This is a genomic window from Pseudomonas sp. PDM15 (genome assembly GCF_014851565.1).
Classification (GTDB): domain Bacteria; phylum Pseudomonadota; class Gammaproteobacteria; order Pseudomonadales; family Pseudomonadaceae; genus Aquipseudomonas.
On the sequence record NZ_JACVAA010000007.1, the window covers coordinates 167,913 to 223,621 of the forward strand.

53 protein-coding genes (2 of these 53 cut by a window edge) are annotated in these 55,709 nt (G+C 66.6%); 28 read left to right on the plus strand and 25 right to left on the minus strand.

Features of this window, described 5'->3' with window-relative positions; all coding sequences use genetic code 11:
• Positions 1-392 carry the 3' end of a biotin-dependent carboxyltransferase family protein gene (locus IB232_RS19375; RefSeq protein WP_192400214.1) on the plus strand. The gene continues 529 nt to the left of window position 1, outside the view, so the window shows 392 of its 921 coding nt (coding positions 530-921); the start codon falls outside the window, past its left edge; its stop codon occupies positions 390-392.
• 95 nt (positions 393-487) lie between these two features.
• On the opposite strand, the gene IB232_RS19380 is transcribed toward IB232_RS19375, so the two are convergent.
• Both IB232_RS19380 and IB232_RS19385 read right to left on the minus strand, forming a co-directional pair.
• Complete coding sequence (locus IB232_RS19380; protein WP_192400215.1) at positions 488-988, minus strand: heme utilization protein; 501 nt, start codon at positions 986-988, stop codon at positions 488-490.
• Between the two features lie 564 nt (positions 989-1,552).
• On the minus strand, positions 1,553-2,089 hold the full coding sequence (locus tag IB232_RS19385) for a heme utilization protein (protein WP_192400216.1): 537 nt from the start codon (positions 2,087-2,089) through the stop codon (positions 1,553-1,555).
• 320 nt (positions 2,090-2,409) lie between these two features.
• On the opposite strand from IB232_RS19385, the gene IB232_RS19390 reads away from it, so the two are divergent.
• Positions 2,410-3,543 carry an ABC transporter substrate-binding protein gene (locus tag IB232_RS19390; RefSeq protein ID WP_192400217.1) on the plus strand — a complete coding sequence of 378 codons (1,134 nt, stop codon included), beginning with the start codon at positions 2,410-2,412 and terminating at the stop codon, positions 3,541-3,543.
• 6 nt (positions 3,544-3,549) lie between these two features.
• Here IB232_RS19390 and IB232_RS19395 read toward each other — a convergent pair whose 3' ends face one another.
• From IB232_RS19395 to IB232_RS19425, 7 genes are all read right to left on the minus strand, one after another.
• Complete coding sequence (locus IB232_RS19395; protein WP_192400218.1) at positions 3,550-4,521, minus strand: peptide ABC transporter ATP-binding protein; 972 nt, start codon at positions 4,519-4,521, stop codon at positions 3,550-3,552.
• Positions 4,521-5,495, minus strand: coding sequence for an ABC transporter ATP-binding protein (locus IB232_RS19400; RefSeq protein ID WP_192400219.1), 975 nt, complete (start codon positions 5,493-5,495; stop codon positions 4,521-4,523). The genes IB232_RS19395 and IB232_RS19400 overlap by 1 nt, the downstream gene beginning before the upstream one ends.
• 132 nt (positions 5,496-5,627) lie before the next feature.
• Positions 5,628-6,536, minus strand: coding sequence for an ABC transporter permease subunit (locus IB232_RS19405; RefSeq protein WP_192400220.1), 909 nt, complete (start codon positions 6,534-6,536; stop codon positions 5,628-5,630).
• A 12-nt stretch (positions 6,537-6,548) separates the two neighbouring features.
• Positions 6,549-7,559 carry an ABC transporter permease subunit gene (locus IB232_RS19410; protein ID WP_192400221.1) on the minus strand — a complete coding sequence of 337 codons (1,011 nt, stop codon included), beginning with the start codon at positions 7,557-7,559 and terminating at the stop codon, positions 6,549-6,551.
• Between the two features lie 54 nt (positions 7,560-7,613).
• The gene (locus IB232_RS19415) at positions 7,614-9,203 is read right to left on the minus strand and encodes an ABC transporter substrate-binding protein (protein WP_192400222.1); all 1,590 of its coding nucleotides are present in this window, start codon (positions 9,201-9,203) and stop codon (positions 7,614-7,616) included.
• 60 nt (positions 9,204-9,263) lie between these two features.
• Positions 9,264-10,865, minus strand: coding sequence for an ABC transporter substrate-binding protein (locus IB232_RS19420; RefSeq protein ID WP_192400223.1), 1,602 nt, complete (start codon positions 10,863-10,865; stop codon positions 9,264-9,266).
• Positions 10,866-11,079: 214 nt separating this feature from the next.
• Positions 11,080-11,793 carry an SIMPL domain-containing protein gene (locus IB232_RS19425; RefSeq protein ID WP_192400224.1) on the minus strand — a complete coding sequence of 238 codons (714 nt, stop codon included), beginning with the start codon at positions 11,791-11,793 and terminating at the stop codon, positions 11,080-11,082.
• 202 nt (positions 11,794-11,995) lie between these two features.
• On the opposite strand from IB232_RS19425, the gene IB232_RS19430 reads away from it, so the two are divergent.
• The 9 genes from IB232_RS19430 (at position 11,996) to IB232_RS19470 (ending at position 25,339) form a co-directional block, all read left to right on the plus strand.
• Positions 11,996-13,267, plus strand: coding sequence for an ATP-binding protein (locus IB232_RS19430; protein WP_192400225.1), 1,272 nt, complete (start codon positions 11,996-11,998; stop codon positions 13,265-13,267).
• The gene (locus tag IB232_RS19435; protein WP_192400226.1) at positions 13,260-13,820 is read left to right on the plus strand and encodes a response regulator transcription factor; all 561 of its coding nucleotides are present in this window, start codon (positions 13,260-13,262) and stop codon (positions 13,818-13,820) included. Before IB232_RS19430 ends, IB232_RS19435 begins: the two co-directional genes overlap by 8 nt.
• A 222-nt stretch (positions 13,821-14,042) precedes the next feature.
• Positions 14,043-14,984, plus strand: coding sequence for an AEC family transporter (locus IB232_RS19440; RefSeq protein WP_192400227.1), 942 nt, complete (start codon positions 14,043-14,045; stop codon positions 14,982-14,984).
• A 109-nt stretch (positions 14,985-15,093) separates the two neighbouring features.
• Positions 15,094-15,882, plus strand: coding sequence for a YfaP family protein (locus IB232_RS19445; protein ID WP_192400228.1), 789 nt, complete (start codon positions 15,094-15,096; stop codon positions 15,880-15,882).
• Between the two features lie 23 nt (positions 15,883-15,905).
• Positions 15,906-17,717, plus strand: coding sequence for a DUF2138 domain-containing protein (locus tag IB232_RS19450; protein WP_192400229.1), 1,812 nt, complete (start codon positions 15,906-15,908; stop codon positions 17,715-17,717).
• On the plus strand, positions 17,714-18,349 hold the full coding sequence (locus IB232_RS19455; protein WP_412547749.1) for a DUF1175 domain-containing protein: 636 nt from the start codon (positions 17,714-17,716) through the stop codon (positions 18,347-18,349). The genes IB232_RS19450 and IB232_RS19455 overlap by 4 nt, the downstream gene beginning before the upstream one ends.
• Before the next feature lie 8 nt (positions 18,350-18,357).
• Positions 18,358-22,902 (plus strand): alpha-2-macroglobulin family protein, encoded by a 4,545-nt coding sequence (locus IB232_RS19460; RefSeq protein WP_225592428.1) that lies wholly within the window; start codon positions 18,358-18,360, stop codon positions 22,900-22,902.
• A gap of 2 nt (positions 22,903-22,904) precedes the next feature.
• A complete protein-coding gene (locus tag IB232_RS19465) occupies positions 22,905-24,554 on the plus strand; it encodes a DUF2300 domain-containing protein (RefSeq protein ID WP_192400232.1) in 1,650 nt (549 codons plus the stop codon).
• On the plus strand, positions 24,551-25,339 hold the full coding sequence (locus tag IB232_RS19470; RefSeq protein ID WP_192400233.1) for a YfaP family protein: 789 nt from the start codon (positions 24,551-24,553) through the stop codon (positions 25,337-25,339). Before IB232_RS19465 ends, IB232_RS19470 begins: the two co-directional genes overlap by 4 nt.
• 177 nt (positions 25,340-25,516) lie before the next feature.
• Here the strand turns inward: IB232_RS19470 and IB232_RS19475 are convergent, their stop codons facing one another.
• From IB232_RS19475 to gatC, 5 genes are read right to left on the minus strand one after another with little or no spacing between them, the layout of a single operon-like run.
• Positions 25,517-25,900, minus strand: coding sequence for a carboxymuconolactone decarboxylase family protein (locus IB232_RS19475; protein ID WP_192400234.1), 384 nt, complete (start codon positions 25,898-25,900; stop codon positions 25,517-25,519).
• 43 nt (positions 25,901-25,943) lie between these two features.
• On the minus strand, positions 25,944-26,396 hold the full coding sequence (locus IB232_RS19480; RefSeq protein ID WP_192400235.1) for a septal ring lytic transglycosylase RlpA family protein: 453 nt from the start codon (positions 26,394-26,396) through the stop codon (positions 25,944-25,946).
• Between the two features lie 50 nt (positions 26,397-26,446).
• A complete protein-coding gene (gatB, locus tag IB232_RS19485; RefSeq protein WP_192400236.1) occupies positions 26,447-27,892 on the minus strand; it encodes an Asp-tRNA(Asn)/Glu-tRNA(Gln) amidotransferase subunit GatB in 1,446 nt (481 codons plus the stop codon).
• Positions 27,893-27,906: 14 nt separating this feature from the next.
• Positions 27,907-29,358, minus strand: coding sequence for an Asp-tRNA(Asn)/Glu-tRNA(Gln) amidotransferase subunit GatA (gene gatA, locus IB232_RS19490; RefSeq protein ID WP_192400237.1), 1,452 nt, complete (start codon positions 29,356-29,358; stop codon positions 27,907-27,909).
• A gap of 16 nt (positions 29,359-29,374) precedes the next feature.
• A complete protein-coding gene (gene gatC, locus IB232_RS19495) occupies positions 29,375-29,662 on the minus strand; it encodes an Asp-tRNA(Asn)/Glu-tRNA(Gln) amidotransferase subunit GatC (protein ID WP_192400238.1) in 288 nt (95 codons plus the stop codon).
• A 218-nt stretch (positions 29,663-29,880) separates the two neighbouring features.
• Here gatC and mreB point away from each other — a divergent pair, with 218 nt between their 5' ends.
• The 8 genes from mreB (at position 29,881) to tldD (ending at position 40,858) form a co-directional block, all read left to right on the plus strand.
• A complete protein-coding gene (gene mreB / locus IB232_RS19500; protein ID WP_021701292.1) occupies positions 29,881-30,918 on the plus strand; it encodes a rod shape-determining protein MreB in 1,038 nt (345 codons plus the stop codon).
• Positions 30,919-31,046: 128 nt separating this feature from the next.
• Entirely contained in the window at positions 31,047-32,030 is a 984-nt protein-coding gene (mreC, locus tag IB232_RS19505) for a rod shape-determining protein MreC (protein WP_412547750.1), read from the plus strand.
• The gene (mreD, locus tag IB232_RS19510; protein WP_192400239.1) at positions 32,030-32,518 is read left to right on the plus strand and encodes a rod shape-determining protein MreD; all 489 of its coding nucleotides are present in this window, start codon (positions 32,030-32,032) and stop codon (positions 32,516-32,518) included. The genes mreC and mreD overlap by 1 nt, the downstream gene beginning before the upstream one ends.
• A gap of 33 nt (positions 32,519-32,551) precedes the next feature.
• Complete coding sequence (locus tag IB232_RS19515; RefSeq protein WP_192400240.1) at positions 32,552-33,136, plus strand: Maf family protein; 585 nt, start codon at positions 32,552-32,554, stop codon at positions 33,134-33,136.
• A 69-nt stretch (positions 33,137-33,205) separates the two neighbouring features.
• Complete coding sequence (gene rng, locus IB232_RS19520) at positions 33,206-34,663, plus strand: ribonuclease G (RefSeq protein WP_192400241.1); 1,458 nt, start codon at positions 33,206-33,208, stop codon at positions 34,661-34,663.
• The gene (locus tag IB232_RS19525; RefSeq protein ID WP_192400242.1) at positions 34,664-38,503 is read left to right on the plus strand and encodes a YhdP family protein; all 3,840 of its coding nucleotides are present in this window, start codon (positions 34,664-34,666) and stop codon (positions 38,501-38,503) included.
• A gap of 46 nt (positions 38,504-38,549) precedes the next feature.
• Positions 38,550-39,404 carry a carbon-nitrogen hydrolase family protein gene (locus IB232_RS19530; protein ID WP_192400243.1) on the plus strand — a complete coding sequence of 285 codons (855 nt, stop codon included), beginning with the start codon at positions 38,550-38,552 and terminating at the stop codon, positions 39,402-39,404.
• The gene (gene tldD, locus IB232_RS19535) at positions 39,401-40,858 is read left to right on the plus strand and encodes a metalloprotease TldD (RefSeq protein ID WP_192400244.1); all 1,458 of its coding nucleotides are present in this window, start codon (positions 39,401-39,403) and stop codon (positions 40,856-40,858) included. The genes IB232_RS19530 and tldD overlap by 4 nt, the downstream gene beginning before the upstream one ends.
• Before the next feature lie 60 nt (positions 40,859-40,918).
• Here tldD and yjgA read toward each other — a convergent pair whose 3' ends face one another.
• Positions 40,919-41,440, minus strand: coding sequence for a ribosome biogenesis factor YjgA (gene yjgA, locus IB232_RS19540; protein ID WP_192400245.1), 522 nt, complete (start codon positions 41,438-41,440; stop codon positions 40,919-40,921).
• A gap of 89 nt (positions 41,441-41,529) precedes the next feature.
• Here yjgA and pmbA point away from each other — a divergent pair, with 89 nt between their 5' ends.
• Positions 41,530-42,876, plus strand: coding sequence for a metalloprotease PmbA (gene pmbA / locus IB232_RS19545; protein ID WP_192400246.1), 1,347 nt, complete (start codon positions 41,530-41,532; stop codon positions 42,874-42,876).
• Between the two features lie 54 nt (positions 42,877-42,930).
• On the opposite strand, the gene IB232_RS19550 is transcribed toward pmbA, so the two are convergent.
• The 10 genes from IB232_RS19550 to IB232_RS19595 form a co-directional block, all read right to left on the minus strand.
• Positions 42,931-43,203 carry an HPr family phosphocarrier protein gene (locus IB232_RS19550; protein ID WP_192400247.1) on the minus strand — a complete coding sequence of 91 codons (273 nt, stop codon included), beginning with the start codon at positions 43,201-43,203 and terminating at the stop codon, positions 42,931-42,933.
• Positions 43,204-43,211: 8 nt separating this feature from the next.
• Entirely contained in the window at positions 43,212-44,069 is an 858-nt protein-coding gene (gene rapZ / locus IB232_RS19555; protein WP_192400248.1) for an RNase adapter RapZ, read from the minus strand.
• Between the two features lie 14 nt (positions 44,070-44,083).
• On the minus strand, positions 44,084-44,548 hold the full coding sequence (ptsN, locus tag IB232_RS19560) for a PTS IIA-like nitrogen regulatory protein PtsN (protein WP_192400249.1): 465 nt from the start codon (positions 44,546-44,548) through the stop codon (positions 44,084-44,086).
• A gap of 13 nt (positions 44,549-44,561) precedes the next feature.
• On the minus strand, positions 44,562-44,870 hold the full coding sequence (gene hpf, locus IB232_RS19565) for a ribosome hibernation-promoting factor, HPF/YfiA family (protein WP_021701305.1): 309 nt from the start codon (positions 44,868-44,870) through the stop codon (positions 44,562-44,564).
• A gap of 157 nt (positions 44,871-45,027) precedes the next feature.
• On the minus strand, positions 45,028-46,530 hold the full coding sequence (locus IB232_RS19570; RefSeq protein ID WP_192400250.1) for an RNA polymerase factor sigma-54: 1,503 nt from the start codon (positions 46,528-46,530) through the stop codon (positions 45,028-45,030).
• Between the two features lie 141 nt (positions 46,531-46,671).
• Complete coding sequence (lptB, locus tag IB232_RS19575) at positions 46,672-47,397, minus strand: LPS export ABC transporter ATP-binding protein (protein ID WP_137974946.1); 726 nt, start codon at positions 47,395-47,397, stop codon at positions 46,672-46,674.
• Complete coding sequence (gene lptA, locus IB232_RS19580) at positions 47,397-47,942, minus strand: lipopolysaccharide transport periplasmic protein LptA (protein ID WP_137974945.1); 546 nt, start codon at positions 47,940-47,942, stop codon at positions 47,397-47,399. The genes lptB and lptA overlap by 1 nt, the downstream gene beginning before the upstream one ends.
• Positions 47,929-48,498 (minus strand): LPS export ABC transporter periplasmic protein LptC, encoded by a 570-nt coding sequence (gene lptC / locus IB232_RS19585; protein WP_192400251.1) that lies wholly within the window; start codon positions 48,496-48,498, stop codon positions 47,929-47,931. Before lptC ends, lptA begins: the two co-directional genes overlap by 14 nt.
• A gap of 9 nt (positions 48,499-48,507) precedes the next feature.
• The gene (locus IB232_RS19590; RefSeq protein ID WP_137974943.1) at positions 48,508-49,032 is read right to left on the minus strand and encodes a KdsC family phosphatase; all 525 of its coding nucleotides are present in this window, start codon (positions 49,030-49,032) and stop codon (positions 48,508-48,510) included.
• Positions 49,033-50,007, minus strand: a complete 975-nt coding sequence (locus IB232_RS19595) for a KpsF/GutQ family sugar-phosphate isomerase (protein ID WP_192400252.1) — start codon at positions 50,005-50,007, stop codon at positions 49,033-49,035.
• 245 nt (positions 50,008-50,252) lie between these two features.
• Here IB232_RS19595 and IB232_RS19600 point away from each other — a divergent pair, with 245 nt between their 5' ends.
• From IB232_RS19600 to hisG, 8 genes are all read left to right on the plus strand, one after another.
• Positions 50,253-51,062 carry an ABC transporter ATP-binding protein gene (locus IB232_RS19600; protein ID WP_192400253.1) on the plus strand — a complete coding sequence of 270 codons (810 nt, stop codon included), beginning with the start codon at positions 50,253-50,255 and terminating at the stop codon, positions 51,060-51,062.
• Positions 51,062-51,859 carry a lipid asymmetry maintenance ABC transporter permease subunit MlaE gene (mlaE, locus tag IB232_RS19605; protein WP_137974940.1) on the plus strand — a complete coding sequence of 266 codons (798 nt, stop codon included), beginning with the start codon at positions 51,062-51,064 and terminating at the stop codon, positions 51,857-51,859. Before IB232_RS19600 ends, mlaE begins: the two co-directional genes overlap by 1 nt.
• A complete protein-coding gene (mlaD, locus tag IB232_RS19610; RefSeq protein WP_137974939.1) occupies positions 51,859-52,326 on the plus strand; it encodes an outer membrane lipid asymmetry maintenance protein MlaD in 468 nt (155 codons plus the stop codon). The genes mlaE and mlaD overlap by 1 nt, the downstream gene beginning before the upstream one ends.
• Positions 52,327-52,328: 2 nt before the next feature.
• Entirely contained in the window at positions 52,329-52,976 is a 648-nt protein-coding gene (locus IB232_RS19615) for a phospholipid-binding protein MlaC (protein WP_192400324.1), read from the plus strand.
• The gene (locus tag IB232_RS19620) at positions 52,973-53,281 is read left to right on the plus strand and encodes a lipid asymmetry maintenance protein MlaB (RefSeq protein ID WP_192400254.1); all 309 of its coding nucleotides are present in this window, start codon (positions 52,973-52,975) and stop codon (positions 53,279-53,281) included. Before IB232_RS19615 ends, IB232_RS19620 begins: the two co-directional genes overlap by 4 nt.
• A gap of 116 nt (positions 53,282-53,397) precedes the next feature.
• Entirely contained in the window at positions 53,398-53,637 is a 240-nt protein-coding gene (locus tag IB232_RS19625; protein WP_192400255.1) for a BolA family protein, read from the plus strand.
• A 28-nt stretch (positions 53,638-53,665) separates the two neighbouring features.
• A complete protein-coding gene (gene murA / locus IB232_RS19630; RefSeq protein WP_192400256.1) occupies positions 53,666-54,931 on the plus strand; it encodes a UDP-N-acetylglucosamine 1-carboxyvinyltransferase in 1,266 nt (421 codons plus the stop codon).
• Between the two features lie 152 nt (positions 54,932-55,083).
• On the plus strand, positions 55,084-55,709 hold the 5' portion of the coding sequence (gene hisG / locus IB232_RS19635; RefSeq protein WP_192400257.1) for an ATP phosphoribosyltransferase. The gene runs 10 nt beyond the window's last position; the window shows 626 of its 636 coding nt (coding positions 1-626); its start codon is at positions 55,084-55,086; its stop codon lies off the right edge, out of view.

The following is a 55,709-nucleotide window of genomic DNA, read 5'->3' on the forward strand; positions in this document are numbered from 1 at the left end:
CCGCGCCCTTGCTGCGGGTGATCACCGGTGGCGATGCGGTGGAATTCAGCGAGGCCGCGCTGGCCACATTCTTCGAGCAGAGCTGGCAGCTCAGCCCGCAGTCCGATCGCATGGGCGCGCGCCTGCAGGGTGAGCCGGTGTCGGCGCCGCAGCGGCAGTGGTCGCTCGGTGTGGCCCGTGGCGCCATCCAGGTGCCGCCGGATGGTCAGCCGATCATCCTGCAGGCCGACCGCCAGACCATGGGCGGCTATCCCATCCTCGGCTGGCTGCACCCGCTGGATCAATGGCGCCTGGCGCAATGCCCGGCGCAGCAGAAACTGCGTTTTACTCAGGTCAGCGTCAGCGACGCCCAGGCCGAGCTGCGCGAGTTCTATCGCTTCTTCAACAACTAATCGCTCAGAAAAGGCGAAGGCGCCACGGTGGGCGCCTTCTGGCTTTCGAGCTGTGCACACGTCATTGCTTGCCGGCTCCTGACTCCATGTGGGTTTCAGGCGATGTTGCTGCCAGTGCGGTCAAAGCCATCGGCGGCAATCTTGTCGCCTGCACGCTCGGAGCCGTCGGCGGCGATGTTGCTACCGGTGCTGTCGAAGCCGTCTTCGGCAACGTTGCTGCCAGTGCGGTCGAAACCATCTGCGGCGATCTTGTCGCCTGTACGCTCGGAGCCGTCAGCGGCGATGTTGCTACCGGTGCTGTCGAAACCGTCTTCAGCGACGTTGCTGCCAGTGCGGTCAAAGCCATCGGCGGCAATCTTGTCGCCTACACGCTCGGAGCCGTCAGCGGCGTAGTTGCTGCCGGTGCTGTCGAAGCCGTCTTCGGCGATATTGCTGCCGGTGCGATCGAAGCCATCGGCGGCTACAGCGCTGGCGGTGCGATCAAAGCCATCTGCGGCGATGTGGCTGCCGGTACGGTCGAAACCGTCGGCTGCGAAGGTGATGCCGCTGGCGGCGAAGGTGGACACGAGCAGGGCGGTGAGAATTTGCTTTTTCATTGTTTGGTGCTCCGGGGTAGGGGTTTAAGTTGTCTACGGAGCCTATGTTCGGGGAAGGTGTCCGCCGAGAGAACTTGAAGCGGTCGATGCTGAAAATCATCGCTGTTGATGGTTGCTGGAGCCTCTCTATATCGGCGCTTTCGGCTGATTATGGCTGTGTGAATCGGTGCTTTTCAGCGGGCCTTATCAGCCGTGTCGATAGTCCGATGAACAGGTTTTTTCCGCCCTCTATCACCCCGGGGGTCGTAAGCCGTTCCTGCGCACAGGAAGCTTCGCGCGTGATGAGCACGGGATGATTGGGCCGAGTCTTTGGCGAGAGGGAACAAGGCTGTTTTAGCAAGGAGGTTTGGCTGCGGCGTGAAGGTTGTTTGCGCGCTATGGGGCATTACGGAAGAGGCAGGAAAAGGGCATAGCGGATTTGCTTGCGTGGAGTGTCTGGCGGTGAATGCCTGGCTCACCGGCAGAATGCCTGCCGCAGAAGAGGCGAAGGCGCCACGGTGGGCGCCTTCTGGCTTTCGAGCTGTGCACACGTCATTGCTTGCTGGCTCCTGACTCCATGTGGTTTCAGGCGATGTTGCTGCCGGTGCTGTCGAAGCCGTCTTCAGCGACGTTGCTGCCAGTGCGGTCAAAACCATCGGCGGCAATCTTGTCACCTACACGCTCGGAGCCATCAGCGGCGATGTTGCTACCGGTGCTGTCGAAGCCGTCTTCGGCGACGTTGCTTCCAGTGCGGTCGAAACCATCTGCAGCGATCTTGTTGCCTGCACGCTCGGAGCCGTCGGCGGCGATGTTGCTACCGGTGCTGTCGAAGCCGTCTTCGGCGACGTTGCTGCCAGTGCGGTCAAAGCCATCGGCGGCGATCTTGTTGCCTGCACGCTCGGAGCCGTCAGCGGCGATGTTGCTACCGGTGCTGTCGAAACCGTCTTCGGCGACATTGCTGCCGGTGCGATCAAAGCCATCGGCGGCTACAGCGCTGGCGGTGCGATCAAAACCATCTGCAGCGATGTGGCTGCCAGTGCGGTCGAAGCCGTCGGCTGCGAAGGTGATACCGCTGGCGGCGAAGGTGGATGCAAACAGGGCGGCGAGAATTTGCTTTTTCATTGTTTGGTGCTCCGGGGTAGGGGTTTAAGTTGTCTACGGAGCCTATGTTCGGGGAAGGTGTCCGCCGAGAGAACTTGAAGCGGTTAATGCTGCGCATCAGCGTTATCGATTGTTCGCGCGACGGCTCTAGCGCGGCGCTTTCGCGCAGCGTGCAGGTCGCTCGAGGGTTTGCCATCCGCCCATTTCCAGGTACTGCGCCCAACTTCGGCGGGTGCCCCGTGATGCCAATGGGGCTAAGCTGGCTCTTAAGAATGCCCGTCGACCTTGCTGCCTGAGCGCGCTGGAATCGCCGATAGAAACGACGGGACTGGAGCGTGATGATGTTGCGACGGCTGCTGTGCTGTTTTGCTGTATCTGCGTTGTTCTGTGGCGTTGCGCTGGGGGGCGAGACGGGCGTCGATGCCAAGGAGCTGCATCTGGGCATGGTCAACGCCCAGAGCGGGCCGGCGGCCGGCCTCGGCAAGGGCATGCTGGCCGGCGCCCAGGCCTACTTCCAGCGAGTCAATGCTGCCGGCGGTGTGCATGGCCGGCACTTGCGCCTGGTGGTGCGCGATGACGGCTACGAGCCGGCGCGTACGGCTCGCCTGACCGAAGAACTGATCGCCTCCCGCAGTGTCTTCGCCCTGTTCGGCTATGTCGGCACGCCCACCTCGCGTGCCGCGATGCCGGCCACGCTGGCTGCCGGCGTACCCTATCTGTTTCCGTTCTCCGGTGCCGAGGTGTTGCGTAAGCCGCTGCATCGCTGGGTATTCAATGTGCGCGCCTCCTACATTGCCGAAACCGAGCTGCTGGCGGCGCACATGACCGAGGAGCTGAAGCTGAGCCGTGTCGCCCTGCTGATGCAGAACGACTCCTTCGGCGAGACGGTCAAGGGTGGCCTGGCCGGCGCGCTGCTCAAGCGCGGCCTGCGTGTCGAGGGCGAGGCGCGCATCCTGCGCAACTCGCTGGAGGTCGGCGAGGCCGTGCGCCAGCTGCTGCCGAGCCAGCCCCAGGCGATCTTCTTCGTCGGCACCTATAAACAGCTGGCCGCGGCCATTCGCGAGGCCCGCGCCCTGGGCATGCAGGCGCGCTTCTTCAGTGTGTCCTTCGTCGGCACCGACAGCTTTATCGCCGAGGCCGGTGTAGACGCCGAGGGCGTGTATATCTCGCAGGTGGTGCCGTCGCCGGACGATACCCGGTTGCCGCTGGTGCGCGACTACCGGGCGGACATGCACGGCCCGCTCGGTTACGCCTCGCTGGAGGGGTATATCGGCGCCGCCGTGCTGGTGGAGGCGCTGCGCCAGACCGGACCGCAGCCGACCCGGGCGCAACTGGTCGAGGCCCTGGAGTCCATGGATCTGGATCTCGGCGGCTTCCACGTGCGCTTCGGGCCCAAGGACCACCAGGGCTCGGACGCGGTCTACCTGACCCGCATCGAGCAGGGCCGAGCGGTGCCGGTGCACCGTCAGCCCTGAGCGAACTCAGCCGGCGATCTCCTCGGCATGGTGGCAGGCCACCTGGCGCGCTTCGACCAGGCGCAGCTCCGGTACCTCCACGCGACAGCGCTCGGTCGCATGCGGACAGCGTCGGTGGAAGGCGCAGCCGGGCGGCGGGTCGAGTGGGTTGGGCAGCTCGCCGGCGATCTTGATCTTCGGCTTGGCCGGGTCCGGGTGGATTGCCGGGGTGGCCGAGAGCAGGGCGCGGGTATAGGGATGCAGCGGTCGTTCGTAGATCAGCGCGGCCGGGCCCATCTCTGCCGGGCGGCCGAGGTACATCACCAGCACGTCGTCGGCCACGTGCTGCACCACCGCCAGGTTGTGCGAGATGAACACGTAGCCGGTCTGATATTGCTCCTGCAGGTCCATGAACAGGTTGAGCACCTGGGCCTGGATCGACACGTCCAGCGCCGAGGTCGGCTCGTCCGCCACCAGCACCTTGGGCTGCAGCATCATGGCGCGGGCCAGGGCGATGCGCTGGCGCTGGCCGCCGGAGAACATGTGCGGGTAGCGCTGGTAGTGCTCAGGGCGCAGGCCCACCTGCTGCATCATGGTCTGCACCTTCTCGCGACGCTCGGTGCGCGACAGGCCGGTATTGATCAGCAGCGGTTCGGCCAGCTGGTCGCCGATCTTCTGTCGCGGGTTGAGCGAGGCGTAGGGGTTCTGGAACACCATCTGCACGTCGCGACGCAGCTGCTTGCGCTCGGCTTTGCCGGCGCCGGCCACTTCCTGTCCGGCGATCTGCAGGCTGCCGGCGCTGGGCTCCTCGATCAGGGTCAGGGCGCGGGCCAGGGTCGACTTGCCGCAGCCGGACTCGCCGACCACCGCCAGGGTCTTGCCGGCTTCCAGCGAGAAGGACACGCCGTTCAGCGCGCGCACCAGGGCATTGGGTTTGAACAGGCCACGGGAGATCTCGTAGTGACGGGTCAGCTCGCGGGCCTCGAGGACGATGCTCATCAGGCCACCTCCGCGGTCAGGTTGAGGGGGTAGAAGCAGCGCACGGCGCCGCGCACGTGCGGTTCCAGCGCCGGGCGCTGCTCGCGGCAGTGCGGCTGGGCGTAGGGGCAGCGCGGCGACAGCAGGCAGCCGGCGGGACGGTCGTAACGGCCGGGCACTATGCCGGGCAGGGTGGCCAGGCGCTCGGCGCCCAGGCTGTGCTCGGGAATGGCCTTAAGCAGCGCCTCGGTGTAGGGGTGGGTCGGTGCGTCGAACAGGGTCGGCACGCTGCCGATCTCCACCGCTTGCCCGGCATACATCACGCACACGCGCTGGGCGGTTTCGGCGACCACGGCCAGGTCGTGGGTGATCAGCACCAGGCCCATGCCCTCGCTGCGCTGCAGGTCGAGCAGCAGGTCCATGATCTGCGCCTGGATGGTCACGTCCAGCGCCGTGGTCGGCTCGTCGGCGATCAGCAGCTTGGGCTCGGCGGCGATGGCCATGGCAATCGCCACGCGCTGGCTCATGCCGCCGGAGAGCTGGTGCGGGTAGGCGTCGAGACGGCTGGCGGCGCCAGGGATCTCCACCCGCTCCAGCAACTGCAGGGCGCGCACGCGGGCGGCCTTGCCCTTGAGGCCGAGGTGTTGGTGCAGCACTTCCTCGATCTGGTAGCCGACCGTGTAGCTGGGGTTGAGCGCGGTCATCGGGTCCTGGAACACCATGGCCAGGTCCTTGCCCACCACCTTACGGCGTTGCCGGCCCTTGAGGGTGAGCATGTCGTGGCCGTCGAAGCGCAGGCTGTCGGCGCGCACAATGCCGGGGGCGTCGATCAGGCCCATCAGCGCCATCATGGTCACCGACTTGCCGGAGCCGGACTCGCCGACGATGGCCAGCACTTCGCCCTTGTCCACGGACAGGTCGAGGCCGTCGACCACGGGTATGGCATCGGCCGCGCCGAAGCGCACGCTGAGGTTCTTGATATCGAGCAGGCTCATGGGCGGCGCTCCTGTCGCGGTGCGTTGCACCAGGTGGCTGGCGGCAGTTGTAGCCCGGACTTCAGTCCGGAGGTGCTTGGCGAGTTGTCCCGGACTGGAGTCCGGGCTACTGGATTTCGCATGCTGGGCACCTTACTGCGCATTCTTCAGTTTCGGGTCGAGCGCATCGCGCAGCCCGTCGCCCATCAGGTTGATCGCCAGCACGCTGAGCAGGATGGTCAGCCCAGGCAGCGACACCACCCACCAGGCGCGCTCGATGTAATCGCGCGCGGAGGCCAGCATGGTGCCCCACTCGGGCGTCGGCGGCTGTACGCCGAGGCCGAGGAAGCCCAGGGCGGCGGCGTCGAGGATGGCCGAGGAGAAGCTCAGGGTGGCCTGCACGATCAGCGGTGCCATGCAGTTGGGCAGCACGGTGATGAACATCAGCCGGGGCAGGCCGGCGCCGGCCAGTCTGGCGGCGGTGACGTAGTCGCGGTTCAGTTCGCCCATCACTGCGGCGCGGGTCAGGCGCACGTAGCTGGGCAGCGAGACGATGGCGATGGCGATCACCGTGTTGATCAGCCCTGGGCCCAGGATGGCGACGATGGCCACGGCCAGCAGCAGCGAGGGCAGGGCCAGCATGATGTCCATCAGGCGCATGATCGAGGGGCCGAGCAGGCGCGGGAAGAAGCCGGCGACCAGGCCCATGAGGATGCCGGGGATCAGCGACATCAGCACCGAGGCCAGGCCGATCATCAGCGACAAGCGCGCGCCATGGATCAGCCGTGAGAGCAGGTCGCGGCCCAGCTCGTCGGTGCCGAGCAGGAAGCGCGCCTGCCCGCCCTCCAGCCAGGACGGCGGGGTGAGCAGGGCATCGCGGAACTGCTCGCTGGGATCGAAGGGCGCGACCCAGGGCGCGAACAGCGCGCAGAACACGATGACCAGCATGAACAGCAGGCCGCCGACGGCGCCCTTGTTGTGGGCGAAGGCCTGCCAGAATTCCTTCAGCGGCGAGGGGTAGAGCAGCGCCTGGTCGGCGGGCACAGCGTTGGATTGAGTCATGTGCGGGCCTCCTTAGCGTTGATGGCGAATGCGTGGGTTCACCAGGCCGTAGAGGATGTCCACGACGAAGTTGACCAGGATCACCAGGCAGGCGATCAGCAGGATGCCGTTCTGCACCACCGGGTAGTCGCGGGCGCCGATGGCCTCGATCAGCCATTTGCCGATGCCCGGCCAGGAGAAGATGGTCTCGGTCAGCACAGCGCCGGCCAGCAGGGTGCCGACCTGCAGGCCGAACACGGTGAGCACCGGGATCAGTGCGTTGCGCAGGCCATGCACGAACACCACGCGCGCTGGGGACAGGCCCTTGGCGCGGGCGGTGCGGATGTAGTCCTCGCGCAGCACTTCCAGCATCGCCGAGCGGGTCATGCGGGCGATCACCGCCAGGGGAATGGTGCCCAGCACGATGGCCGGCAGGATCAGGTGCATCAGGGCGTCCTTGAACGCGCCTTCCTCTTCCGAGAGCAGGGTGTCGATCAGCATGAAGCCGGTCTTGGGTTCGATGTCGTAGAGCAGGTCGATGCGCCCGGAGACCGGCGTCCAGCCCAAGTACACCGAGAAGAACATGATCAGCAGCAGGCCCCACCAGAAGATCGGCATCGAGTAGCCGGCCAGCGACACCCCCATCACCCCATGGTCGAACAGCGAGCCGCGCTTGAGGGCGGCGATCACCCCGGCAATCACGCCGAGCGTGCCGGCGAATAGCAGGGCCGCCAGGGACAGCTCCAGGGTCGCCGGGAACAGGGTGAGGAACTCGTCCCACACGCCCTCGCGGGTGCGCAGCGATTCGCCCAGGTCGCCCTGGGCCAGCTTGGTGATGTAGTCCAGGTACTGGGCCGGCAGCGGCTTGTCCAGGCCCAGGCGGTGCATGGCTTCGGCGTGCATCTCGGGGTCGACGCGGCGCTCGCCCATCATCACTTCCACGGGGTCGCCGGGGATCAGACGGATCAGCGCGAAGGTCAGCAGGGTGACGCCGAAAAAGGTGGGGATCAGCAGCCCCAGGCGTCTGGCGATAAAGGACAGCATTGCGTTGTGGTACTCCGCATCAGGTTGAGCCCGCGCCTTCGTGGGGCGCGGCTGTTATGGCTTGCGCTTCACGTGGGTGAAGTTGTTGGAGCCCAGGGGGCTGAGCACGAAGCCCTCGACATCCTTGCGCAGCACGGCGAACTGCTTGGGATGGGCGAGGGCGATCCAGGGTGCCTGCTGGTGGAAGATCGCCAGCGCCTCGCGATACAGCGCGGCGCGGCGCTCCGGCTCGGCGACCCGGCGGGCCTCGCGGATCAGCTGGTCGAACTCCTTGTGACACCAGCCGGCCTGGTTCTCGCCACTCTCGGCGGCGGCGCAGGACAGGTTGGGGGTGAGGAAGTTGTCCGGGTCGCCGTTGTCGCCAGCCCAGCCCATGAACACCAGGTCGTGCTCGCCGTTCTTGGCGCGCTTGATCAGCTCGCCCCACTCGAACACCCGGATATCGGCCTGGATGCCGATGGCGGCCAGGTCGGCCTGCAGCATCTGCGCGCCGATGCCCGGGTTGGGGTTGGTCGGACCGCCGCCGGGGCGGGTCCAGATCGACAGCTTAAGGCCTTTTGCATGACCGGCCTCGGCCAGCAGCTGGCGGGCACGCTCCAGGTCCTTGGGCCAGGGCTGCAGGCGCTCGTCGTAGCCGAGCAGGGTGGCCGGGTAGGGCGCCGCGGCCAGGGTGGCGTTGCCTTCGCCGTACTGGGCGCGCAGGTAGGCCTGGCGGTCGAACGCAAGGTTGATGGCCTGGCGCACGCGCACGTCGTCCAGCGGCTTGTGCCGGGTGTTGATGGCGACGTAGGCGGTGAGCAGCGAGTCCAGCTCCAGTACCTGCAGGTCCTTGTTCTCGCGCAGTTTCGGCACATCGCTCGGGCGCGGGAACACGGCCACCTGGCAGGCGCCGGCCTTGAGCTGCTGGATGCGTACATTGGGGTCGGGGGTGATGGCCAGCAGCAGACGGTCGAGGACCGGCTTGCCGCCCCAGTAATGCGGATTGGCCGCGAAGCGCACCATGGCATCCTTGGAATAGCGCTCGAAGACGAAGGGCCCGGTGCCGATCGGCTGGCTGTTGAGCTTCGCGGGTGTCTCGGCGTCGAGCAGCTGTTCGGCGTACTCGGCGGAATAGATGGAGGTGAAGCCCATGGCCAGGTCGGCCAGGAAGGGCGCCTCGGGATGTTTCAGGGTGAAGCGCACACGGTGTTCGTCGAGTGCCTCGATCTCGTCGATCAGCTCGGCGAAGCCCATGGCCTCGAAATAGGGGAAGCCGCGCGGGGCCAGCTCGTGCCAGTCGTGGTCCTTGTCGCGCTGGCGCTGGAAGCTCCACAGCACGTCGTCGGCATTCAGCTCGCGGCTCGGCTTGAACCAGGGTGTCTCATGAAACTTCACCCCCTTGCGCAGGGTGAAGGTGTAGGTCAGGCCGTCGGCGCTGATCTCCCAGCTCTCGGCCAGGGCGGGGATGATGCGGGTGCTGCCGGGGGCGAACTGCACCAGACGCTCGTAGACCGTCTCGGCGGAGGCGTCGGCGGTGGTGGCGGCGGTGTACTGGACGATGTCGAACCCTTCCGGGCTGGCCTCGGAACAGACCACCAGGGACTGCTGCTCGGCGAGCGCCGGCAGGCCGGCGCAGAGCGCCAGGAGCATGAGGATACTGCGCATGAATCGTTCCTTCTGCGGGTGATACCGGGCGGCAGCGAATGCTCCCGCCCGGTGCGCGGCTTACTTGCCGGCGCTCACGCCGTAGAAGGAGTTGAGCGCGAACGGGCTGATCTTGAAGTCCTGCACGTTCTTGCGCATCGGTTGGTAGACGGTGGAGTGGGCGATCGGGGTGATCGGGGTCTGGGCCTTGAGGATGTGCTGAGCCTGCTTGTACAGCTCGGTACGCTTGGCCACGTCAGTGGAGGCCTTGGCCTGCTTGATCAGCTTGTCGTAGTCCTCGAAGCACCACTTGGAGAAGTTGTTGCCATCGACCGCATCGCAGCCGTACAGGGTGCCCAGCCAGTTGTCCGGGTCACCGTTGTCGCCGCTCCAGCCGATCAGCATGGCGTCGTGCTCGCCGCCCTTGGCGCGCTTGATGTACTCGCCCCATTCGAAGCTGACGATCTTGGCCTTGATGCCGATCTTCGCCCAGTCGTTCTGCAGCAGTTCGGCCATCAGCTTGGCGTTGGGGTTGTACGGGCGCTGCACCGGCATGGCCCACAGGGTGATCTCGGTGCCTTCGGCGACGCCGGCGGCCTTGAGCAGCTCCTTGGCCTTCTCCGGGTTGTACTCGCTGCCCTTGATGCTGTCGTCATAGGACCATTGGGTCGGCGGCATGCCGTTGACCGCCAGCTGCCCGGCGCCCTGATACACGGCGTCGATGATCGCCTGCTTGTTCACCGCCATGTCCAGCGCCTGGCGCACCTCGAGCTTGTCGAACGGCTTGTGGGTGACGTTGTAGGCGATGTAGCCGAGGTTGAAGCCCGGCTGCGACGGCATGTTCAGATTCGGGTCCTTCTTCAGGCCCTCGAGGTCGGCCGGGCGTGGCAGCAGAGTGATCTGGCACTCACCGGCCTTGAGCTTCTGCATGCGCACCGAGGCGTCGGTGTTGATGGAGAAGATCAGGTTGTCGATCTTCACATCATCCGGCTTCCAGTAGTCCTTGTTGCCGGTGAAGCGGATCTGCGCGTCCTTCTGGTAGCGCTTGAACACAAACGGGCCGGTGCCGATCGGCTTCTGGTTGATGTCGGCGGCCTTGCCGGCCTTGAGCAGCTGATCGGCGTACTCGGCCGAGTGCACCGAGGCGAAGCTCATCGCCAGGTTCTGGATAAAGGCAGCATCCACAGTGTTCAAAGTGAACTTGACGGTGTGGTCGTCGAGCTTCTCCACCTTGGCGATGTTGGCGTCCATGCCCATGTCAGTGAAGTAGGGGAACTCGGCTGGGTAGGCCTTGCGGAACGGGTGTTCCTTGTCGAGCATGCGCTGGAAGGTGAACAGCACGTCGTCGGCGTTGAACTCGCGGGTCGGCTTGAAGTAGTCGGTGCTATGGAACTTCACGCCCTGGCGCAGGTGGAAGGTGTAGGTGAGGCCATCGGGCGTGACATCCCACTTCTCGGCCAGACCCGGCTCCACGGCGGTGCCGCCGCGCTCGAACTGGGTCAGGCGGTTGAACATGGTTTCCGCGGTCGAATCGAAATCGGTGCCGGTGGTGTATTGGCCCGGATCGAAGCCGGCGGGGCTGCCTTCGGAGCAGAACACCAGATTGCTGGCGGCGCTGGCGAATGGGGCGCTGGCGATCAGCCCAGCGGCGAGAAGAGCCTGGATGACGGCGTTCTTACGCATGTTGACCTCATGTTTGTTTTGGTTTTGTTCCTTGAGGGGATGCCTTGTGGGCACCTTGCGTGAAGCTATGCACGGCATATGCCGCGGGCAAGCGTGAAACGCGATTGAGTGTAGAAGCTGTGGCGAAGCTGTAATGCTTTGTCGCAATTGTGCAAATTTCGCGGCAGGGTGTGGCGATGGGCCACTGCCGCGAGCAGTGGCCCATCGCTCCGCATCAGGGCAGCTGCACCTCGATCACGCCATCGGCGCTCATGCTCACGCGGCTGGTGCCGGCCTCGATCTGCGGCGCCGCCTCGCTCTTGCTGAAGCTGCCGCGATCCATGGCCATGGCGTGCATCGGCATCACCGGCTGGAAGCCGCTACCGTTGAGGCTCAGGCTGACCAGCTTGTAGCTCTTGCCGCCGACGGCCTCGGTGGCCAACTGGGCGCGGGCCTTGAAGGCGTTCACCGCCTCCTTGATCAGTTGATCCTCGCTGGCCTTGCGACTGTCCTCGGCCACGGCGAAGCTCATCTCGGCCATCTTCAGTTCGCCCAGCAGGTCGGCGGACAGCTGCGACAGGCGGGCGAACTCGGCGCTTTCCAAGCGCAGCTCGGCGCGCTCGCGCCAGGCGCCGATCTTGCTGCCTTCGTCTTCGTACACCGGGTAGCTCTGTCGGCTGCCGAGGCTGACCTTCACGCCCTGCACCTTGCGCGCCTTGTCGATGGCGGCGTTCAGGGTCTTGGTCACGCCGGCGGCCAGCTCGGCCGGGTCGTCGCTCTGCGCCTCGGTGTAGAGGGTGACGTACATGCGGTCATGCGCCACTTCCTGGCTGACCTCGGCGCGCAGCGAGACCTGGTTGTAGCGCGGCTCGTCGGCCATGGCCGGCAGGCTGGCGAGGGCGGCCAGGCCGAGGGCGACGGTGGCGGCGAGACGGTTGAGTGCGTGCATGGGGACTCCTTGCGGGTGGTTGTCCTGTTGTTTGACGAAGTGGTCAGACTATTCGGGTTAAAGCTTGTTCGCAGGTTTTCTTTTTCCAGTTGCCAGCCCGTTCGCGGCTTCGAGCGCGGGCGGGCCTCGCTGCGTCCGGTTGACGCAGGTCAGCGGCCACCCGAGCCCTCTGGTTATACTCGCCGGCATGCCCGGAGCCTCTATGTACGCACCTGTCCAATTGCTGTCCGCCAGCCGCCAGAACCTCTGGCGCCTGACCCTGATCCGTCTGCTCGTGTTGGCCGCCCAGGCCGGCTCGGTGGGCATCGCCTATCTGTCCGACCTGCTGCCGCTGCCCTGGCTGCCGCTGTGCATCACTCTCGGCGTGTCGCTCGGCCTATGCCTGCTCACCGCCCTGCGCCTGCGCGGGCCGTGGCCTGTGACCGAGCTGGAATACACGGTGCAGCTGGCCTGCGACCTGGTGATCCACAGCCTGCTGCTGTACTTCTCCGGCGGCTCGACCAACCCCTTCGTTTCCTACTATCTGGTGCCGCTGACGATCGCCGCAGCGACGCTGCCCTGGCTGTATTCCATGTTCCTCGCCGGGCTGGCGCTGACGGGCTACACCGCGCTGCTGATCTGGTATCACCCGATGCACCTGAACAACGTGCAGCACGAGGCGATGCTGATCAGCCTGCACCTGTTCGGCATGTGGCTGAACTTCCTGCTGTCCGCCGCCTTCATCACTTTCTTCGTGGTCAAGATGGCCGGCGCCCTGCGCCGCCAGGACGAGCTGCAGGCGCTGCGCCGCGAGGAAGGCATGCGCGACCAGCAGCTGCTGGCCGTGGCCACCCAGGCCGCCGGTGCGGCCCACGAGCTGGGCACGCCGCTGGCGACCATGAGCGTGCTGCTCAAGGAGCTGCGCCAGGAATACCGCGACAAGCCGGCCCTGCAGGACGACCTGGCCCTGCTGCAGGAGCAGGTCAAGCTGTGCAAGGAGACCCTGCAGCACCTGGTGCGCGCCGCCGAGGCCGACCGGCGCCAGGCGGTGTTCGAGCAGACCGCCGTGCAGTGGCTGGAAGCGACCCTCAACCGCTGGCACCTGATGCGCCCCGAGGCCACCTACCGCTTCCAGTGCCTGGGCTCGGGCGCGGTGCCGCGCCTGCTTCCGCCGGCCGACCTGACCCAGGCCCTGCTCAACCTGCTGAACAACGCCGCCGACGCCTGCCCGGACAAACTGGACATCCGCCTGGACTGGGACGCGAGCTGGATCAAGCTGAGCATCCGCGACCACGGCGCCGGCGTACCGCTGGCCATCGCCGAGCAGATCGGCAAACCCTTCTTCACCACCAAGGGCAAGGGCTTCGGCCTTGGCCTGTTCCTCAGCCAGGCCAGCGTGACGCGGGCCGGCGGTTCGGTAAAACTCTACAATCACGAAGAGGGCGGCACGCTGACGGAACTGCTGCTGCCGAGGCTTGGAGATGAGCATGTCTGACGAACAACTGCACGATCAGGAAGACCAGCCGCACCTGCTGCTGGTGGACGACGACGCCACCTTCACCCGCGTCATGGCGCGCGCCATGGACCGCCGCGGCCTGCGCGTGAGCGTGGCCAACTCGGCGGAAGAGGGCCTGGCCCTGGCCAAGGAAGACCTGCCCGACTACGCCGTGGTCGACCTGAAGATGGAGGGCGACTCCGGCCTGGTGCTGCTGCCCAAGCTGCTGGAGCTGGACCCGGAGATGCGCGTGGTGATTCTCACCGGCTACTCGAGCATCGCTACCGCCGTGGAGGCGATCAAGCGCGGCGCCACCAACTACCTGTGCAAGCCGGCCGACGCCGACGACGTGCTCACCGCGCTGCTCTCAGAGCATGCCGACCTCAATACCCTGGTGCCGGAAAACCCGATGTCGGTGGACCGCCTGCAGTGGGAGCACATCCAGCGCGTGCTGGCCGAGCACGACGGCAATATCTCCGCCACCGCCCGTGCCCTCGGCATGCACCGCCGTACCCTGCAACGCAAACTGCAGAAGCGTCCGGTTCGTCGCTAAAAGCCTGCCTGCCGCACCATGCGCACCAGTTGTAGCCCGGACTTCAGTCCGGGATCTGGCGCCCCGGACTGAAGTCCGGGCTACGGTGCTCGAGCGAACGAGCAGGGCGGGTGAAGCCACTCGCGGACTTTCCCCGCCCTGCGTCGTCTGAAAGCCTGGTGAAAGCCTTTTCCCGCCTGCAACAGCTATCATTAGCCGCCTAATCAAGTAGTCGGGGCCGCCATGCTCGCCGTTGTCCAGCAGACACTCGCCATCACCGCGCCGGTGTTCTCCATGCTGTTCCTCGGTGTGGCGCTCAAGCGCCTGGCCCTGATCGACGCGCACTTCATCAATACAGCCTCGGCCCTGGTGTTCAACGTCAGCATGCCGGTCATGCTGTTCCTCGCCATCCTGCACGCCGACCTGAGCACCGCGCTGCAACCGGCGCTGCTCGGCTACTTCGTGCTGGCCACGGTCATCGGTTTCCTGCTGGCCTGGGGTTGGGCCCTGTGGCGGGTGCCGCAGGCCGAGCGCGGGATCTTCGTGCAGGGCTCGTTCCGCGGCAACAACGGCATCATCGGCCTGGCCTTGGCCACCAGCCTGTACGGCGACTATGGCCTGTCGCTGGGCGGCATCCTCGGCGGTGTGGTGATCCTAAGCTACAACACCCTCTCGGTGATCGTGCTGGAGGTGTACAACCCGAACAGCAAGGCCAGCCCCTGGAGCATCCTTAAGGGCATCCTGAGCAATCCGCTGATCCTCGGTGTGCTGGCGGCGATTCCCTTCGCCTACTGGCAGGTGCGCCTGCCCGGCTGGCTGACCACTTCCGGCGAATACCTGGCGCAGCTGACCCTGCCGCTGGCGCTGATCTGCATCGGCGGCACCCTGTCGCTGGCCTCCCTGCGCGCCAGCAGCGGCCTGGCCATCGGCGCCAGCCTGATGAAGATGATCTGGCTGCCGATCCTCGCCACCGTCGGCGCCTTCGCCCTCGGCTTCCGCAATGCCGAGCTGGCCATCCTCTTCCTCTACTTCGCCAGCCCGACCGCCGCAGCCAGCTTCGTCATGGCCAAGGCGGCCGGCGGTAACCACGAACTGGCGGCGGCGATCATCGTGATCACCACCCTGGTGGCGGTGGTGACCACCAATATCGGCTTGCTCGTGCTGCAGTGGGGCGGCTGGATCTAGACGGAAGATGTGAAGCGCTGCCGATCTCCGCAGGGTGGCACCGCGGCTCGATTGCCTGGCATGCTGCCGCCCGGTAGCCTATGCGCCTCGCGCCTTTAAAGGATTAATCATGCGCCCCCTGCTGTTGTCGGCGAGCCTGATGCTATTCGCATCGGTTGCCTGGGCAGATCCCTCCGCCAGCCTCGAGGGCCCCACGGCCGGCTGGCGTCACGACGGCCTGCTGGAGCGCTCGGCCGATGCTCGCGTGGCCTACCCGACGCCGCCTATCGATCGTGGCGGCCAGCGTGGCCGCAGCCTGATCGCCGGCAAGCTCGAAGGCACCCAGGGCCTGCGCCAGCCGCATGTGCTGGCGGTCAATGGCAATCCCCTTCCTCTTTATACTGACGCCGAAGGCCGTTTCGTCCGTCCCTACAACTTCGGCGCCGGCTCCAACAGCGTCGAGCTGCGTGCCGATGGCAAGCCGCTGCGCCGCGTGCAGTTCTATGAAGCCAACCACCTGAAGACCCCGGCGCGGGTGCGCATCGTCCTCGGCTGGGATGATCCCAAGGCCGAGCTCGACCTGCACGTGATCACTCCCGACGGCCAGCACGCCTTCTGGGCAGATCCGGTGATGAGCAATGGCGGCGGCCTCGACGTGGACAGCGTCGACGGCCCCGGGCCGGAGATGTTCACCATGACCGCGCCACTGCACGGCACCTACCTGGTGTACGTCAACTACTGGGGCAACCTGGGCAGCCAGGGCTACAACTTCCAGGCCGGCAGCAACCAGAACGAGGTGATCACCTCGCAGATCAGCCTGGTGTTCAACGAGAACACCGTCAACGAGCGGCGCGAGACCTTCGTCGTGCCGCTGCGCACCATCGGCGAGCTGCTGCCGGTGAAGTCCTTCAACTACTGAACGCTCCTGCGGAGTCTTTACCTATGAGCGAGAACACCACTCCCGTCGAGCCCGCTGTCACACCGGGGCCGCGCCGCTGGCGCCCGCTGCTGCTGGGCCTGGCCGTGGCCCTGCCGGTGACGGCCGCCGGCCTGTTCGCCTGGCTCGAGTACGAGCCGCAGGGCGAGCGCCAGCTGGTCGAAGCCAACTACCTGGGCCTCAACCTGGCGCGCCCGGACGTGCTGATCGAGAGCGCCTCGCTGGGCCGCCTGCCCAAGGACGTGCTCAAGGTGCCGCTTCTGCGCGACACCCTCACCGAGGACCTGGTGTTCTACTACGAGAACAACGCCGACCGCCTCGGCCTGACCGGCAGCCTGCGCCGCATCATCTACGAGCATGACCTGCAGTTGCGCGACAACCTGCTCGACGAGCTGCTCGACCAGCCTGCCGAAGTAGCCCTGTGGCGCGACGCTGGCGGGCGCCTGCGCCATTTCGTGGTGCTGATCCAGCGCGGCGGCCTGGCCAAGGTGCTGGAGCCGCTGGCCAAGGTGGCGCTGGACGACACCCAGCTGAGCCAGGCCGGCGAGTTCATGGTCGATGGCGCGGCGGTGCCTTTCTACCGCCTGCGCTACAACGGCGACCGTTCCATCTTGTTCGCCTCCCATGGCGACCAGCTGCTGCTGATCTCCAGCGCCGACATGCTGTTCGGCCCGGTCCCCGAGCCCGAGGCGGCGGACGATGATGTCGAGGTGCCCGCCGTGGACCCCGAAGCGGCGGTCGCCACCGATGAGAACGGCGAGGTGATCGCGCCCAAGCCGCCAGCGCCGAGCATGGCCAAGGTCTCGGTGGAGGCCGCCGAGGCCCTGCTGGCCGGTCAGCATCCCTTCCCCGAGCGCTTCGGCCTGGCCGAGCGCGGCGCGCTGCAGCAGCGCGTCACCCTTGGTGCGGACTTCCTCGCCCTGGGCTACCGGCGATTCCTGCCGGCCTTCGCCGGCCTGCGCTTCGAGCTAAACGACAAGGGCTGGGGCAGCTTCCTGGCCCTGGACGAGGTGGAGGGCCAGGGCGCCTTCGATTTCGGCCCGGTGTGGCGCGCCATGCCCATGGGCGCCAGCGCCTGCGTGGCGCTGCCGGTGGCCCCGGGCCTGCCCGAGCGGCTGCTGACCAAGGTCGGTGCCGAGCCCAAGGCGGCTGCCGAGCTGGCCGGCCAGCTCAGCGGCAGTGCCGGCCTGTGCTGGTATCCGGATTCGCGCCTGCACTCGCCTCTGCTGGTCGGCACCCTCAAGGACAAGCCCGGCGCGCAGACCGACGCCGAGCTGGGCAAGCTGTTCGACAGCCTGATAGGCGCCTGGGAGCCCTACGCCGAGGGCGGTAGCTTCCCGGTGCAGGACAGCTCCCAGGGCGACCTGCACAAGTGGCAGCGCCAGGTCGGTTCCAACTTCGGCCAGTACCCGGCGGACCTGGCCGAGCAGCCGGACGCCCTGGCCTCGCGCGGCTTCTTCCGCGTCGGCCTGGCGCGCCACGGCTCGACCCTGCTGTTCTCGCTGGACGACCGCCTGCTGGACAAGGCCCTGCAGACCCTCGACAAGCGCTTCCCGCCGCTGGCCGAAGTGCTGCCGGAAAATGCCCTGGTGCCGGCCTACCTGGCGCCGGACAGCCTGGCCGCGCTGCTCGAACGCGAGACCCTGGACAGCCTGCCGGAAGACATCGAACCGGTATTCCGCAACGCCGCCCAGGCCAACCTGCTGCCCAAGCTGCGTTCGCTGTCCGGCCATGGCAAATACGCCCTCAGCCTGCCGGCCGACGCCGAGGCCGACGACGCCTGGCAATGGCTGCCCCTGCAGTGGCGCGCCCTTTGAAACGATTGCTTATCGGCGCGCTGCTGCTCGCCCTGGGCGGGCCGGCGCTCGCCATCGAGCAGGCGGCGGCGCTGGACGTGCAGCAGTCCCAGGTGTTCCGCGCCTGGTTCGTGCGCATCGCCCAGGAACAGCTGCGCCAGGGCCCCAGCCCGCGCTGGCACCAGCAGGACTGTGCCGGCCTGGTGCGCTTCGCCGCCAACGAGGCGCTCAAGGTCCACGACGCCAAGTGGCTGCACGCCAACGGCCTGAGCAATCGCTACCTGCCGCCGGAACCGCAGCTGAGCGAGGCCCAGCGCGGCCTGGCGCAGCAGTGGCAGCAGGGCGGCGGCAAGCTCGGCCCCTACGTCAACGCGATCAAGCTGATCCAGTTCAACAGCACCCTGGTGGGCCGCGACCTCAACCAGGCGCGCCCCGGCGACCTGATCTTCTTCGATCAGGGCGACGACCAGCACCTGATGATCTGGATGGGCCGCAACATCGTCTACCACACCGGCACCACCACCCCGACCGACAACGGCATGCGCTCCGTGAGCCTGCAGCAACTGATGACATGGAAGGACACCCGATGGATTCCCGACGCATCCAACCCCAACTTCATTGGCGTCTACCGGCTGCATTTTCTAAGCCGATGAGTGCGCCCATGAGCCTGCTGCGCGTAGCTGCTGCGGCCCTGCTGGCCGCGGTGCTGCCGCTGGCCGCCCAGGCTGACGACAGCGTCGAGCCCAGCGGCTACACGCCGGTGGCGGGGCAGTCGTTCTTCCTGCTGGCCGACAGCAGCTTCGCCAGCGATGAGGTGGCCAAGGTGCGCCTGGAGGCGCCGGGTCGTGACTACCGCCGCTACATGATGGAGCCCTACGGCGGCGTGGATGTACGCGTGTACCGCATCGAGCAGCCGCTGGAATTTCTCAAGCGGCAGAAGAACCTGCACCGGGTGGTGGCCGAGGGGCAGTACAAGGGCGAGGGGCTGTCCAACACCCTGGCCTACCTCTGGGATAACTGGTATCGCAAGTCGCGTCGGGTGATGCAGCGGGCCTTCTCCTACGAGTCGCGGGTGCAGGTGACCGAGGAGGCGCCGGAGCTGAAGATGGGCGACGCGATCAAGGCGCCGACGCCTTTCGAGGCCCAGCCGCAGTACGCGCCGATGAAGGGCGTGCCGCTGGTGACCCAGTTCCGCTACCCGCTGTGGGACGCCAAGGCCATCCAGCCGCCCAAGGGCGTGGAGCTGGCCGGCTCGTCCAGCTCCTTCGTCACCGTCAATCCAGGCAACGTCTACATCCCGCTGGGCAAGCTCAAGCCCGGCCTGTACCTGGTCGAGGCGCTGGTCGGCAAGTTCCGCGCGACCACCGTGCTGTTCGTCTCCAACACCGTGGCGGTGAGCAAGATCGCCGGCAAGGAACTGCTGGTGTGGACCGCGCACAAGCATGAGGGCAATGCGGTGGCCGGTGCCAAGGTGTTGTGGACCGACGGCCTGGGCGTGATGCGCAGTGGCGGTACCGATGCCCAGGGCCTGCTGCGCCTGGAGCACGCCAGCCCGGAACGCTCCTACCTGCTCGGCGAGGACGCCGAGGGCGGCGTGTTCGTCTCGGAAAACTTCTACTACGACAGCGAGATCTACGATACCAAGCTGTACGCCTTCACCGACCGTCCGCTATACCGCCCGGGCGACTGGGTCGAGGTGAAGATCGTCGGCCGCGAGTTCACCAGCGCGCGTGATTCCAAGGCCGCCGAGGCGGCGCCGCTCAAGCTGGCGGTGCTGGATGCCAATGGCACCACCCTGCAGACCCTGGACCTGAACCTGGATGCCAAGGCCGGCACCCAGGGTCGCTTCCAGCTGCCGGACAACGCCGTGGCTGGCGGCTACGAGCTGCGCTTCCTCTACCGCGACCAGCTGTACAGCAGCGCTTTCCGCGTCGCCGACTACATCAAGCCGCACTTCGAGATCGCCCTCGACCTGGCCAAGCCGGACTTCCGCACCGGCGACAAGGTCACCGGCAACCTGGTGCTGCTCTACCCGGACGGCAAGCCGGTGAAGAGCGCTCGTCTGCAACTGAGCCTGCGTGCCCAGCAGCTGTCGATGATCGACAACGAGCTGCAGTACCTCGGCCAGTTCCCGGTCGAGCTCAGCAGCAGCGAGCTGGCCACCGACGACAAGGGCCGCGCTGCCTTCGAGCTGCCGGCCGCCGACAAGCCCAGCCGCTATCTGTTGACCGTGTTCGCCAGCGATGGCGCCGCCTACCGGGTCAAGACCAGCAAGGAGATCCTCATCGAGCGTGGCGCCGCGCGCTATCGCCTGGAGGCGCCGCAGCGCTTCAGCGCCGCCGGCGAGGCCGTGCAGTTCAGCTATCGCAGCGAGCAGCCGACCGAGCTCAAGCCGGCCAGCTACGAGTGGGTGCGTCTCGAGGATCAGAGCAAGCACAGCGCCAGCCTGGGCGACGACGAGCAGGGCTTCAGCCTGAGCTTCGAGCACCCCGGCACCTACAACATCACCCTCAAGGACGAACACGGTCTGATCCTCGGCGCCACCGGCCACTCGGTCAGCGGCAGCGGGCTGAAGGCAGTGCCCGGCACCGTCGAGGTAGTGTTCGACCGCGAGCAGTACCAGCCGGGTGACGAGGCGCTGGCGCTGATCACCTTCCCCGAAGCGGTGGGCGACGCGCTGCTGACCCTGGAACGCGACAAGGTCGAGGCCACCGCGTTGCTGTCGGCCGGCGGCGACTGGCTCAAGCTGGAGAGGCTCAACGACACCCAGTATCGCGCGCGCATCCCGGTGGACGACCACTTCGCCCCCAACCTGACCTTCTCGGTGCTCTACACCAAAGGCGGCGACTACAGCTTCCAGAACGCCGGGATCAAGGTGGCCAAGGCGCAGATCGAGATTGCCGTGAGCACCGACAAGGAGCTATACCAGCCGGGCGAGACGGTCACCGTCGACCTCGCCACCCAGTTCAAGGGCCGGCCGGCCGCCACCCGCCTGACGGTGAGCGTGGTGGACGAGATGATCTACGCCCTGCAGCCGGAGATCGCTCCGGGCATCGACCAGTTCTTCTATCACCCGCGGCGCAACAACGTGCGCACCAGCGCCAGCCTGTCGTTCATCAGCTACGACGTGGCCCTGCCGGGCGACGCCACCGCCCCAGGGCGGGCCAACCGCAGCGAGCGCGGGGTCAAGGTGCTGGAGCGGCCGCGCCGCGAGGAAGTCGACACCGCCGCCTGGCAGCCGGACCTGGTCACCGATGCCCAGGGCAAGGCGCAGTTCAGCTTCCGCATGCCCGACTCGCTGACCCGCTGGCGCATCACCGTGCGTGCGGTCAACGACGGCGGCGAAGTAGGGCAGAAGAAGCAGTTCATTCGCTCCGAGAAGCCGCTGTACCTGAAGTGGAGCGGCCCAACCCTGTTCCGCGACGGCGACAAGCCGCAGCTGGGCCTGTTCGCCTTCAACCAGGGCGAGGAGGAGACCGAGGCCGAGCTGGTCACCCGCTTCGCCGGCCAGGAGCAGCGGCAGAAGGTGGAGCTGGCCCGTGGCGCCAACTACCTGTCCCTGCCGCCGACTGCCCTGGCCGCCGGCGAGCTGACTGCCGAGCTGGTACAGGACGGCAAGCCGATCGACGCGCTGGCCGTCGGCCTGCGCGTGGCTGGCGAGGGCTGGCAGCGCCTGCATGTGCAGAACATGGCGCTCAACCCGGGCAGCAACCCGCTGAGCCTGCCGGCGGACGCCAGCAATATCCGCCTGCGCCTCGGCGACAGCAGCCAGATGCTGTTCCGCTCGGCCCTCGACGACCTGCTGGAATACCCCTACGGTTGCGTCGAGCAGACCGCCAGCCGCCTGCTGCCGCTGAGCCTGGCCTACCCGACCCTTGTCAAGGGCGAGGCGCGCATCGGTGATCGGCTGCGCCTGATCATGCAGAACAGCCGCCTGCGCCTGGTGCAGATGGCCGGGCCGGAAGCGACCTTCACCTGGTGGGGCGAGGGTGAGAACGCCGATGCCTTCCTCACTGCCTACGCCTACTACGCCGATTGGCATGCCAGTCGCGCCCTGGCCGTGCAGTTGCCTCCGGAGCACTGGCAGCGCGTGCTGGATATTTACGCCGCGCAGGCGCCGAGTGTGCCGCTGCTGCAGCGCGCGCTGATCCTCGGCTTCGCCCGCGAGATGCAGCTGCCCACCGAGACCCTGCTCAAGGGCCTGCTCGACGACCTGGCCGACGCTGCCGAGGGCGAAGAGGTGGCACTGGACGACAGCGGCGAGACCAGCCTGGTGATGGCCTACCCGGACTCGCGCCTGGGCCTCGACTTGGCGCGCGTACTGGCCGCCGACATGGCCGGCAGCAAGGTCGGTCTGCCGCCACGCTTCGCCGTCGGCCTGGCCGCCGCCCGCGAGCGCGTGGCGGCCAGCACCCAGCCATTCGCCGAGGCGGTGCGCCTGTCCCGTGGTCCGGTCGATCCGCTGCAGGTCAATGCCCTGCTGCAGCGCCTGACTCCGGCCCAGGCCACCCTGGAACGAGCTCTGTCGCTGACCTGGCTGCAGCGTCGCTTGGGCAATACCCCGTTGGTCGCCGTACCGCAGCCGGGCGCCGGCTGGCAGGTCCGTGAGGGTGCCAGCGGCGAGACCCTGTGGCAGTGGCAGGGCAACCAGCCGCCGAGCGCCCTGGAGCTGCCGGCCGAGCTGGGCAGCCCGCTGGTTGCGGCGGTCAGCTACGACAGCGCGGCCACGCCGCCGAGCGGGCCGCTGGAGGTGAAGGTCAGCCGTCGCCTGCTGCGTCTGGTGCCGGGCGAGGCGGCGTTCAGCTTCAGCGCCGAGGAGGTGGGTGATGGCCCGATCTCCGGCGACCAGCTCTACCTCGACGAGATCACTCTGGAGAGCGAGGCCGAGACGCCGCGCCGCTATGGGCTGCTGGAAGTGCCGCTGCCGCCGGGCGCGGACGTCGAGCGCACCACCTGGGGCCTGCAGGTCAGCGGCCTGGATTCGGAAGAGGCGGCGCTGCTGGAGAAGGCCCGTCACGAGCCGGGACAGCTGCTCTACGCGGTGCCGGTGGACAGCCTGCAGGGCACACTCACGCTGCGCCACCTGGTGCGTTTCTCGCAGAAGGGCGAGTTCCACCTGCCGCCGGCGCGCTACTCGCGCATGTATGACCCGCAGGCCCAGGCCTTCGAGCAGAAGCCGGCATTGGCCGAGCTGAAGGTCGAGTAAGGATGCGCGCATTCGCCTGGCTGGCGCTGCTGTCGCCGCTGCTGGCGTCGGCCGGGCCGGCGCCGCTGCAGCTGGCCTGGCACACGCCGCAGGGCGCCGAACTGCTGCGCCTGGACGAGCGGCAGCTGCTCTCTCGCGAGCCGCTGCCGGCGAATCTGGAGGCGCCGCTGGGCAGCCTGTGGAAGCTGTTCGTCTACGCCTATCAGGTCGACCTCGGCCTGCCCGACCCGGGCTACGCCTGCACCGGCCAGGATCGCGAGGAGCTGTACTGCTGCAAGGCCGGCGAGCGCATCGACCGTGACCAGGCGCTGGTGCGTTCCTGCGGCCTGTACTTCGCGCCGCAGCGCCTCGGCCTGCAGGACGGCGAGTGGCACGACTACTGGCAGGCGCGTCGCGCACCGGACTGGCTGCTCGACCTCGACGGCCTGCAGCCGCAGCGGCGGGTGGCGGTAGGCCAACTGCTCGACAGCCTGGCCGCGTTGCCGGCCCAGGCCGAGGCGCGTCGTGTGCTGCTCGACGTGCCGGTCAGTGCCGCCGACGGCGCGCTGCTCGGCCCGCTCGGCGGGCGCCTGCGGGTGAAGACCTGGAGCTGGCTGGCCGATGGCGACGCCCAGGCGCGCCAGGGTGGCTTCGCCGGCTGGCTGGCCGACGGCACGCCCGTCTGGGCAGGCGGCTCCGGCACCAGTCAGGGCGTGCTCAAGCGCCATGCCGAAGCACTTGGCAAGATGCTGCCGGCGCCCTGGCCGGCGGACCCGGGCGGCTGTGTCGAAGTGGCGCTGTTCGACCGTTATCCACTGCGCGGCCTCAGTCGCGCGAATGGCGACATGGTGAGCCAGCCCGGCGCGTTGCGCGGGCACTACCGGGTGGCGTTCGCCAACGGCAATGAACTGGAGATCGAGAGCCTTGGTGAGCTGTTCCTGCTCGCTGGCGAGCAGCCGCGCCTGGTGGCGCGCCTGAGCCGCGAGGAATATGTGGCGCGGGTGCTGGACCGCGAGGCGACGGCGCAGCCGGCCGAGGCGGCCAAGGCCCTGGCGGTGAGCATCCGCAGTTACCTCCTGCAGAACGGCGAGCGCCGCGGCGAATGCCTGGCGATCCGCGACAGCAGCGCCCAGCAGCGTGTGGCGCCGCGCCCGGCGAGCGCCGCCGCGCGCGCGGTCGCCGCCTGGACCGCCGACCTGGTGCTGGCCGGCAGTCCCGTCACCTATCACGCGGATGAGCCCGGCGCGGATCGCCTGGCCTGGAGCCAGGCCGTCGAGCAGGCCCAGGCCGGCCTGCGCTACGACGCCATCCTCGCCCGTGCCTTCCCTCGAGCCAGCCTGGGTCGCTGGGACCGGCCGGTGGCCGCCTGCCAGCCGCTGCCGGCCGCCGAGGACTGGCTGCACAAGCAGCGCCGGAGCTGGCGCGAGCTGCTGGACAGCGAGCCGGGCTACGCCGAGACCGCCCAGTTCGCCGTGTGCCGCCTGTACAGCGGCAACCCGCATGTCGACCGCGAGCGCCGACGCATCTACGTGCGTGGCCTGCAGTCGCTGCAGGATCGCCTCGACCTGACCCACGAATACCTGCACCTGGCCTTCGATGCCCATCCGAACGGCCAGGATGAAACCTATATCGAGGGCCTCGCCCGCCATCTGCTGCTGGAAGCTCAGCCATGAATCATCGTTTCTACTCGGTCGCCTTCCTGGCTTGCGCCATGCCACTTGGCGCGTTCGCCGGCATCACCCTGGATACTCCGCGCGCCGGCTGGCGCACCGGTTCCGACGAGGGCGCGCACTTCATGCAGGAGGTCAACTATCCGGCCTCGGCGGTGAACAGCGCGCCCGACCAGGGCGACAGCGCCCGCATCCGCGGGCAGATCAGCGCCACCGACAAGGCGCCCAGCGGCGCGCCGGCGCGCCTGGTGGTCAACGGCCTGAGCATGCCGCTCAAGGTGCAGGAGGGTGGCGGTTTCGATCGTCCCTTCGTGTTCCCGGCCGGCAGCAACAATGTCGAGGTGCGCAGTCCGGACGGCCAGCAGGTGCGCCGCGTGCAGTTCTACAACAACGGCAGTGGCGAGACGCCGGCCAAGCTGCGCGTGGTGCTGTCCTGGGACAGCGACAACACCGACCTCGACCTGCACCTGGTCACGCCTGACGGCGGCCATGTCTGGTATGGCGAGCGCGCCCTGGCCAACGGCGCGGCGCTGGACGTGGACGTGACCGGCGGCTTCGGCCCGGAGATGATCGCCTCGCCGACCCCGCTCAAGGGTGAGTACCTGGTCTACGTCAATTACTACGGCGGTGGGCAGGGCTCCGAGGGCGACCCGGCGCAGGTGCTGACCACCGCCCAGGTGACTCTGCTCAGCGGGGAGGGCACGGCCAACGAGAAGCAGGAGTCTTTCCTTATTCCGATGCGTGCGCCGGGCGAGCTGACGCTGGTAAAGCGCTTCAGCTATCCCTGAACGATCGAGCCGTTCGTGTAGGGCGGCTGAAACCCGTGTCGTGTATGGAGATCATTGAGATGTAGGGTGGATGGCGCTCTATCCATCCACCATGAACCCGGTGGGTCGGTAAGGCGTGACCCCACCCCACGATACCCCCAGGCTGCGTCGGGGGCTGCCCTCGTCAGGCTCGCACGACTAGGCCTTGGGCGCCTGCCAGGCGTCGATCACTTCCTGGGCCGCGCGGAAGGCGTCGATGGCCGCCGGCACGCCGGCGTAGATGGCGCAGTGCAGCAGCGCCTCGCGGATTTCCTCCACGCTGCAGCCGTTGTTCAGGGCGCCGCGCACGTGACCCTTCAGCTCCTGCGGGCACTTGAGTGCGGTCAGCGCGGCTAGGGTGATCAGGCTGCGGGTCTTGCGCTCCAGCACGCCGCGGGTCCAGACCCCGCCCCAGGCGTGTTCGTTGACGAAGTCCTGCAGCGGCTGGCTGAAGTCGGTGGCGTTGTTCAGGGCGCGGTCGACGAAGGCGTCGCCCATCACTTCACGGCGCACCTGCTCGCCGGCTTTGGCGTTGTCGTTCATGGCTGCTCCTGGGCGGCCCCGGCGCTGCGGGGCCGGATGAGTATCAGTTGTCCACGCTCTCGACCCGCACTTGGGCCACGCCGGCGCGCAGCATGCCCAGTTCCCGGGCGGCGGCCTGCGACAGGTCGATCAGGCGGCCGCGGGTGTGCGGGCCGCGGTCGGTGATGCGTACCACCACCGAACGGTCGTTGCTCAGGTTGGTGACCTTGACCCGTGTGCCGAACGGCAGCTCGCGATGGGCCGCGGTGAAGGCGTTGTTGTTCAGGCGCTCGCCGCTGGCGGTGCGCCGGCCGTGGTGGCGCGAGGCGTAGTAGGACGCCTTGCCCTTGGCCTGGTAGCTCGGCTCCGATGCAGGCTTGGCCACCGGTTTGGCCGGTGCGCTGACGCTTGGTGCCGGTTTCGGCGGCGTGGCCGGTGCCTCGGGGCGTTGTGCGCTGGGCTGGCTGGCGCAGCCGGCCAGTAGCAACAGCAGGAGGATGGTCGCGATCTTGTGCATGGCGGCTCCCGGAGAGAACAACGCCGGGTTGCCCCGGCGTCGCTGCGCTCTTAGTTTTCGAGCTTCTTCTTGAGAAGTTCGTTCACCTGGCCGGGGTTGGCCTTGCCCTTGGCGGCCTTCATCGCCTGGCCGACGAAGAAGCCGAACATCTTGCCGCGCTTGGCCTCGTCGCTGGCGCGGTACTGCTCGACCTGCTCGGCATTGGCAGCCAGTACTTCGTCGAGCAGCTTCTCGACGGCACCGCTGTCGGTGTTCTGTACCAGGTCCTTCGCCTTGATGATCTCGTCCGGCGAGCCTTCACCTTCGGCCATGGCGGCGAACACGGTCTTCGCGGCCTTGCCGTTGATCGTGCCGTCCTTCAGGCGCAGGATCATCTCCCCCAGGTGCTGGGCGGAGACTGGCGACTGTTCGATCTCCAGGTTGTCCTTGTTGAGCAGGCTGGACAGCTCGCCCATCACCCAGTTGGCGGCCAGCTTGGCGTCGCCGCAGACCTTGCCCACCTGCTCGAAGTAGTCGGCCATCTCGCGGCTGGCGGAGAGCACGCTGGCATCGTAGGCGGACAGGGCGTACTGGCTTTCGAAGCGCTCGCGCTTCTGCGTCGGCAGCTCGGGCAGCTGGGCGCGCACCTCGTCGAGGAAGCTCTGCTCGATCACCACCGGCAGCAGGTCGGGGCAGGGGAAGTAGCGGTAGTCGTTGGCTTCTTCCTTGCTGCGCATGGAGCGCGTCTCGTTGGCCGCCACGTCGTACAGCACGGTTTCCTGGACGATCTTGCGGCCGGATTCCAGCTCGTCGATCTGCCAGGCGATCTCGGTGTTGATGGCGCGCTCGATGAACTTGAACGAGTTGACGTTCTTGATCTCGCGGCGGGTGCCGAACTCGGCCTGGCCCTTGGGCCGTACCGAGACGTTGCAGTCGCAGCGCAGCGAGCCTTCGGCCATGTTGCCGTCACAGATGCCCAGGTAGCGCACCAGGGCGTGGATGGCCTTGGCGTAGGCCACCGCTTCCTTGGCGCTGCGCATTTCCGGCTCGGAGACGATCTCCAGTAGCGGCGTGCCGGCGCGGTTCAGATCGATGCCGCTCATGCCGTGGAAGTCTTCGTGCAGGCTCTTGCCGGCGTCCTCTTCCAGGTGCGCGCGGGTAATGCCGATACGCTTGGTGCTGCCGTCTTCCAGGGTTATGTCGAGGAAGCCCTTGCCGACGATGGGGTGGTCCATCTGGCTGGTCTGGTAGCCCTTGGGCAGGTCCGGGTAGAAGTAGTTCTTGCGCGCGAAGACGTTCTTCGGCGCGATCTCGGCGTCGATGGCCAGGCCGAACTTGCAGGCCATGCGCACCGCCTCGGCGTTCAGCACCGGCAGGGTGCCGGGCATGCCCAGGTCGACCAGGCTGGCCTGGGTGTTGGGCTCGGCGCCGAAGGTGGTGGCGCTGCCGGAGAAAATCTTCGATTGGGTGCTGAGCTGAGCGTGGATCTCAAGCCCGATCACGGTTTCCCATTGCATATCTTGATCCTTCCTCAGAAGCCGCTCGGTGCTTGTTTGTGCCAGTCGCTGACCTGCTGGTACTGGTGCGCGACATTCAGCAGGCGACCTTCCTGGAAGTAGTTGCCGAGCAACTGCACGCCGACCGGCAGACCATCGACGAAGCCGGCAGGCATCGACAGGCCGGGGATGCCGGCCAGGTTGGCGGTGATGGTGTAGATGTCTTCCAGGTATTCGGCGACCGGGTCGTTGTTCTTCGCACCGATCTTCCAGGCCAGGTTCGGCGTGGTCGGGCCAAGGATCACGTCGACCTCGTTGAAGGCGGCGACGAAGTCGTTCTTGATCAGGCGGCGAATCTGCTGGGCCTTGATGTAGTAGGCGTCGTAGTAGCCGGCGGACAGGGCGTAGGTGCCGACCATGATGCGGCGTTTAACCTCGGCGCCGAAGCCTTCGCCGCGCGAGCGCTTGTACAGGTCCTGCAGATCCTTGGGGTTCTCGCAGCGGTAGCCGAAGCGCACGCCGTCGAAGCGCGACAGGTTGGAGCTGGCTTCCGCCGGGGCGATCACGTAGTAGGCGGGGATGGCGTGCTGCATGTTCGGCAGGCTGATGTCCTTGACCGTGGCGCCGAGCTTCTTCAGCTCCTCGACCACCGCCATCACCTTGTCGCCGATGCGCGCGTCGAGGCCGGCGCCGAAGTATTCCTTGGGCAGGCCGATGCGCAGGCCGGCCAACGGCTGGGTCAGGGCGGCCAGGTAGTCATCCACCGGCTGGTCGACGCTGGTCGAGTCCTTGGGATCGAAGCCGGCCATGGCGCCCAGCAGCAGGGCGCAGTCCTCGGCGGTGCGAGCCAGCGGGCCGCCCTGATCGAGGCTGGAGGCGTAGGCGATCATGCCCCAGCGCGAGACCCGGCCGTAGGTGGGCTTGATCCCGGTGAGGTTGGTCAGCGCGGCCGGCTGGCGGATCGAGCCGCCGGTGTCGGTGCCGGTGGCGGCCGGCAGCAGGCGCGCGGCCACGGCAGCAGCGGAGCCGCCGGAGGAGCCGCCCGGTACGCGGGAGGTGTCCCAGGGGTTCTTCACTGGGCCGTAGTGGCTGGATTCGTTGGCCGAGCCCATGGCGAACTCGTCCATGTTCAGCTTGCCCAGGGTCACGGTGCCGGCGCTGGCCAGCTTCTCCACCACGGTGGCGTCGTAGGGTGCCTTGAAGCCGGTGAGGATCTTCGAGCCGCAACTGGTCAGCACGCCCTTGGTGCAGAACAGGTCCTTGTGGCCGATCGGCGCGCCGAGCAGGGCGCCGTCTTCACCGCTGGCGCGGCGGGCATCTGCGGCCTTGGCCTGCTCCAGCGCCTGATCGGCGGTCACGGTGATAAAGCTGTTCAGTTGCGGGTCGAGCTGCTGGATACGGGCCAGCAGGGCGCCGGTCAGCTCGGCGGAGGAGAAGGTCTTGTCCTTCAGGCCGCGGGCGATCTCGGCCAGGGTCAGTTGATGCATGGGAAACCCTTTCCTTTTATTCGATGACTTTCGGCACGAGGAACAGGCCGCTTTCCACGGCCGGGGCGACCGCCTGATAGGCGTCGCGCTGGTTCTGTTCGGTCACTACGTCGGCGCGCAGGCGCTGGGTGGCTTCCAGCGGGTGGGCCAGGGGCTCGATGCCGCTGGTGTCGACTGCCTGCATGGCGTCGATCAGGCCGAGGATGTTGTTGAGGGTCGCGGTGGTTTGTGGAATCTCGCCTTCGTTCAGGCCGAGACGGGCCAGATGGGCGATTTTTTCCACGTCGGAGCGTTCGAGCGCCATCGTGATTCTCCAAGAAGCAGGCGGGTTACCGGGCGGAAGCAGGCGGGGAACGGATGCCGCATGGGGCGGTCAGATGCCGCGATTTGGGGCCCTAAAGGCCCGGAAAAGCAGGCAATTTAGCACAGACGCCGCCTTGCCCAAAAGGTCGCTCATTGATAGAGTTTGCCGCACTTTTTTACCCAGCGTTTTCATCGCGCTCTGTCTAGGGCTTCTTTCTCATGTTCAAGAAACTGCGTGGCATGTTTTCCAGCGATCTGTCGATCGACCTGGGCACCGCCAATACCCTGATCTATGTCCGCGAGCGTGGCATCGTCCTCAACGAGCCGTCCGTGGTCGCCATTCGTAGCAGTGGCAACCAGAAATCCGTGGTTGCCGTCGGCACCGAGGCCAAGCGCATGCTGGGCCGTACCCCGGGCAACATCTCCGCGATCCGCCCGATGAAGGACGGCGTGATCGCCGACTTCAGCGTCTGCGAGAAGATGCTGCAGTACTTCATCAACAAGGTTCACGAGAACAGCTTCCTGCAGCCGTCGCCGCGCGTGCTGATCTGCGTGCCTTGCAAATCCACCCAGGTCGAGCGCCGCGCCATTCGCGAATCCGCCCTCGGCGCCGGTGCCCGTGAAGTATTCCTGATCGAAGAGCCGATGGCCGCCGCCATCGGTGCCGGCCTGCCGGTCGAAGAGGCCCGCGGCTCGATGGTCGTCGATATCGGCGGTGGTACCACCGAAATCGCCCTGATCTCGCTCAACGGCGTGGTCTACGCCGAATCCGTTCGCGTCGGCGGCGACCGTTTCGACGAAGCCATCATCACCTACGTGCGCCGCAACTACGGCTCGCTGATCGGCGAATCCACCGCCGAGCGCATCAAGCAGGAAATCGGTACCGCCTACGCCGGTGGCGACGTGCGCGAAGTCGACGTCCGTGGCCGCAACCTGGCCGAAGGCGTACCGCGCAGCTTCACGCTGAACTCCAACGAAGTGCTGGAGGCCCTGCAGGAGTCCCTGGCTACCATCGTCCAGGCCGTCAAGAGCGCCCTGGAGCAATCCCCGCCGGAACTGGCCTCGGACATCGCCGAGCGTGGTCTGGTGCTGACCGGTGGTGGTGCTCTGCTGCGCGATCTGGACAAGCTGCTGGCCCAGGAAACCGGTCTGCCGGTGATCGTCGCCGAAGACCCGCTGACCTGCGTGGCGCGCGGCGGTGGCCGTGCCCTGGAGATGATGGATCGTCACTCCATGGACCTGCTGTCCACCGAGTGATAGTTCTAGAGGTAAGCCAAAGCCGGAAGCTGGTCCTTCCGGCTTTGTGTTTTCTAGCCGTCAGCTGAAGGGGATTCGCCATCAAACCGCTTTTCGCCAAGGGACCGTCGCTGGGTGTACGACTGTTGGTGCTGGTCGTGCTGTCGGCCGTGCTGATGGTGGTGGATGCGCGTTTCGAGGTGCTGCAGCCGCTGCGCACCCAGGTCGGCCTGATCACCGAGCCCGCCTATCGCATCGCCCGCCTGCCGGTCACCCTCTGGGAGGATGCGACCCAGCAGCTCACCAGCCGCAGCGAGCTGATGGCCGAGAACGAGAAGCTCAAGGCTGAGTCGCTGCTGATGCAGGGGCGCCTGCAGAAGCTGGCCACCCTCACCGAGCAGAACGTGCGCCTGCGCGAGTTACTCAATTCCGCCGCCCTGGTGGACGAGCGCGTGCTGGTCACCGAGCTGATCGGCGTTGACCCCAACCCCTTCACCCACCGCATCCTGATCGACAAGGGCGAGAAGGACGGCGTGTTTCTCGGCCAGCCGGTGCTCGATGCCCGTGGCCTGATGGGCCAGGTGGTCGAGGTGATGCCCTATACCGCCCGCGTGCTGCTGCTCACCGACACCAACCACAGCATTCCGGTGCAGGTGAACCGCAACGGCCTGCGTGCCATCGCCGCCGGCACCGGCAACCCGGAGCGTCTGGAGCTGCGCCACGTAGCCGACACCGCGGATATTAAGGAAGGCGATCTGCTGGTCAGCTCCGGCATGGGCCAGCGCTTCCCGGCCGGTTACCCGGTGGCCACGGTCAACGAAGTGGTGCACGACTCCGGTCAGCCCTTCGCCATCGTCCGCGCCGTGCCTACCGCCGCCCTCAATCGCAGCCGCTACATGCTGCTGGTATTCACCGACGGCCGCACCGCCGAGCAGCGCGCCACCGAGGCCGCCGAGGCCCAGGAAGCCGCCGACCGCGAGGCCGCCGACAGCCAGGCCAAGCCCGAGACGCAAGCGGCCCCGGCCACCGCGCAGCCGCAGGGCGCGCCGAGCAGCGCGGCGCCAGCGCAACCCGCGGCCGCCCCGGCGTCTGCCGCACCCGCCGCTCCGGCAGTCGAACGGGAGAGTGAGTGATGGTCCAGGTCAAGGCACGCAACAGCTGGGTGATCTGGGCCACCCTGATCCTCGCCCTGCTGCTCAGCGTGGCGCCCATGCCGCAGTTCATGGAGATCGGTCGCCCGCTGTGGCTGGCACTGTTGCTGTCCTACTGGGTGCTGGCGGTGCCGCATCGCATCGGCATGGTTAGCGCCTGGTGCCTGGGTCTGGTGCAGGATGTGCTGTTCGGCTCGCTGCTCGGGCAGAACGCGCTGATCCTGACCCTGATCATCTTCCTGGTGCTGTCCCTGCAGCGCCGTCTGCAGATGTTCCCCATGTGGCAGCAGAGCCTGGTGCTGCTGGTGGTGTTCGGCATCGCCCAGCTGGTGCAGCTGTGGCTCAACGCACTGACCGGCAATCGCCCGCCGACCCTGGCCTTCGTCCTGCCGGCGCTGATCAGCGCCTTGCTCTGGCCCTGGGTGTTCGCCATCCTGCGTGGGCTGCAGCAGCGTTTCGCCATTCGCTGATCTGCCATCCCCACCTGACCCGGAGACCTCTGCATGGCCACGCTTCATCTGGCTTCGGGTTCCCCCCGCCGGCGCGAGCTGCTGGTGCAGATCGGTGTGCCCTTCGTCACGCTAATCGCTTCCATCGATGAAACGGCATTGCCCAGTGAGCCCGCCGAGCGCTATGTAGAGCGCCTGGCGCGGGAGAAGGCGCTGGCCGGCCTGGCTGCACTAGAACAATCGCAGACGGCCGTGGTGCTGGGCGCCGACACCAGCGTGGTGCTCGAGGGGCGTATTCTCGGCAAGCCGGAGAACCGCGCCGAGGCGCTGGCCACCCTGGCAGCGTTGTCCGGGCGCGAGCACCAGGTGCTGACCGCCGTGGCCCTGGCCAGCGTCGAGCGCATCGAATCGCGAGTGGTGACCAGCCGGGTGCGTTTCCGCCCACTGCGCCCGGGCGAGGCCGAGGCCTATTGGGACACCGGCGAGCCGTGCGACAAGGCGGGCAGCTATGGTATTCAGGGACTGGCGGCGGTGTTCGTCAGTCAGATCGAGGGTAGCTATTCGGCCGTGGTCGGCCTGCCGCTGTGCGAAACCGCGCAGCTGCTCGAGGAATTCGGGATTCCGTGCTGGCAGGCCTGACCTGCCGGCCCAAACAGTTGGAGTGGCAGCGGCCCCTGGCCAGCAGTCGCGACGCGCAGAGTAGGACGCATGAGCGAAGAGATCCTGATCAACATCACGCCGATGGAGTCGCGCGTGGCGGTGGTGGAAAACGGCGTGCTGCAGGAAGTGCATGTCGAGCGCACGCAGAAGCGTGGCATCGTCGGCAATATCTATAAGGGCAAGGTGGTGCGGGTGCTGCCGGGGATGCAGGCGGCCTTCGTCGACATCGGCCTGGAGCGCGCCGCCTTCATCCATGCGGCGGAGATTTCCACCCGCGAAGGCAGCGCGGTGGAATCCATCGGCGCGCTGGTCCACGAGGGCCAGAGCCTGGTGGTGCAGGTGACCAAGGACCCGATCGGTACCAAGGGCGCGCGCCTGACCACCCACCTGTCCATTCCCTCGCGCTACCTGGTCTATATGCCGCGTACCGCGCATGTCGGCATCTCGCTGAAGATCGAGGACGAGGCCGAGCGCGAGCGCCTCAAGCGGGTGGTGGCCGATTGCGTCGCCGCCGAAGGCATCGAGGAAGTGGGCGGCTTCATCCTGCGTACCGCCGCCGACGGCGCCGGTGCCGATGAGATTCTCGCCGACATCCGCTATCTGCGCCGCCTGTGGGAGCAGATCGCTGCGCAGATGAAGACCGCGCCGACCCCCTCGGTGATCTACGAGGACCTGTCCCTGGCCCTGCGCACCCTGCGCGACCTGGTCAATCCGAAGATCGAGAAGATCCGTGTCGACTCGCGGGAGACCTTCGGCAAGATCACCCAGTTCGTCGACGAGCTGATGCCGGAGATCGCCGATCGCCTGGAGCACTACCCCGGCGAGCGGCCGATCTTCGATCTGTACGGCGTCGAGGACGAGATCCAGCGTGCCCTGGAGCGCAAGGTGCCGCTCAAGTCCGGTGGCTACCTGATCGTCGACCCGGCCGAGGCGATGACCACCATCGACGTCAATACCGGCGCCTTCGTCGGTCACCGCACTCTCGAAGAGACCATCTTCAAGACCAACCTCGAAGCCGCCACCGCCATCGCCCGCCAATTGCGCCTGCGCAACCTGGGCGGGATCATCATCATCGACTTCATCGACATGGAAGATGAAGAGCACCAGCGCCAGGTGCTGCGCACCCTGGAGAAGCAGCTGGAGCGCGACCACGCCAAGACCAACATCATCGGCATCACCGAGTTGGGCCTGGTGCAGATGACCCGCAAGCGCACCCGCGAGAGCCTCGAACAGGTACTGTGCGAGCCGTGCAGCTGCTGTCAGGGTCGCGGCAAGCTGAAGACCCCGGAAACCATCTGCTACGAGATTTTCCGCGAGATCCTGCGCGAGGCTCGCGCCTATCAGGCCGAGGGTTACCTGGTGCTGGCCGAGCAGAAGGTGGTCGACCGCCTGCTGGACGAGGAATCGGGCAACGTCGCCGATCTGGAGGCCTTCATCGGCCGGCCCATCAAGTTCCAGGTGGAGAGCATGTATTCCCAGGAGCAGTACGACGTGGTGCTGCTCTGAATGAACTTGCTCGCTAGCCTGCTGAACAGGCTGCTGCGCTGGGGCCTGGGCCTGTGCGCGCTGGTGCTGGTGCTGGCCGCGCTGTACGTCAGCCTGGGCCGCGAGCTGGTGCCGCTGGTGGCCGAGTACCGCGATGAAGTCGAGGCCAAGGCCGCCACGGCGTTGAACATGCCGCTTGCCATCGGCAGCCTGGAGGGCAGCTGGAGTGGCCTGGCGCCGGTGCTCACGGCCCATGACGTGCTGGTCGGCGAAGGCGCCAGCGCCGTGCGCCTGGACCAGGTGCGGCTGGTGCCAGACGTACTGGCCAGCCTGCTGGCGCGTGCGCCGCGCATCGCCAACCTGCAGGTCGAAGGCCTGCAGCTGAGCCTGCGCCAGGATGCCGAAGGGCGCTGGGCGGTGGAGGGCCTGCCGCAGCGCCAGCCAGCCACATCGCTGGACCCGCAGAAGCTGATCGATGGCCTGGGCATGCTCAGCAAGGTTTCCCTGCTTGGTAGCCAGCTGACCTTCGAGCCCTTCGAGCAGCCGCCGCAGAGCCTCACCTATATCGACCTGACCCTGCGCAGCGGCAGCGTGCGCCAGCGCCTCGACGGTCGCCTGCGCCTGCCCGATGGCCAGCCGCTGGCGCTCAACCTGCGCGTACGCCTGGACCCTCAGGACTGGCGCGCCAGCAGCGCCGACGTCTACCTCAGCCTGCCGCAGAGCGACTGGGCGGCCTGGCTGCCCAAGGGCCTGACCCGTGACTGGCAGCTGAGCAAGGCCCAGGCCGGCGGCGAGTTCTGGCTGGAGTGGGCGCAGGGGCGGGTACAGCGTGGCGCCGCCCGCCTGCATGCGCCGGAGATTCTTGGCGCCTACGCCAAGCGCGAGCCGGTGCAGATCAGCGACCTGGGCCTGAGCGCCTATTTCGAGCGTCGCGCCGATGGCTTCGACCTGCTGGTGGATGCCCTAGCCCTGAGCCTGGGCGAGACCCGTTGGGGCGAGGCGCAGCTGGCGCTGAAGCAGACCTTGGACGCCAATGGCCAGGTCGAGCGTTGGAGCCTGAGCGCCGACCATCTCGACCTGACCCCGCTGACGCCGGTGGTACTGGCCCTGGCGCCGCTGCCGGACAAGGCCGAGGAAGTCGTCGGCGCCCTGCGTCCGCGTGGTGCGCTGCGCAACCTGCAGCTGGATTACCTGCCGCAGCTGAGCGACGCCAAGCGCGTGCAGTTCTCGAGCAATCTGGAGCGCGTCGGCATCGGCGCCTGGCAGGGCGTGCCGGCGGTGGACAACGCCAGCGGCAGCGTGCGCGGTGATCTGGGCGGCGGCGAGGGGCTGGCCGCCAGCGAGAACTTCGGCCTGCACTTCCCCAACCTGTTCCCCGAGATGTGGCGCTACCGCCAGGCTGGCGCCCGCCTGCTGTGGGAGCTCAACGACGAGGGGCTGACCCTGCAGAGCCCCTATCTGCAGGTGGTCGGTGACGAGGGCAGGGTGGCCGGCGACTTCCTGGTGCGCCTGAAGAAGGACCCGGCCCTGGAAGACTACATGGACCTGCGGGTCGGCCTGCAGGACGGCGACGCGCTGCAGGCCAAGAAGTACCTGCCGACCCTCTCTCCCGGCCTCAGCCCGGCCCTGGCCCAGTGGTTGAACGAGTCGATCCGCAAGGGCCATATCGACGACGGCTGGTTCCAGTACCAGGGCTCCCTGGCCAAGGGCGCCGAGGATGCCTCGCGCAGCATCAGCCTGTATTTCCTCGTCGACGGCGCCGAACTGGCTTTCCAGCCCGGCTGGCCGGTGCTGCGCGAGGCGCGCGGCGAGGTGCTGATCGAGGACGACGGCGTCGATGTGCGGGTGCCCGAGGCACGCATCCTCGACAGCCGCGTGCGCGACGTGACGGTCAACGTACCCAAGGCACCCGCAGGGCAGTCGCCGCGCCTGGCGCTGAATGGCGCGCTGGACAGCAGCCTGCCCGATGCCCTGAAGATTCTGCAGGAGGCGCCGATCGGCACCGCCGACATCTTCGCTGGCTGGCAGGGCCAGGGCCCGCTGAGTGGCAAGCTGAAACTGGACATCCCCCTGGCCAAGGGGCAGAAGCCCCAGGTGCAGGTGGACTTCGCCACAGAGGGCGCACAGCTGCAGATCAGCACGCCCAAACTGGCGCTGAGCCAGATCAAGGGTGCGTTCCGCTTCAACACCGCTACCGGCCTCAGCGCTCCGGACATCCGAGCCCACGCCCTGGGCCATGCCGTGCGCGGCCGGGCCCTGGCCGAAGGGGCGCGCGGCAATGCGCGCACGCGCATCGAGGCCAGCGGCAAGATAGCCCTGGCCCAGCTCACCGGCTGGCTGGGGGTGACCCAGCCGCTGCCGCTGAAGGGCGAGATTCCCTACAAGCTCAACCTGGCGCTGGATGGCGGTGACAGCCAGCTGCGTATCGAGTCCGACCTCAAGGGCCTGGCCGTGGAGCTGCCGGCTCCCTTCGCCAAGGTCGCCGCCGATGCGCGCCCCACTACCTGGCGCATGACCCTGCAGGGCAACGAGCGGCGCTACTGGCTGGACCATGGCAGCGTGGCCAGCCTGGCATTCGCCGCGCCACCGGGGGCGGCGCTGCAGGGGCGTGGCGAGCTGCGTCTGGGTGGCGAGCCGGCGCGCCTGCCATCGGACCAGGGCCTGCGCGTCAGCGGGCGCATCGCCGAGCTGGACTGGAGCGCCTGGCAGGCCGTGGCCAAGCCGCATGCCGGTCTGGCCGGGGATGGCCAGACCCTGCGCTTCTTCCGTGGCGCCGATCTCAACATTGATCGCTTCAGCGGTTTCGGTACCCAGGTCGACAATCTCGCGGTCAAGCTGGCGCGGGGCGAGGCCGGCTGGCAGCTGGGGCTGAGCAGTGCACTGCTGGAAGGCCAGGTCGGCCTGCCGGATGCCAAGGGCGCGCCGATCAGCATCGACCTGGCGCGCCTGAGTTTCCCGCCGGCCAAGCCGCGCAAGGCCGACGAGCCTGACGAGCCGGATGGCCCCGATCTGCTGGCCGCCGTCGATCCACGACAGATTCCCGCTCTGGACGTGCGCATCGCCAAGGTCATGCAGGGCGATGCGCTGATCGGCGCCTGGTCGCTCAAGGCACGGCCAACGGCCCAGGGTGTGGACTTCAGCGATATATCGCTTGACCTCAAAGGCCTCAAGCTCGGTGGCAGCGCCGGCTGGCAAGGCGCGCCGGGGGCCAGTTCCAGCTGGTACAAGGGGCGTATCGAGGGCAAGAACCTGGCCGATGTACTGAGCGCCTGGGGCTACGCGCCAAGCGCGACCAGCGAGCGTTTCCGCCTGGATGTGAATGCCAACTGGCCCGGCTCGCCGGCCTGGTTCGGCCTCAAGCGCCTGTCCGGCCGTCTCGACGCCAGCCTGCGCAAGGGCCAGTTCGTCGAGGTGCAGGGCTCGGCCTCGGCCCTGCGCGTGTTCGGCCTGCTCAACTTCAACTCGATCAGCCGCCGCCTGCGCCTGGACTTCTCCGACCTGCTCGGCAAGGGCTTCAGCTACGACACCACCAAGACCCTGCTGGTGGGTGAGAACGGCGTGTTCCAGACCCGCGAGCCGCTGCGCGTGGTCGGCCCGTCCAGCACCCTGGAGCTGGACGGCACCCTGGACATGGCCCGCGATCAGATCGACGCCAAGCTGCTGGTGACCCTGCCGGTGACCAACAACCTGCCGCTGGCCGCGCTGATCGTCGGCGCGCCGGCCGTCGGCGGTGCGCTATTCGTGGTCGACAAGCTGCTCGGCGACCGCGTGGCGCGCTTCGCCAGCGTCCAGTACAAGGTTAAGGGCCCCTGGCAGAACCCCGAGATCAGCTTCGAAAAGCCGTTCGAGAAGCCACGTTGAAGCCAGTTCGGGCGACTTGCGGTAGCATGCGGGCAAGGAGGCGTTCATGTCCCTCGCCGTAATCCAGATGGTCAGCCAGGATGATGTCCTGGCCAATCTTGCAGCCGCCCGTCGCCTGCTCGAACAGGCGGCCGAGCGCGGTGCGCGTCTCGCCGTGCTGCCGGAAAACTTCGCCGCCATGGGCCGCCGCGACCAGGCCGACCTCGGCCGCGCCGAGGCTGCTGGCACCGGCCCCATCCTGCCCTGGCTGCGCCAGGCCGCCCGTGATCTAGGGTTATGGGTAGTGGCCGGAACCATTCCGCTGCCGCCGGACGCCCGCCTCGAGGCCAAGGCCCATGCCTGCTCGCTGCTGGTCGACGAGCACGGCGAGCGGGTGGCGCGCTACGACAAGCTGCACCTGTTCGACGTTGATGTGGCTGACAGCCGTGGCCGCTACCGCGAGTCGGACGACTACGCCTTCGGCGAGCAGGTGGTGGTAGCCGAGACGCCCGTGGGGCGTCTGGGCCTGAGCGTGTGCTATGACCTGCGCTTCCCCGAGCTGTACAGCCGGCTGCGCGAGGCGGGCGCCGAACTGATCAGTGCGCCGGCGGCCTTCACCGCCGTCACCGGTGCCGCCCACTGGCAGGTGCTGACCCGTGCCCGCGCCATCGAGACCCAGTGCTACGTACTGGCGGCGGGGCAGGGCGGTACACACCCGGGCGGCCGCGAGACCTTCGGCCATTCGGCGATCATCGATCCCTGGGGCCGGGTACTGGCCGAACAGACGCAAGGCGAAGCGGTACTGCTCGCCGAGCGCGATGCCGCCGAGCAGGCGGCCGTGCGCCAGCGCATGCCGGTGGCGCGACACAGACGATTCATTGCGCCGGCCGAGCCCGGTCCGGCGCCCACGGAGCAGTTATGAGCGACATCCTCGGCCGCGTCAGCGGCCACCTGCTGGCCCCCGGCAACCTGACCATCGAGCAGTTGCCGGCAATCCTCGGCGAACTGGCCGGCCCCGGCATCGACGCCGCCGACCTGTACTTCCAGAGCCAGGTCTCCGAGTCCTGGGTGCTGGAGGACGGCATCGTCAAGGAAGGCAGCTTCAACCTCGACCAGGGCGTGGGCGTGCGCGCCCAGTCCGGCGAGAAGACCGGCTTCGCCTATAGCAACGCCATTCATGCCGAGGCCCTGAGCCAGGCGGCCCGTGCCGCCCGCTCGATCGCCCGCGCCGGCCAGCAGGGCCGCGTGCAGGCCTTCGCCAGCCCGGCGGTGGTCGCCCTGTATGGCCAGGACAACCCGCTGGAAGTGCTGGAGCGCGCCGAGAAGGTCGAGCTGCTCAAGCGCATCGACGTATGCACCCGCACCCTCGACCCGCGCATCAAGCAGGTCACCGTCAGCCTGGCCGGGGTCTGGGACCACGTGCTGGTGGCCGCCAGCGATGGCAGCCTGGGCGCCGACATCCGCCCGCTGGTGCGCTTCAACGTCAGTGTGATCGTCGAGCAGAACGGTCGCCGCGAGCGCGGCGGCCACGGCGGCGGCGGGCGTAGCGACTACCGCTACTTCCTCGAGCGAGACGGCAACGGAGAAGAACGCGCCATGGGCTACGCCCGTGAGGCGCTGCGCCAGGCCCTGGTCAACCTAGAGGCGGTCCCCGCGCCGGCCGGCACCTTGCCGGTGGTGATGGGCGCCGGCTGGTCCGGCGTGCTGCTGCACGAGGCGGTCGGCCATGGCCTGGAAGGCGACTTCAACCGCAAGGGCAGCTCGGCCTACAGCGGCCGGGTCGGCCAGCCGGTGGCATCCAAGCTGTGCACCATCGTCGACGACGGAACCCTGGCCGGTCGCCGCGGCTCGCTGAGCCTGGATGACGAAGGCACCCGCACCCAGTGCACCACGCTGATCGAGAACGGCGTGCTCAAGGGCTACATGCAGGACAAGCTGAACGCCCGCCTGATGGGCGTGGCGCCCACCGGCAACGGCCGTCGCGAGTCCTACGCGCACCTGCCGATGCCGCGCATGACCAACACCTACATGCTGGCCGGCGAGAGCGACCCGGAAGAGATCATTCGTTCGGTGAAGCGCGGTATCTATTGCGCCAACCTCGGCGGCGGCCAGGTGGACATCACCAGCGGCAAGTTCGTGTTCTCCACCAGCGAGGCCTACCTGATCGAGGACGGCAAGATCACCGCGCCGGTGAAGGGCGCGACCCTGATCGGCAATGGTCCGGAGGCGATGAGCAAGGTGTCCATGGTCGGTAACGATCTGGCTTTGGACAGCGGCGTGGGCACCTGTGGCAAGGACGGTCAGTCGGTGCCGGTGGGTGTCGGCCAGCCGACCCTGAAGATCGATGCGATCACCGTGGGCGGTACCGGCGCCTGAGGCGTCGACGGGAGAGTCTGAAAGCGGGGCGCGGCCTAAACCGCGCCCGCCGAGGCAGGGTTAACGCAGGCCGCGCTGGACCTCGTCCAGGTCGCGGATGTACTTGAAGATTTTGCGCGCGGCGGCTGGCGGTTTGTTTCGCGCCGCCTCGTGCTGGGCATGACGGATCAGGCTGCGCAGGTGCTGGCGGTCGGCCTCCGGGTAGTCGACGACGAAGCTCTCCAGGGTGGTGTCGTCACCTGCCACCAAGCGATCGCGCCAGCGCTCCAGGGCGTGGAAGCGTTCGTTGTACTCGCGGGTGGAGCTGTCGACCTGGTCGATCAGGGCGAGGATGCCCTCTATGTCCTGGTCGCGCATGAGCTTGCCGATGAACTGGACGTGACGCTTCTTGGCGGCATTGGCCGTGTGTTTCGGCGCTTCGGCCAAGGCCTTGCGCAGGCCATCGGTGATCGGCAGCTTGGCGATCAGATCGGGCTTGAGGGTGGTCAGGCGAGCGCCGAGATCCTGCAGGGCGTGCAGCTCGCGCTTGATCTGGGTCTTGCTCTTCTCGCCGGAGAAGTCTTCGTCGTATGAATCAGCCATGGGGGCGGTCCGGATGGAAACGCCGCCATGATAACCAGTCAGGGAGGGCCTGTCCGCAGCGGACCGGCCGCCCGTCGTTGGAGTGCAACATGAGTTCAGCACAAGCAGTGGGCCCGCAGGCCCTGCCGGATCTGCAGGCGCAGGTCGAGCAGATCATCGCCGAGGCGCGCCGCCAGGGCGCCAGCGCCTGTGAGGTGGCGGTGTCGATGGAGCAGGGCCTGTCGACCACGGTTCGTCAGGGCGAGGTGGAGACGGTCGAGTTCAACCGCGACCAGGGCTTTGGCATCACCCTGTATGTCGGTCAGCGCAAGGGCTCGGCCAGCACCTCGGCCAGCGGCGAGGCGGCGATTCGCGAGACGGTGGCCGCCGCTTTGGCCATCGCCAAGCATGCCTCGGAAGACGAGTGTGCCGGCCTCGCCGAGGCCGAGCTGATGGCCCGCGAGCTGCCCGAGCTGGACCTCTACCATCCCTGGGCGATCGCGCCGGAGCAGGCGGTGGAGCTGGCGCTGGCCTGCGAGGCGGCGGCTTTCGCCACCGACAAACGCATCAGCAACGCCGACGGCACCAGCCTCAGCACCCACCAGGGCTGCCGGGTCTATGGCAACAGCCATGGCTTTGTCGGCGGCTACGCCAGCACCCGCCACAGCCTGAGCTGCGTGATGATCGCCGAGGGCGACGGGCAGATGCAGCGCGACTACTGGTACGACGTCAATCGCCAGGGCGAGCTGCTGGCCGACCCGGCGAAGATCGGTCGCCTGGCTGCCGAGCGCAGCGTGGCGCGCCTCGGCGCGCGACCGGTACCGACCTGCGAGGTGCCGGTGCTGTTCGCGCCGGAGCTGGCCACTGGGTTGTTCGGCCACTTCCTCGCCGCCGTTTCCGGCGGCAACCTGTATCGCCACTCGTCGTTCCTCGAGGGCGCGCTGGGCCAGCGGCTGTTCCCCGAATGGTTGAGCCTCGACGAGCGCCCACACATTCCGCGAGCCATGGGCAGCGCCACCTTCGACGGCGACGGCCTGGCCACCTACGCCAAACCTTTCGTGGCCGGCGGCGAGCTGGTGTCCTACATCCTCGGCACTTACTCCGGGCGCAAGCTGGGCATGCCGAGCACGGCCAACTCCGGCGGTGTGCACAACCTGTTCGTCAGCCATAGTGACGAGGATCAGCAAGCGCTTCTCAAGCGCATGGGGCGTGGCCTGCTGGTTACCGAGCTGATGGGGCAGGGTCTCAACCTGGTCACCGGCGACTACTCGCGCGGCGCCGCCGGTTTCTGGGTGGAAAACGGCGAGATCCAGTTCCCGGTGCAGGAAGTGACCATCGCTGGCAACCTGCGCGACATGTTCAGCCAGATAGTCGCGGTGGGTAGCGATCTGGAGCTGCGTGGCAATATCCGCACCGGCTCGGTACTGATCGAGCGGATGACCGTCGCCGGCAGCTGAGCCCGCGCGGCTACAAAAAAGGGGCCAGAGGGCCCCTTTTTCATGCGTCGGCGTTCATTCGCCTTCGTCGAACCTGTTGTTGATCAGCTCGACCAGCGCGTCCAGTGCTTCGTCTTCGCGTTCGCCCTCGCTGAACAGGTGTAGGTTGGTGCCCTTGCCGGCGGCCAGCATCATCACTGCCATGATGCTCTTGCCGTCCACCTGACTCTCCGCCGAGCGGCCGACGCGGACCTGGCAGGGGAAACCACTGGCCACGCCGACGAACTTGGCGGCGGCGCGGGCATGCAGGCCGAGCTTGTTGATGATGGTGATCTCGCGGGTGGGCATTGCAATCCTTAGCCGAGGTCGCGGTGGCGGACCTGGACGTTCTTCAGTACGGGTTTCAGGGCTTCGCCCAGGCGATTAGCCAGATATACCGAGCGATGATGACCGCCGGTGCAGCCGATGGCGATGGTGACGTAGGAACGGTTGCTGGCGGCGAAGCGCGGCAGCCACTTGTGCAGGTAGGCCTGGATGTCCTGATACATCTCCTCCACGTCCGGCTGCGCCGCCAGGTACTCGGCGACTGGAGCCTCCAGGCCGGACATGTCGCGCAGGTCCGGCTTCCAGTAAGGATTGGGCAGGCAGCGCACGTCGAACACCAGGTCGGCATCCACCGGCATACCGCGCTTGAAGCCGAACGATTCGACCAGGAAGGCGGTGCCCGGCTCCGGCTTGTTCAGCAGGCGCAGCTTGAGGGTGTCGCGCAGCTGGTAGAGGTTCAGGTGAGTGGTGTCGATCTTCAGGTCGGCCAGGTCGATGATCGGCGCCAGCAGCTGCGCCTCGTCACGGATGGCCTCGGCCAGGGCGCGATCCTCGTTGGTCAGCGGGTGACGCCGACGGGTCTCGGAGAAGCGCTTGAGCAGGGTGTCCTCGTCGGCATCGAGATACAGCACATCGCACTGGATGTGACGGTTGCGGACTTCCTCGAGCAGTTCGGGGAAGCGCTTGAGCTGGCTGGGCAGGTTGCGTGCGTCCACCGACACGGCGACCTGCGGGTGCAGCAGCTCGGTCTGCAGCAGAGCGCGCTCGGCCAGGTCCGGCAGCAGGCCGGCGGGCAGGTTGTCGATGCAGTAGAAGCCATTGTCTTCCAGTACGTCGAGGGCGGTGCTCTTGCCCGAGCCGGAACGTCCGCTGACGATGATCAGACGCATGCCGCCTCCCGTGCTCAGTGGCCGCTCTGAACGTCGACCACGACCTGGTACAGGCTCTCGTTGCTCTGCGCATGGCGCAGGCGCTCACGCACCTCACTACGGTCGAGCATGCTGGCGATCTGGCGCAGCAGCTCCAGATGCTCGTCGGTGGCCGCTTCCGGCACCAGCAGAACGAACAGCAGATCTACCGGTGCGCCGTCGATGGCATCGAAGTCGACCGCCGAGTCCAGGTGCAGCACGGCGCTGATCGGTGCGCTGCAGCCGGGCAGGCGGCAGTGGGGAATGGCGATGCCATTGCCGAAGCCGGTGGAGCCAAGCTTTTCGCGGGCGATCAGGTTTTCGAAGATGTCCTGGGCGTCCAGATCGCTGAGATCGCGGGCAACCAGGTTGGCAATCTGTTCGAGTACACGTTTCTTGCTGCCTCCCGGCACGTTCACCAGGGAACGTGCGGGAGTCAGGATGGTTTCGAGTCGGATCATCTGGGAGGGTTTGTCAGCGAGCCGTGGCGCCTTGCAGGCGGCCTAGCTGCTTTTCCTTGTGCTTGATCAGTTGTCGGTCGAGTTTGTCGGTCAGCAGGTCGATGGCCGCATACATGTCTTCGTGTTCGGCGTTGGCGACGATTTCGCCGCCGGCAATGTGCAAGGTCGCTTCGATCTTCTGCTTCAGCTTCTCGACCTCCATGATGACCTGCACATTGGTGATCTTGTCGAAATGGCGTTCCAGCCGGCTCAACTTCTCGCCGACATAGTCACGCAGAGCGTCGGTCACATCCAGTTGATGTCCACTGATGTTGACTTGCATACCGCTTCTCCTTGTTGCCTGGTGTAAGAGACAGACTAGCTTGCCTGCCGCCGTAACACGTTGGCTGAAAGGGCTGGTGCACTGCGGGCCATGGTTCCCCCATGCAGGGTATCTGGCGCTCGGTACGGTGGTGCAGAAGCCTTCCGCTCAGGGCCGCTTACATCAGTCGCTTGCGTTCGCTGGACGGTGCTATGCCGAGCGATTCGCGGTACTTGGCGACAGTGCGGCGGGCTACCTGAATGCCCTGTGCTTCCAGTAAACCAGCGATCTTGCTGTCGCTCAACGGCTTTTTCGCGTTTTCCGCGGCCACCAGTTTCTTGATGATGGCGCGGATCGCGGTGGACGAGCATTCGCCGCCCTCGGAGGTACTGACGTGGCTGGAGAAGAAGTACTTCAGCTCGTAGATGCCACGCGGGGTGTGCATGAATTTCTGCGTGGTGACGCGTGAGATAGTCGACTCGTGCATGCCCACCGCCTCGGCGATGTCGTGCAGGACCAGGGGCTTCATGGCCTCGTCGCCGTATTCGAGGAAGCCGCGCTGGTGCTCGACGATCTGCGTGGCGACCTTCATCAGCGTCTCGTTGCGGCTCTGCAGGCTCTTGATGAACCAGCGCGCCTCCTGCAGCTGGTTACGCATGAAGGTGTTATCGGCGCTGGAGTCGGCGCGTTTGACGAAGCCGGCGTATTGCGGGTTGACCCGCAGGCGCGGTACCGCTTCCTGGTTCAACTCCACCAGCCAGCGTTCGTTGTGCTTGCGCACGATCACGTCGGGCACCACGTATTCCGGCTCGCTGGCCTCGATCTGCGAGCCCGGGCGCGGGTTGAGGCTCTGGATCAGCTCGATGACCTGGCGCAGCTCGTCCTCTTTCAGCTTCATGCGGCGCATCAGCTGGCTGTAGTCGCGGCTGCCGAGCACGTCGAGGTGGTCGCCGGCGAGACGCTGCGCCTCGGCCAGCCAGGGCGTATTACTCGGCAGCTGGCGCAGCTGCAGGAGCAGGCACTCACGCAAGTCGCGGGCGCCGATGCCGGCTGGCTCGAAGTGCTGGATACGGTGCAGCACGGCTTCGACCTCGTCGGCCTCGATCTCCAGTTCCGGATCGAAGGACTCGACGATCTCGTCGATGGACTCTTCCAAGTAGCCCTGGTTGTTGATGCAGTCGATGATGGTGACGCCGATCAGCTTGTCGGTATCGGACATCGGCACCAGGTTGAGTTGCCACAGCAGGTGGCTCTGCAGGCTCTCGCCGGCGGAGGTGCGGGTGGTGAAGTCCCACTCGTCGTCATCGTTGCTGGGCAGGCTGCTGGCGCTGGTCTGGTAGACGTCTTCCCAAGCGGTGTCGACCGGCAGCTCGCTGGGGATGCGGTCGTGCCATTCGCCATCTTCGGCGCTCTCGTTGTTGTTGACCGCGACGGTGCTGTCCTGGAAGTTCGAGCTGTCCTGCTGGGCAGAGTTGTTCTGCTCGGCGTTGTCGGCCATCGGGTCGGAGTTGTCGAAGTCTTCGCCTTCCTCCTGACGTTCCAACATGGGGTTGGATTCCAGGGCCTCCTGGATTTCCTGTTGCAGGTCCAGGGTGGAGAGCTGGAGGAGACGGATGGCCTGTTGCAGCTGCGGAGTCATCGTCAGCTGCTGGCCCATCTTGAGGACTAGCGACGGTTTCATGGTGTGGGGCTGGGTACCTTGTTCACTTGCCGGCGCGCGGCGCCATCCACTGCAGGGCGGCGAACCGCCCTAGGAAGCAAATTATATGCCTGACCTTGAATGATTCTAGCCCTTTGCGCAAGTCCCGCACGGGGCTCGGGCTCAGAGGCGGAATTCGTGGCCCAGGTAGACTTCCTTGACCAACTGGTTGGCCAGAATGGTCTCGGCATCGCCTTCGGCGATCAGCTGGCCGTCGTTGACGATATAGGCCGTCTCGCAGATATCCAGGGTCTCGCGCACGTTGTGGTCGGTGATCAGCACACCGATGCCCTTGGCCTTGAGGTGGTGGATGATCTGCTTGATGTCGCCGACCGAGATCGGGTCCACGCCGGCGAAGGGCTCGTCGAGCAGGATGAACTTCGGCTCGGTGGCCAGGGCGCGGGCGATCTCCACGCGACGACGCTCGCCGCCGGACAGGCTCATGCCGAGGCTGTCACGGATGTGGTTGATGTGGAATTCCTGCAGCAGGGCTTCCAGCGCCTCCTGGCGGCCGGCGCGGTCGAGGTCCTTGCGGGTCTCGAGGATCGCCATGATGTTGTCCGCCACCGACAGCTTGCGGAAGATCGAGGCTTCCTGCGGCAGGTAGCCGATGCCGGAGCGGGCGCGGCCGTGCATGGGCTGGTGGCTGATGTCCTGGCTGTCGATCAGCACGCGGCCCTGATCGGCCTGGACCAGGCCGACGATCATGTAGAAGCAGGTGGTCTTGCCTGCGCCGTTGGGCCCGAGCAGGCCGACGATCTGGCCGCTGTCGATGGACAGGCTGACGTCGCGGACCACCTGGCGGCCCTTGTAGCTCTTGGCCAGGTGCTGGGCTTTGAGAGTCGCCATTACTGCGCCTGCTCCGGCTGGCCGTTCTTCTTGCGAGGCTGCAGGATCATGTCGATGCGCGGACGCGGCGTCGAGACATCGCTGCCCGTGGCGCGGCCGGCGTTGACGATCTGGCGCTGGGTGTCGTAGACGATCTTCTCGCCTTCGAAGGTATTGCCCTGCTGGATCACCTTGGCCTGGTCGATCAGTACGATGCGCTCGTTGCTCGCGTAGTACTGGATGGTCAGGCCGTAGGCCTTGACGATGTCCTTGTCGACGGAGGGCTTCTGCTCGTAGTAGGCCGGTTTGCCTACCGAGGTGAAGACTTCGATCTCGCCGTTGGCATCCTGAGTGATGGTCACGGTGTCGCCGGTGATCTTCATGGTGCCCTGGGTGATCACCACGCCGCCGCGGTAAACGGCCACACCTTGCTTGTCATCCAGTTCTGCGCTGTCTGCCTGGACCCGGATCGGTTGCTCGCGGTCGCTGGGCAGGGCCCAGGCGCTGGCGCTTCCGAGCGCGGCGCTCAGGCTGAGCAGTAGGGGGAAGGTTTTAACGAACCTCATGCTGGCCTCTTACGTTGGACAGCAAGTTGATCTTGCCGTCGTTCATGTACGCTTTCATTCCCTGTGCCGTGGTCACCCCATTGGCGGCCTCGATTCTAACGGCTTGCTGGGTCTGCGCATATTCCTCGTCGGGGAATACGGTGACTCGGCTGCTGGTAATCACGGTCGGGCGGTTCTTGGCATCGGTGCGGGCGATGCGCACGTTGTCGATCAGCTCGACCTGCTTGCCTTCCGGCGCCACCTCGCCCTTGTCGCTGCGCACGTGCCAGGGGAACTGAGTGCCGCGGTACAGCTGCAGGTCCGGTTTTTCCAGAAGGGTGACGTCGGTTGCCTTGATGTGTTCCAGCTTGGCGGCAGTCATCTCGTACTGCAGCTTGCCGTCTTCCTGGAATTGCTGGGTGCTGGCGCCGACCACGTAGAAGTCGATGGCATTGTCGGCCTCGGCGGCCGCCCGGCGATCCATGAAGGTCTCGGGGCGGACGTTCCAGTAGCCGAGCGCGCCAATCAGGGCGACTGCCAACAGGCCGATCACGTAATTGCGCAGTTTGCCGTTCATGGGGAGGTCCTAGAGGTAGGCGGCCTGGGCGGCTTCGAGCGTGCCCTGGCCGCGCATGATCAGTTCGCAGAACTCGCGCGCCGCGCCTTCGCCGCCGCGGGCGCTGGTCACGCCGTGGGCGTGCTGACGGACGAAACCGTCGGCGCTGGCCACGGCCATGCCCAGACCGACGCGGCGGATCACCGGAAGGTCGGGCAGGTCGTCGCCCAGGTAGGCGACCTGTTCGTAGCTCAGGCCCAGCTCGCCGAGCAGTTCATCGAGCACCACCAGCTTGTCCTCGCGGCCCTGGTACAGATGCTGGATGCCGAGATTCTGTGCACGGCGCTCGACCACCGGGGTCTTGCGGCCGCTGATGATGGCGGTGCGCACCCCGGAGTTGATCAGCATCTTGATGCCGTGGCCGTCTAGGGTGTTGAAGGTCTTGAATTCGCTACCGTCGACGAGGAAGTACAGCTTGCCGTCGGTCAGTACGCCGTCGACGTCGAAGATGGCGAGCTTGATGGCCTTGGTGCGTTGCAGCAGTTCGTTGCTCATTTACATCACTCCGGCGCGCAGCAGGTCGTGCATGTTGAGGGCGCCGACCGGCTTGTCCTCGTCATTCACCACCACCAGTGCGTTGATCTTGTGGTCTTCCATGATTTTCAGCGCCTCGGCGGCGAGCATCTCGGCGCGGGCGGTCTTGCCGTGGACGGTCATCACCTGGTCGATGCTCGCTTCGCGCACGTCGATGCCCTTGTCCAGGGTGCGGCGCAGGTCGCCGTCGGTGAAGATCCCGGCCAGCTTGCCATCGGCCTCGACGATCACGGTCATGCCCAGGCCCTTGCGGGTCATTTCCAGCAGCGCCTCGCGCAGCGAGGTGCCGCGCTGTACCAGCGGCAGACGCTCACCGGCATGCATCACGTTCTCCACCTTGAGCAGCAGACGACGGCCGAGGGCGCCGCCCGGATGGGAGAAGGCGAAATCTTCGGCGGTGAAGCCGCGGGCTTCCAGCAGGGCGATGGCCAGGGCGTCGCCGATCACCAGGGAAACAGTGGTGGAGGAGGTCGGCGCCAGGTTCAGCGGGCAGGCTTCCTGGGCCACGCGGGCGTCCAGATTGACTTCGGCGGCCTTGGCCAGCGCAGATTCGGGGTTGCCAGTCATGCTGATCAGCTGGATGCCCAGACGCTTGATCAGCGGCAGCAGGGTGACGATCTCGGCGGTGGAGCCGGAGTTGGACAGGGCCAGGACCACGTCGTCCTGGGTGATCATGCCCATGTCGCCATGGCTGGCCTCGGCCGGGTGGACGAAGAAGGCCGGCGTACCGGTACTGGCCAGGGTGGCGGCGATCTTGTTGCCGATATGGCCCGACTTGCCCATGCCGACCACGACCACGCGCCCGCTGCAGTTCAGGATCATCTCGCAGGCACGCACGAAGTCGGCGTCGATGCGGCTCAGCAGGCTTTCCACGGCCTCGGCTTCGAGGCGGATGGTGCGCTGCGCGGACTGGATCAGGTCGCTGGTCTGGCTCATGAGATCTTCGCGGTGCTCGGCATAAAAGGCAGGGAGTATACCGACAAAGGCGGTCGGCCTCACCTGGCACTCGGCACGCTCGGTGCATCTTGTGACCAATTGTTATGAAAAAGTTGCAGCGGCTTGGGCTGCAATAGCCGCCAATGCTATATTCCGCGCCCTGTTCGGCCTGACCGCGGCGCGAGGTGTCCCTGCCGTGGGAATATGCGTCTGTCCATGGAAGGGCCGCATCACAAGGAGTTTGGATGAGCGCCGAGAATGCCTATGCCGTCGAGTTGAAGGGGCTAACCTTCAAGCGTGGCGCGCGCAACATCTTCGATAATGTCGATATCCGCATCCCGCGTGGCAAGGTCACCGGGATCATGGGGCCGTCCGGCTGCGGCAAGACCACCCTGTTGCGCCTGATCGCCGCCCAGCTCAAGCCGGCCAGTGGCGAAGTCTGGGTCAACGGGCAGAACCTGCCGAGCCTGCCGCGCAGCGACCTGTTCGACATGCGCAAGCAGTTTGGTGTCCTGTTCCAGAGTGGTGCGCTGTTCACCGACCTGGACGTGTTCGAGAACGTTGCCTTCCCGCTGCGCGTGCATACCCAGCTGTCGGACGAAATGATCCGCGACATCGTGCTGATGAAGCTGCAGGCCGTTGGCTTGCGTGGCGCCGTCGAGCTGATGCCAGACGAACTGTCGGGCGGCATGAAACGCCGTGTGGCGCTGGCCCGGGCGATTGCCCTGGACCCGCAGATTCTCATGTACGACGAGCCGTTCGTCGGCCAGGACCCGATCGCCATGGGCGTGTTGGTGCGCCTGATCCGTCTGCTCAACGACGCCCTCGGCATCACCAGCATCGTGGTGTCCCACGACCTGGCCGAGACCGCCAGCATCGCCGACTACATCTATGTGGTGGGCGATGGTCAGGTGCTGGGGCAGGGTACGCCGGCCGAGCTGATGGGCTCGGATAACCCGCGCATCCAGCAGTTCATGAAAGGCATTCCGGACGGTCCGGTGCCCTTCCACTATCCGGCGCCGGATTACCTCGATGATTTGCTGGGAGCGCGCTGATGCGTAGGAAGTCCCCTCTCGAACGCATCGCCCTGCTCGGGCGCGCCGGCATCGACGTGGTTGAGGCCATGGGCCGTTCGACCCTGTTCCTGCTCAGCTCGCTATTCGGCCGCAGCGGCCTGCGCAATGGCGGTCAACTGCTGATCCGCCAGCTCTATTCGGTGGGCGTGCTGTCGCTGCCGATCATCGTGGTCGCTGGCCTGTTCATCGGTATGGTGCTGGCCCTTCAGGGCTACAACATCCTGACCAGCTACGGCTCCGAGCAGGCGGTGGGGCAGATGGTCGCCCTGACCCTGCTGCGCGAACTCGGCCCGGTGGTCACCGGCCTGCTGTTCGCCGGGCGTGCCGGCTCGGCGCTGACCGCCGAGATCGGCAACATGAAGTCCACCGAACAGCTGTCCAGCCTGGAAATGATCGGCGTCGACCCGCTCAAGTACATAATCGCCCCGCGCCTGTGGGCTGGCTTCATCTCCATGCCGCTGCTCGCCGCCATCTTCAGCGTGGTCGGCATCTGGGGTGGCGCCATGGTCGCGGTGGACTGGCTCGGCGTCTATGAAGGCTCGTTCTGGTCGAACATGCAGAACAGCGTGGAATTCACCGAAGACGTGCTCAATGGTGTGATCAAGAGCATGGTGTTCGCCTTCGTCGTGACCTGGATCGCCGTGTTCCAGGGCTATGACTGCGAGCCGACCTCGGAAGGCATCAGTCGTGCCACGACCAAGACCGTGGTGTATGCCTCCCTCGCCGTGCTCGGCCTCGACTTTATTCTGACCGCCCTGATGTTTGGAGATCTCTGATGCAAAGCCGCTCCCTGGAAATCGGCGTCGGCCTGTTCCTGCTGGCTGGACTGCTGGCGCTGCTGCTGCTCGCCCTGCGGGTCAGTGGCCTGTCCGCCGCCAGCTCGGGTGATACCTACAAGCTGTATGCGAACTTCGACAACATCGCCGGTCTTACCGTTAGGGCCAAGGTAACCATGGCCGGCGTGACCATCGGCAAGGTCACCGCTATCGACCTGGATCGCGACAGCTACACCGGTCGCGTGACCATGGAGCTCGAGAAGCGGGTCGACAACCTGCCGCTGGACTCCACCGCCTCGATCCTCACCGCCGGTCTGCTGGGCGAGAAGTACATTGGCATCAGCGTCGGTGGCGAGGAGGATCTGCTGAAGGATGGCAGCACCATCCATGACACCCAGTCGGCGCTGGTGCTGGAAGACCTGATCGGCAAGTTCCTGATGAACTCGGTGAATAAGGAAAGCAAATGAACATGTTGAAGATCCTGCGCCGCGGCCTGCTGGTCGTGTTGGCAAGTCTGCCGCTGGCGGCCATGGCCGCGCCCAGCGCCCACGATGTGGTGAAGAGCACCACCGACGAGCTGCTCGGTGATCTCGAGGCCAACAAGGCCTCCTACAAGCAGAATCCGCAGTCCTTCTATGACACCCTGGATCGCATTCTCGGCCCGGTAGTGGACAGCGAAGGCATCTCGCGCAGCATCATGACCGTGAAGTACTCGCGCGGCGCCAGCGATGCGCAGCTGCAGCGTTTCGAGGACAACTTCAAGCGCAGCCTGATGCAGTTCTACGGCAACGCCCTGCTGGAATACGACAACCAGGGCATCCGCGTGCTGCCAGCCAAGGCCGAAGGCGCCGACCGCGCCAGCGTCGGCATGGAAGTCACCGACAAGAAGGGCACCGTCTATCCGGTGTCCTACACCATGGTGCAGGTCGACGGGCAGTGGAAGCTGCGCAACGTGATCATCAACGGCATCAACGTCGGCAAGCTGTTCCGCGACCAGTTCGCCGACAGCATGCAACGCAATGGCAATGACCTGGACAAGACCATCGACGGCTGGGCCGAAGTGGTGGCCAAGGCCAAGGACAGCGCCGAAGGCCAGCAGGCGAGCGGCCAGCAATGAGTGAAGCCGCCATCCGTCAGGGTGCCGGCGGCGAGCTGCTGCTCTCCGGCGTGCTCGACTATCGCAGCGGCCCGGCCCTGCGCGAAGCAGGGTGTGAGCTGATTGCGGCCAGCCCGGCGCGTGAGCTGGTGCTGGACTGCGCTGCGGTGGAGAAGTCCAGCAGTGTCGGCCTGTCCCTGCTGCTGGCCTTTATGCGCGATGCGGCCCAGGTGGGGAAAAGCCTGAAGGTGCGCGGCCTGCCGCAGGACATGCAGGGCATCGCCCGGGTCTCTGGCCTGCAGCAACTGCTCGACCTCCCGGCCTAAGCTGAACCAGAGCCCTCCGTCTGCCGGGCTTCGCAGGCGGGGGGCTTTTTTGTATCATTGCCGACCCCGCGAGCCTTGGGCCCGCCAGAATCCTTTTGCGCCGATCGAGGTTGAGCATGCAGGCCGTAGAAGTTAAGAACCTCCTGGAGGCCCAGCTGCCGAACACCCGCGTCGAGGTGGAAGGCGAAGGCTGCAACTTCCAGCTGAACCTGATCAGCGATGAGCTGGCCGCGCTCAGCCCGGTCAAGCGCCAGCAGCAGATATACGCCCACCTCAACGCCTGGATCGCCGATGGCAGCATCCACGCCGTGACCATGAAATTCTTCAGCCAGGCCGCCTGGGCCGAGCGTTCCTGAGCCTGCGGGCAGCGAGATCGAGATCCGAATGGACAAACTGATTATTACCGGCGGTATCCGCCTCGATGGCGAAATCCGCATCTCCGGGGCGAAGAACTCCGCCCTGCCGATTCTCGCCGCGACTCTGCTGGCCGATACCCCGGTCACCGTGTGCAACCTGCCGCACCTGCACGACATCACCACCATGATCGAGCTGTTCGGCCGCATGGGCGTGCAGCCGATCATCGACGAGAAGCTCAGCGTCGAAGTCGACGCCAGCAGCATCAAGACCCTGGTCGCACCGTACGAGCTGGTGAAGACCATGCGCGCCTCAATCCTGGTGCTCGGCCCCATGGTTGCCCGTTTCGGTGAAGCCGAAGTGGCTCTGCCTGGCGGTTGCGCCATCGGTTCGCGTCCGGTCGACCTGCACATCCGCGGCCTGGAAGCCATGGGTGCGAAGATCGACGTCGAAGGCGGCTACATCAAGGCCAAGGCGCCGGAAGGCGGCCTGCGTGGCGCGCACTTCTTCTTCGATATCGTCAGCGTGACCGGTACCGAGAACATCATGATGGCCGCGGCTCTGGCCAAGGGCCGTACCGTGCTGGAAAACGCCGCGCGTGAGCCGGAAGTGGTCGACCTGGCCAACTTCATCAACGCCATGGGCGGCAAGGTCAGCGGCGCCGGCACCGACACCATCACCATCGACGGCGTCGAACGCCTGGGTGGCGGTCGCTACAGCGTGATGCCCGACCGTATCGAAACCGGCACCTACCTGGTGGCCGCGGCCGCCACCGGTGGCCGCGTCAAGCTCAAGGACACCGATCCGACCATCCTCGAGGCTGTATTGGCCAAGCTGCAGGAAGCGGGTGCCGAGATCACCACCGGCAAGGACTGGATCGAGCTGGACATGAAGGGCAAGCGTCCCAAGGCCGTCAACGTGCGCACCGCGCCGTACCCGGCCTTCCCGACCGACATGCAGGCCCAGTTCATTTCCCTCAACGCCATCGCCGAGGGCACCGGCACCGTCATCGAGACCGTGTTCGAGAACCGCTTCATGCACGTCTACGAGATGAATCGCATGGGCGCGCAGATCCTGGTCGAGGGCAACACCGCCATCGTCACCGGCGTGCCGGCGCTCAAGGGCGCCCCGGTCATGGCCACCGACCTGCGCGCCTCCGCCAGCCTGGTGATCGCCGCGCTGGTCGCCGAGGGCGAGACCCTGATCGACCGCATCTACCACATCGACCGTGGTTACGAGTGCATCGAGGAAAAACTGCAGTTGCTCGGCGCCAAGATACGCCGAGTGCCGGGCTAAGAGTCTGTATACGATCTGCTGCGCGTCGGCCATGCGTCGTTAAAAACAGGCTCGGACTGCTCATTTACCATTCGTAAACTCCGCGTCCTCGCCTGTTTTTGCCTAGCCTGGCTCTAGCTCGCGAGATCGTAAACAGACTCTAAGGGCATTTCATGCTGACCATCGCGCTGTCCAAGGGCCGCATTCTCGACGACACCCTGCCGCTGCTCGCCGCGGCAGGCATCGAGCCGACCGAGAATCCGGAAAAGAGCCGCAAGCTGATCATTCCGACCACCCAGGATGACGTGCAGCTGCTGATCGTGCGGGCCACCGACGTGCCGACCTACGTCGAGCATGGCGCCGCTGACCTCGGCGTGGCCGGCAAGGACGTGCTGATGGAGTACGGCGGCCAGGGCCTGTACGAGCCGCTCGACCTGCAGATCGCCAACTGCAAGCTGATGACTGCTGGCAAGGTCGGCGCACCGGAGCCGAAAGGCCGCCTGCGCGTGGCCACCAAGTTCGTCAACGTGGCCAAGCGTTACTACGCCGAGCAGGGCCGCCAGGTCGACGTGATCAAGCTGTACGGCTCCATGGAGCTGGCCCCGCTGGTCGGCCTGGCCGACAAGATCATCGACGTGGTCGATACCGGCAATACCCTGCGTGCCAACGGTCTGGAGCCCCAGGAGTTGATCGCCCACGTCAGTTCGCGCCTGATCGTCAACAAGGCCTCGATGAAGATGCAGCACGGCCGCATCCAGGCGCTGATCGAGACCCTGCGCAGCGCCGTCGAGTCCCGACA

Coding starts and splice junctions, on each gene's coding strand:
- IB232_RS19380 (WP_192400215.1), bottom strand. CDS start 988: ATGAAAAAGCAAATTCTCACCGCCCTGCTCGTGTCCACCTTCGCCGCC.
- IB232_RS19385 (WP_192400216.1), bottom strand. CDS start 2,089: ATGAAAAAGCAAATTCTCGCCGCCCTGTTTGCATCCACCTTCGCCGCC.
- IB232_RS19390 (WP_192400217.1), top strand. CDS start 2,410: ATGTTGCGACGGCTGCTGTGCTGTTTTGCTGTATCTGCGTTGTTCTGT.
- IB232_RS19395 (WP_192400218.1), bottom strand. CDS start 4,521: ATGAGCATCGTCCTCGAGGCCCGCGAGCTGACCCGTCACTACGAGATC.
- IB232_RS19400 (WP_192400219.1), bottom strand. CDS start 5,495: ATGAGCCTGCTCGATATCAAGAACCTCAGCGTGCGCTTCGGCGCGGCC.
- IB232_RS19405 (WP_192400220.1), bottom strand. CDS start 6,536: ATGACTCAATCCAACGCTGTGCCCGCCGACCAGGCGCTGCTCTACCCC.
- IB232_RS19410 (WP_192400221.1), bottom strand. CDS start 7,559: ATGCTGTCCTTTATCGCCAGACGCCTGGGGCTGCTGATCCCCACCTTT.
- IB232_RS19415 (WP_192400222.1), bottom strand. CDS start 9,203: ATGCGCAGTATCCTCATGCTCCTGGCGCTCTGCGCCGGCCTGCCGGCG.
- IB232_RS19420 (WP_192400223.1), bottom strand. CDS start 10,865: ATGCGTAAGAACGCCGTCATCCAGGCTCTTCTCGCCGCTGGGCTGATC.
- IB232_RS19425 (WP_192400224.1), bottom strand. CDS start 11,793: ATGCACGCACTCAACCGTCTCGCCGCCACCGTCGCCCTCGGCCTGGCC.
- IB232_RS19430 (WP_192400225.1), top strand. CDS start 11,996: ATGTACGCACCTGTCCAATTGCTGTCCGCCAGCCGCCAGAACCTCTGG.
- IB232_RS19435 (WP_192400226.1), top strand. CDS start 13,260: ATGTCTGACGAACAACTGCACGATCAGGAAGACCAGCCGCACCTGCTG.
- IB232_RS19440 (WP_192400227.1), top strand. CDS start 14,043: ATGCTCGCCGTTGTCCAGCAGACACTCGCCATCACCGCGCCGGTGTTC.
- IB232_RS19445 (WP_192400228.1), top strand. CDS start 15,094: ATGCGCCCCCTGCTGTTGTCGGCGAGCCTGATGCTATTCGCATCGGTT.
- IB232_RS19450 (WP_192400229.1), top strand. CDS start 15,906: ATGAGCGAGAACACCACTCCCGTCGAGCCCGCTGTCACACCGGGGCCG.
- IB232_RS19460 (WP_225592428.1), top strand. CDS start 18,358: ATGAGCCTGCTGCGCGTAGCTGCTGCGGCCCTGCTGGCCGCGGTGCTG.
- IB232_RS19465 (WP_192400232.1), top strand. CDS start 22,905: ATGCGCGCATTCGCCTGGCTGGCGCTGCTGTCGCCGCTGCTGGCGTCG.
- IB232_RS19470 (WP_192400233.1), top strand. CDS start 24,551: ATGAATCATCGTTTCTACTCGGTCGCCTTCCTGGCTTGCGCCATGCCA.
- IB232_RS19475 (WP_192400234.1), bottom strand. CDS start 25,900: ATGAACGACAACGCCAAAGCCGGCGAGCAGGTGCGCCGTGAAGTGATG.
- IB232_RS19480 (WP_192400235.1), bottom strand. CDS start 26,396: ATGCACAAGATCGCGACCATCCTCCTGCTGTTGCTACTGGCCGGCTGC.
- gatB (WP_192400236.1), bottom strand. CDS start 27,892: ATGCAATGGGAAACCGTGATCGGGCTTGAGATCCACGCTCAGCTCAGC.
- gatA (WP_192400237.1), bottom strand. CDS start 29,358: ATGCATCAACTGACCCTGGCCGAGATCGCCCGCGGCCTGAAGGACAAG.
- gatC (WP_192400238.1), bottom strand. CDS start 29,662: ATGGCGCTCGAACGCTCCGACGTGGAAAAAATCGCCCATCTGGCCCGT.
- mreB (WP_021701292.1), top strand. CDS start 29,881: ATGTTCAAGAAACTGCGTGGCATGTTTTCCAGCGATCTGTCGATCGAC.
- mreD (WP_192400239.1), top strand. CDS start 32,030: ATGGTCCAGGTCAAGGCACGCAACAGCTGGGTGATCTGGGCCACCCTG.
- IB232_RS19515 (WP_192400240.1), top strand. CDS start 32,552: ATGGCCACGCTTCATCTGGCTTCGGGTTCCCCCCGCCGGCGCGAGCTG.
- rng (WP_192400241.1), top strand. CDS start 33,206: ATGAGCGAAGAGATCCTGATCAACATCACGCCGATGGAGTCGCGCGTG.
- IB232_RS19525 (WP_192400242.1), top strand. CDS start 34,664: ATGAACTTGCTCGCTAGCCTGCTGAACAGGCTGCTGCGCTGGGGCCTG.
- IB232_RS19530 (WP_192400243.1), top strand. CDS start 38,550: ATGTCCCTCGCCGTAATCCAGATGGTCAGCCAGGATGATGTCCTGGCC.
- tldD (WP_192400244.1), top strand. CDS start 39,401: ATGAGCGACATCCTCGGCCGCGTCAGCGGCCACCTGCTGGCCCCCGGC.
- yjgA (WP_192400245.1), bottom strand. CDS start 41,440: ATGGCTGATTCATACGACGAAGACTTCTCCGGCGAGAAGAGCAAGACC.
- pmbA (WP_192400246.1), top strand. CDS start 41,530: ATGAGTTCAGCACAAGCAGTGGGCCCGCAGGCCCTGCCGGATCTGCAG.
- IB232_RS19550 (WP_192400247.1), bottom strand. CDS start 43,203: ATGCCCACCCGCGAGATCACCATCATCAACAAGCTCGGCCTGCATGCC.
- rapZ (WP_192400248.1), bottom strand. CDS start 44,069: ATGCGTCTGATCATCGTCAGCGGACGTTCCGGCTCGGGCAAGAGCACC.
- ptsN (WP_192400249.1), bottom strand. CDS start 44,548: ATGATCCGACTCGAAACCATCCTGACTCCCGCACGTTCCCTGGTGAAC.
- hpf (WP_021701305.1), bottom strand. CDS start 44,870: ATGCAAGTCAACATCAGTGGACATCAACTGGATGTGACCGACGCTCTG.
- IB232_RS19570 (WP_192400250.1), bottom strand. CDS start 46,530: ATGAAACCGTCGCTAGTCCTCAAGATGGGCCAGCAGCTGACGATGACT.
- lptB (WP_137974946.1), bottom strand. CDS start 47,397: ATGGCGACTCTCAAAGCCCAGCACCTGGCCAAGAGCTACAAGGGCCGC.
- lptA (WP_137974945.1), bottom strand. CDS start 47,942: ATGAGGTTCGTTAAAACCTTCCCCCTACTGCTCAGCCTGAGCGCCGCG.
- lptC (WP_192400251.1), bottom strand. CDS start 48,498: ATGAACGGCAAACTGCGCAATTACGTGATCGGCCTGTTGGCAGTCGCC.
- IB232_RS19590 (WP_137974943.1), bottom strand. CDS start 49,032: ATGAGCAACGAACTGCTGCAACGCACCAAGGCCATCAAGCTCGCCATC.
- IB232_RS19595 (WP_192400252.1), bottom strand. CDS start 50,007: ATGAGCCAGACCAGCGACCTGATCCAGTCCGCGCAGCGCACCATCCGC.
- IB232_RS19600 (WP_192400253.1), top strand. CDS start 50,253: ATGAGCGCCGAGAATGCCTATGCCGTCGAGTTGAAGGGGCTAACCTTC.
- mlaE (WP_137974940.1), top strand. CDS start 51,062: ATGCGTAGGAAGTCCCCTCTCGAACGCATCGCCCTGCTCGGGCGCGCC.
- mlaD (WP_137974939.1), top strand. CDS start 51,859: ATGCAAAGCCGCTCCCTGGAAATCGGCGTCGGCCTGTTCCTGCTGGCT.
- IB232_RS19615 (WP_192400324.1), top strand. CDS start 52,329: ATGTTGAAGATCCTGCGCCGCGGCCTGCTGGTCGTGTTGGCAAGTCTG.
- IB232_RS19620 (WP_192400254.1), top strand. CDS start 52,973: ATGAGTGAAGCCGCCATCCGTCAGGGTGCCGGCGGCGAGCTGCTGCTC.
- IB232_RS19625 (WP_192400255.1), top strand. CDS start 53,398: ATGCAGGCCGTAGAAGTTAAGAACCTCCTGGAGGCCCAGCTGCCGAAC.
- murA (WP_192400256.1), top strand. CDS start 53,666: ATGGACAAACTGATTATTACCGGCGGTATCCGCCTCGATGGCGAAATC.